The 57,671-nt window shown below is 72.9% G+C and carries 48 protein-coding genes, 1 tRNA gene and 1 pseudogene (1 of these 50 running past the window's edge); 37 read left to right on the forward strand and 13 right to left on the reverse strand.

Going from position 1 to position 57,671, the window contains the following annotated elements; genetic code table 11:
- Positions 1-88: 88 nt before the first annotated feature.
- Positions 89-1,741: a hypothetical protein gene (locus tag IRY44_RS08200; RefSeq protein ID WP_194799844.1), complete on the reverse strand. Its 1,653-nt coding sequence runs from the start codon at positions 1,739-1,741 to the stop codon at positions 89-91.
- Between IRY44_RS08200 and IRY44_RS08205 the strand changes: the two genes are divergently transcribed.
- Together IRY44_RS08205 and IRY44_RS08210 are read left to right on the forward strand one after the other, a co-directional pair.
- On the forward strand, positions 1,742-2,659 hold the full coding sequence (locus tag IRY44_RS08205) for a Replicase polyprotein 1ab (RefSeq protein ID WP_370584907.1): 918 nt from the start codon (positions 1,742-1,744) through the stop codon (positions 2,657-2,659).
- Complete coding sequence (locus IRY44_RS08210; RefSeq protein ID WP_194799845.1) at positions 2,656-3,723, forward strand: HAD-IIA family hydrolase; 1,068 nt, start codon at positions 2,656-2,658, stop codon at positions 3,721-3,723. The genes IRY44_RS08205 and IRY44_RS08210 overlap by 4 nt, the downstream gene beginning before the upstream one ends.
- Before the next feature lie 13 nt (positions 3,724-3,736).
- Here the strand turns inward: IRY44_RS08210 and IRY44_RS08215 are convergent, their stop codons facing one another.
- Positions 3,737-4,072, reverse strand: coding sequence for an SCP2 sterol-binding domain-containing protein (locus tag IRY44_RS08215; protein ID WP_194799846.1), 336 nt, complete (start codon positions 4,070-4,072; stop codon positions 3,737-3,739).
- Positions 4,073-4,184: 112 nt separating this feature from the next.
- Here IRY44_RS08215 and IRY44_RS08220 point away from each other — a divergent pair, with 112 nt between their 5' ends.
- The 5 genes from IRY44_RS08220 to IRY44_RS08240 all read left to right on the forward strand — a co-directional run bounded on the left by IRY44_RS08220 (position 4,185) and on the right by IRY44_RS08240 (position 10,990).
- A complete protein-coding gene (locus IRY44_RS08220; RefSeq protein ID WP_194799847.1) occupies positions 4,185-4,817 on the forward strand; it encodes a phasin family protein in 633 nt (210 codons plus the stop codon).
- Complete coding sequence (locus IRY44_RS08225; RefSeq protein WP_194799848.1) at positions 4,814-5,041, forward strand: hypothetical protein; 228 nt, start codon at positions 4,814-4,816, stop codon at positions 5,039-5,041. The genes IRY44_RS08220 and IRY44_RS08225 overlap by 4 nt, the downstream gene beginning before the upstream one ends.
- A 21-nt stretch (positions 5,042-5,062) precedes the next feature.
- A complete protein-coding gene (locus tag IRY44_RS08230) occupies positions 5,063-5,911 on the forward strand; it encodes a TlyA family RNA methyltransferase (RefSeq protein WP_194799849.1) in 849 nt (282 codons plus the stop codon).
- Positions 5,908-6,792 carry an NAD kinase gene (locus IRY44_RS08235; RefSeq protein ID WP_013285580.1) on the forward strand — a complete coding sequence of 295 codons (885 nt, stop codon included), beginning with the start codon at positions 5,908-5,910 and terminating at the stop codon, positions 6,790-6,792. The genes IRY44_RS08230 and IRY44_RS08235 overlap by 4 nt, the downstream gene beginning before the upstream one ends.
- Positions 6,793-7,261: 469 nt before the next feature.
- Positions 7,262-10,990 carry a S8 family serine peptidase gene (locus tag IRY44_RS08240; protein WP_194799850.1) on the forward strand — a complete coding sequence of 1,243 codons (3,729 nt, stop codon included), beginning with the start codon at positions 7,262-7,264 and terminating at the stop codon, positions 10,988-10,990.
- 46 nt (positions 10,991-11,036) lie between these two features.
- Here the strand turns inward: IRY44_RS08240 and IRY44_RS08245 are convergent, their stop codons facing one another.
- Complete coding sequence (locus IRY44_RS08245) at positions 11,037-12,011, reverse strand: helix-turn-helix domain-containing protein (protein WP_194799851.1); 975 nt, start codon at positions 12,009-12,011, stop codon at positions 11,037-11,039.
- A gap of 79 nt (positions 12,012-12,090) precedes the next feature.
- Here IRY44_RS08245 and recN point away from each other — a divergent pair, with 79 nt between their 5' ends.
- The 9 genes from recN (at position 12,091) to IRY44_RS08290 (ending at position 24,889) form a co-directional block, all read left to right on the forward strand.
- Positions 12,091-13,848, forward strand: coding sequence for a DNA repair protein RecN (gene recN, locus IRY44_RS08250; RefSeq protein ID WP_194799852.1), 1,758 nt, complete (start codon positions 12,091-12,093; stop codon positions 13,846-13,848).
- 118 nt (positions 13,849-13,966) lie between these two features.
- Entirely contained in the window at positions 13,967-15,145 is a 1,179-nt protein-coding gene (gene steA / locus IRY44_RS08255; protein ID WP_194799853.1) for a putative cytokinetic ring protein SteA, read from the forward strand.
- A 27-nt stretch (positions 15,146-15,172) separates the two neighbouring features.
- Positions 15,173-16,114 carry a copper transporter gene (locus tag IRY44_RS08260; RefSeq protein ID WP_194799854.1) on the forward strand — a complete coding sequence of 314 codons (942 nt, stop codon included), beginning with the start codon at positions 15,173-15,175 and terminating at the stop codon, positions 16,112-16,114.
- Positions 16,115-16,174: 60 nt separating this feature from the next.
- The gene (locus IRY44_RS08265; RefSeq protein ID WP_194799855.1) at positions 16,175-17,038 is read left to right on the forward strand and encodes a hypothetical protein; all 864 of its coding nucleotides are present in this window, start codon (positions 16,175-16,177) and stop codon (positions 17,036-17,038) included.
- Between the two features lies 1 nt (position 17,039).
- Positions 17,040-18,737 carry a murein biosynthesis integral membrane protein MurJ gene (murJ, locus tag IRY44_RS08270; RefSeq protein WP_194799856.1) on the forward strand — a complete coding sequence of 566 codons (1,698 nt, stop codon included), beginning with the start codon at positions 17,040-17,042 and terminating at the stop codon, positions 18,735-18,737.
- The gene (locus IRY44_RS08275) at positions 18,734-19,867 is read left to right on the forward strand and encodes a glycosyltransferase family 4 protein (protein WP_194799857.1); all 1,134 of its coding nucleotides are present in this window, start codon (positions 18,734-18,736) and stop codon (positions 19,865-19,867) included. The genes murJ and IRY44_RS08275 overlap by 4 nt, the downstream gene beginning before the upstream one ends.
- The gene (locus IRY44_RS08280) at positions 19,867-22,275 is read left to right on the forward strand and encodes a hypothetical protein (protein WP_194799858.1); all 2,409 of its coding nucleotides are present in this window, start codon (positions 19,867-19,869) and stop codon (positions 22,273-22,275) included. Before IRY44_RS08275 ends, IRY44_RS08280 begins: the two co-directional genes overlap by 1 nt.
- 264 nt (positions 22,276-22,539) lie before the next feature.
- Positions 22,540-24,270: a CTP synthase gene (locus IRY44_RS08285; RefSeq protein ID WP_194799859.1), complete on the forward strand. Its 1,731-nt coding sequence runs from the start codon at positions 22,540-22,542 to the stop codon at positions 24,268-24,270.
- Positions 24,271-24,283: 13 nt separating this feature from the next.
- Complete coding sequence (locus tag IRY44_RS08290; RefSeq protein ID WP_194799860.1) at positions 24,284-24,889, forward strand: NUDIX hydrolase; 606 nt, start codon at positions 24,284-24,286, stop codon at positions 24,887-24,889.
- 67 nt (positions 24,890-24,956) lie between these two features.
- Here IRY44_RS08290 and IRY44_RS08295 read toward each other — a convergent pair whose 3' ends face one another.
- On the reverse strand, positions 24,957-25,310 hold the full coding sequence (locus tag IRY44_RS08295) for a TM2 domain-containing protein (protein ID WP_370584891.1): 354 nt from the start codon (positions 25,308-25,310) through the stop codon (positions 24,957-24,959).
- A 186-nt stretch (positions 25,311-25,496) separates the two neighbouring features.
- On the opposite strand from IRY44_RS08295, the gene ald reads away from it, so the two are divergent.
- The 9 genes from ald (at position 25,497) to IRY44_RS08340 (ending at position 34,065) form a co-directional block, all read left to right on the forward strand.
- The gene (ald, locus tag IRY44_RS08300; protein ID WP_194799862.1) at positions 25,497-26,612 is read left to right on the forward strand and encodes an alanine dehydrogenase; all 1,116 of its coding nucleotides are present in this window, start codon (positions 25,497-25,499) and stop codon (positions 26,610-26,612) included.
- Positions 26,613-26,623: 11 nt separating this feature from the next.
- A complete protein-coding gene (locus IRY44_RS08305; protein ID WP_194799863.1) occupies positions 26,624-27,595 on the forward strand; it encodes a site-specific tyrosine recombinase XerD in 972 nt (323 codons plus the stop codon).
- 204 nt (positions 27,596-27,799) lie between these two features.
- Positions 27,800-28,723, forward strand: a complete 924-nt coding sequence (locus IRY44_RS08310) for a ParA family protein (RefSeq protein ID WP_013285595.1) — start codon at positions 27,800-27,802, stop codon at positions 28,721-28,723.
- Positions 28,724-28,764: 41 nt separating this feature from the next.
- Positions 28,765-29,871, forward strand: a complete 1,107-nt coding sequence (locus IRY44_RS08315; protein ID WP_194799864.1) for a ScpA family protein — start codon at positions 28,765-28,767, stop codon at positions 29,869-29,871.
- A gap of 4 nt (positions 29,872-29,875) precedes the next feature.
- Positions 29,876-30,829 (forward strand): SMC-Scp complex subunit ScpB, encoded by a 954-nt coding sequence (gene scpB, locus IRY44_RS08320; protein ID WP_194799865.1) that lies wholly within the window; start codon positions 29,876-29,878, stop codon positions 30,827-30,829.
- The gene (locus IRY44_RS08325) at positions 30,816-31,586 is read left to right on the forward strand and encodes a pseudouridine synthase (protein WP_194799866.1); all 771 of its coding nucleotides are present in this window, start codon (positions 30,816-30,818) and stop codon (positions 31,584-31,586) included. Before scpB ends, IRY44_RS08325 begins: the two co-directional genes overlap by 14 nt.
- Before the next feature lie 173 nt (positions 31,587-31,759).
- A complete protein-coding gene (cmk, locus tag IRY44_RS08330; protein WP_194799867.1) occupies positions 31,760-32,440 on the forward strand; it encodes a (d)CMP kinase in 681 nt (226 codons plus the stop codon).
- On the forward strand, positions 32,437-33,843 hold the full coding sequence (gene der / locus IRY44_RS08335; RefSeq protein ID WP_370584894.1) for a ribosome biogenesis GTPase Der: 1,407 nt from the start codon (positions 32,437-32,439) through the stop codon (positions 33,841-33,843). The genes cmk and der overlap by 4 nt, the downstream gene beginning before the upstream one ends.
- Positions 33,844-33,991: 148 nt before the next feature.
- Positions 33,992-34,065: transfer RNA gene (locus IRY44_RS08340), tRNA-Pro, on the forward strand.
- Between the two features lie 33 nt (positions 34,066-34,098).
- Here IRY44_RS08340 and IRY44_RS30630 read toward each other — a convergent pair.
- The 3 genes and pseudogenes from IRY44_RS30630 to IRY44_RS08350 form a co-directional block, all read right to left on the reverse strand.
- Positions 34,099-34,428 (reverse strand): alcohol dehydrogenase catalytic domain-containing protein, encoded by a 330-nt coding sequence (locus IRY44_RS30630; protein ID WP_370584908.1) that lies wholly within the window; start codon positions 34,426-34,428, stop codon positions 34,099-34,101.
- Between the two features lie 18 nt (positions 34,429-34,446).
- Positions 34,447-34,671: pseudogene (locus IRY44_RS30635) on the reverse strand (aldehyde dehydrogenase family protein); the annotation flags it as partial.
- Between the two features lie 21 nt (positions 34,672-34,692).
- A complete protein-coding gene (locus tag IRY44_RS08350; RefSeq protein WP_194799869.1) occupies positions 34,693-35,358 on the reverse strand; it encodes a TetR/AcrR family transcriptional regulator in 666 nt (221 codons plus the stop codon).
- Between the two features lie 91 nt (positions 35,359-35,449).
- Here IRY44_RS08350 and IRY44_RS08355 point away from each other — a divergent pair, with 91 nt between their 5' ends.
- From IRY44_RS08355 to IRY44_RS31000, 6 genes are all read left to right on the forward strand, one after another.
- Positions 35,450-36,598, forward strand: a complete 1,149-nt coding sequence (locus tag IRY44_RS08355) for an acyl-CoA dehydrogenase family protein (RefSeq protein ID WP_194799870.1) — start codon at positions 35,450-35,452, stop codon at positions 36,596-36,598.
- A gap of 14 nt (positions 36,599-36,612) precedes the next feature.
- Positions 36,613-37,371, forward strand: coding sequence for an SDR family NAD(P)-dependent oxidoreductase (locus tag IRY44_RS08360; protein WP_194799871.1), 759 nt, complete (start codon positions 36,613-36,615; stop codon positions 37,369-37,371).
- 32 nt (positions 37,372-37,403) lie between these two features.
- On the forward strand, positions 37,404-38,576 hold the full coding sequence (locus tag IRY44_RS08365; RefSeq protein ID WP_116507000.1) for an acyl-CoA dehydrogenase family protein: 1,173 nt from the start codon (positions 37,404-37,406) through the stop codon (positions 38,574-38,576).
- Positions 38,573-39,037 (forward strand): MaoC family dehydratase, encoded by a 465-nt coding sequence (locus IRY44_RS08370; protein WP_194799872.1) that lies wholly within the window; start codon positions 38,573-38,575, stop codon positions 39,035-39,037. The genes IRY44_RS08365 and IRY44_RS08370 overlap by 4 nt, the downstream gene beginning before the upstream one ends.
- Positions 39,034-40,578, forward strand: coding sequence for a long-chain fatty acid--CoA ligase (locus tag IRY44_RS08375; protein ID WP_194799873.1), 1,545 nt, complete (start codon positions 39,034-39,036; stop codon positions 40,576-40,578). The genes IRY44_RS08370 and IRY44_RS08375 overlap by 4 nt, the downstream gene beginning before the upstream one ends.
- A 252-nt stretch (positions 40,579-40,830) precedes the next feature.
- Complete coding sequence (locus IRY44_RS31000; RefSeq protein WP_255533003.1) at positions 40,831-40,965, forward strand: hypothetical protein; 135 nt, start codon at positions 40,831-40,833, stop codon at positions 40,963-40,965.
- 222 nt (positions 40,966-41,187) lie between these two features.
- On the opposite strand, the gene IRY44_RS08380 is transcribed toward IRY44_RS31000, so the two are convergent.
- From IRY44_RS08380 to IRY44_RS08395, 4 genes are all read right to left on the reverse strand, one after another.
- Entirely contained in the window at positions 41,188-41,970 is a 783-nt protein-coding gene (locus IRY44_RS08380; protein ID WP_194799874.1) for a hypothetical protein, read from the reverse strand.
- Positions 41,967-42,575 (reverse strand): RNA polymerase sigma factor, encoded by a 609-nt coding sequence (locus IRY44_RS08385; protein WP_194799875.1) that lies wholly within the window; start codon positions 42,573-42,575, stop codon positions 41,967-41,969. Before IRY44_RS08385 ends, IRY44_RS08380 begins: the two co-directional genes overlap by 4 nt.
- Positions 42,572-43,687: an acyltransferase gene (locus IRY44_RS08390; RefSeq protein ID WP_194799876.1), complete on the reverse strand. Its 1,116-nt coding sequence runs from the start codon at positions 43,685-43,687 to the stop codon at positions 42,572-42,574. The genes IRY44_RS08385 and IRY44_RS08390 overlap by 4 nt, the downstream gene beginning before the upstream one ends.
- A gap of 338 nt (positions 43,688-44,025) precedes the next feature.
- The gene (locus IRY44_RS08395; RefSeq protein WP_194799877.1) at positions 44,026-45,006 is read right to left on the reverse strand and encodes a zinc-binding dehydrogenase; all 981 of its coding nucleotides are present in this window, start codon (positions 45,004-45,006) and stop codon (positions 44,026-44,028) included.
- A 410-nt stretch (positions 45,007-45,416) separates the two neighbouring features.
- Between IRY44_RS08395 and IRY44_RS30640 the strand changes: the two genes are divergently transcribed.
- The 6 genes from IRY44_RS30640 to IRY44_RS08425 all read left to right on the forward strand — a co-directional run bounded on the left by IRY44_RS30640 (position 45,417) and on the right by IRY44_RS08425 (position 53,092).
- Positions 45,417-45,722 (forward strand): hypothetical protein, encoded by a 306-nt coding sequence (locus IRY44_RS30640; protein WP_228531751.1) that lies wholly within the window; start codon positions 45,417-45,419, stop codon positions 45,720-45,722.
- A gap of 535 nt (positions 45,723-46,257) precedes the next feature.
- Positions 46,258-47,517 (forward strand): ABC transporter substrate-binding protein, encoded by a 1,260-nt coding sequence (locus tag IRY44_RS08405; RefSeq protein WP_228531752.1) that lies wholly within the window; start codon positions 46,258-46,260, stop codon positions 47,515-47,517.
- 71 nt (positions 47,518-47,588) lie between these two features.
- A complete protein-coding gene (locus IRY44_RS08410) occupies positions 47,589-48,542 on the forward strand; it encodes a carbohydrate ABC transporter permease (protein ID WP_194800120.1) in 954 nt (317 codons plus the stop codon).
- On the forward strand, positions 48,539-49,408 hold the full coding sequence (locus tag IRY44_RS08415) for a carbohydrate ABC transporter permease (protein ID WP_194799878.1): 870 nt from the start codon (positions 48,539-48,541) through the stop codon (positions 49,406-49,408). The genes IRY44_RS08410 and IRY44_RS08415 overlap by 4 nt, the downstream gene beginning before the upstream one ends.
- A 3-nt stretch (positions 49,409-49,411) precedes the next feature.
- Positions 49,412-51,070 (forward strand): CocE/NonD family hydrolase, encoded by a 1,659-nt coding sequence (locus IRY44_RS08420; RefSeq protein WP_194799879.1) that lies wholly within the window; start codon positions 49,412-49,414, stop codon positions 51,068-51,070.
- Between the two features lie 57 nt (positions 51,071-51,127).
- Positions 51,128-53,092, forward strand: a complete 1,965-nt coding sequence (locus IRY44_RS08425; RefSeq protein WP_194799880.1) for a right-handed parallel beta-helix repeat-containing protein — start codon at positions 51,128-51,130, stop codon at positions 53,090-53,092.
- Between the two features lie 65 nt (positions 53,093-53,157).
- Here IRY44_RS08425 and IRY44_RS08430 read toward each other — a convergent pair whose 3' ends face one another.
- On the reverse strand, positions 53,158-55,560 hold the full coding sequence (locus tag IRY44_RS08430; protein WP_194799881.1) for a phosphoketolase: 2,403 nt from the start codon (positions 55,558-55,560) through the stop codon (positions 53,158-53,160).
- Positions 55,561-55,725: 165 nt separating this feature from the next.
- On the reverse strand, positions 55,726-57,671 hold the 3' portion of the coding sequence (gene adhE, locus IRY44_RS08435) for a bifunctional acetaldehyde-CoA/alcohol dehydrogenase (RefSeq protein WP_194799882.1). Its footprint extends 619 nt past the window's final position; 1,946 of the gene's 2,565 nt are visible here — the last part of the coding sequence; its start codon lies beyond the right edge, outside the window — the gene reads right to left on this strand; it ends in the stop codon at positions 55,726-55,728.

Raw genomic sequence — 57,671 nt, forward strand, 5'->3', positions numbered from 1 at the left:
CCAGTCGAGGGCCGCCCCAGCAGGGGCGGCCCTCGACTGCGTTAGCGTTCTCGGCGGAAACGCCATCAGGAAGGATGTACCTGTGAGCTCAGGACCCCAGGGCGGGGACCGCCCCCGTCGTTACGAGGATCGCGCCGACCGTGGCCAGGGGCGTGGTGACGCCGGCCGCGACGGCCGTCGCGATGACCGTCCCTCGTACCGGGGCGGCCGCGACGACCGCCCGGGCGGCTTCCGTGGTGGCGACCGTGACAGTGGTACCCGTGGCGGTGACCGTCGCGAGGGTGGTTTCCGCGGTGGTGAGCGTCGTGAGGGCGGCTTCCGCGGTGGCGATCGTCGTGAGGGCGGCTTCCGCGGTGGCGATCGTCGTGAGGGCGGCTTCCGCGGAGGTGACCGTGACGGCGGCTTCCGTGGTGGTGAGCGTCGTGAGGGCGGTTTCCGCGGTGGTGAGCGTCGTGAGGGCGGCTTCGGCGGTGGCGATCGTCGCGAGGGTGGTTTCCGTGGCGGTGACCGCGAGGGTGGCTTCCGGGGTGGAAGCCGTCCGGGCGGCGACCGTCGTGAAGGCGGGTTCCGTGGCGGCGACCGTGACGGTGGTTTCCGTGGTGGTGAGCGTCGTGAGGGTGGCTACCAGGGCGGCGACCGCCGTGAGGGCGGTTTCCGTGGTGGGGATCGTCGTGAAGGCGGCGCCCGCGAGGGTGGTTTCCGCGGCGGTGACCGTCGTGAGGGTGGTTTCCGTGGCGGCGACCGTGAGGGCGGTTTCCGCGGTGGTGAGCGTCGCGAGGGCGGCTTCCGGGGCGGCGACCGTGAGGGCGGTTTCCGGGGCGGTGACCGTCGTGAAGGCGGCGCCCGTGACGGTGGTTTCCGGGGCGGTGACCGTCGCGAGGGCGGTTTCCGCGGTGGCGACCGTCGCGAGGGTGGCTTCCGTGGTGGCGACCGTGAGGGCGGTTTCCGCGGTGGGGATCGTCGTGAGGGCGGCGCCCGCGAGGGTGGCTTCCGTGGTGGCGATCGTCGCGAGGGCGGTTTCCGCGGTGGCGACCGCGACGGTGGCTTCCGGGGCGGTGACCGTCGCGAGGGCGGCTTCCGTGGTGGGGATCGTCGTGAGGGCGGCACCCGTGAGGGAGGCTTCCGGGGCGGTGAGCGTCGTGAGGGCGGTTTCCGTGGCGGCGACCGTGAGGGCGGTTTCCGCGGTGGGGATCGTCGTGAAGGCGGCGCCCGCGAGGGTGGCTTCCGTGGTGGCGATCGTCGCGAGGGTGGCTTCCGGGGCGGTGAGCGTCGTGAGGGCGGTTTCCGTGGCGGCGACCGTGAGGGTGGTTTCCGTGGTGGGGATCGTCGTGAAGGCGGCGCCCGTGAGGGTGGCTTCCGTGGTGGCGATCGTCGCGAGGGCGGCTACCAGGGCGGCGACCGCCGGGAGAGCTACGCCGGCGGCGAGCGCCGCGACGGCGGATTCCGCGGTGGCGACCGCGACCGTGGTTTCCGGCGCGACGACCGACGTGACGACCGAGGGCCGGGTGGCTTCCGGGGCGAGCGGGACGGTGAGCGCCGTGGCTACGGCGACCGGCCGGGCGGCGACGACCGCCGTGGCTCCTACGGTCCGCAGCGGGAGCGCCAGGACGAGCGCGGCGAGGGGCGTACCGGTGAGGCGCCGGAGCTGCCCGACGACGTGGTCGCGAGTGACCTCGACTCGGCCGTCCGGGCGGAGTTGCTCTCCCTCGCCAAGCCGGTCGCGGAGACGGTCGCCCGGCACCTGGTCGCTACCGGTCTGCTGATCGACGAGGACCCGGCGCAGGCGCTGGCGCACGCCATGTCGGCCCGCCGGCTCGCGTCGCGGATCGCCGCCGTGCGGGAGGCCGTCGGGCTGGCCGCGTACCACGCGGGTGAGTGGCAGACCGCCATCGCCGAGCTGCGGACGTACCACCGGATGACCGGCCTGCAGAGCCACCTGGCCGTGCTGGCCGACTGCGAGCGGGCGCTGGGCCGGCCGGAGCGGGCCATCGACCTGTTCCGCGGCGCGGACCGGGACAAGCTCGACCAGGCCGTCGCGATCGAGCTGCTGATCGTGGCCGCCGGGGCGCGCGGTGACCTCGGGCAGAAGGACGCCGCGGTGGCGATGCTTCAGGTCCGCGAGCTGACCGGCGACTCGACCGAGCCGTGGGCGGCGCGGCTGCGCTACGCGTACGCGGACGCCCTGCTGGCGGTCGACCGGCGGGAGGAGGCACGGGAGTGGTTCTCCCGGGCCGCCGACGTCGACTCCGAGGGGGAGACGGACGCCGCGGAGCGGCTGCTGGAGCTGGACGGCGTGGTCATCGAGGGCGACGACGAGCCGGAGGACGACGCGGACACGTCCGAGGCGTCGGCCGACGACGACGATGACGACGATGACGACGATGACGACGATGACGACGATGACGATGACGACGACGACGACCGGGACGACGACGCTCGGCTGAGCGACGACGGCGGTGACGCGGCTCGGGCCGGCTACCGGGACCGGGACGCCGGCGACCTGGCCGACGACGAGCTGACCGACACCGAGGCCGGCTCGCTCGCCGCCGACACCCCGGCCGCCGCCGACACGACCGAGGAGCCGGCCGTCGGCACCCCGGCCGACGAGGTCACCCAGTCGCGGGCGGCCGGCGAGGGCGAGGCGGCGGACCGCCGATGACCGGCTACGCCGGTGACACCGCCTCCGGCGCGGATCGGGGAGAACCCGACCGCGCCGGGGCGGGGCGGCTCGTCGACGCGTACTCGCTCGTCGTCTTCGACCTGGACGGCGTCATCTACCTGATCGACCGGCCCATCCCCGGCGCGGTCGAGGCGGTCGGCCGGCTGCACGCCGAGGGGCGCGCGGTCGCGTACGCGACGAACAACGCCTCCCGCCGCTCCAGCGAGGTGGCCGACCTGCTCACCGGCATGGGCGTCGCGGCTGAGCCGGCGGAGGTGCTCACCTCCGCGGCGGCCACCGCCGAACTGCTCCGCGACCGGCTGCCCGAGGGCGCGCCGGTGCTCGTGGTCGGCGCGGAGGCACTGCGCGCCGAGCTGCGCGCGGTGGGCCTGCGGCCGGTCGCCACCGCCGACGAGGAGCCCGCCGCGGTGGCGCAGGGCTACGGCCCGCAGGTCGGCTGGTCCGACCTGGCCGAGGCGTCCCTGGCGGTACGGGCGGGCGCGCCCTGGTACGCCACCAACACCGACCGCACGCTGCCCAGCCCGCGCGGCCCGCTGCCGGGTAACGGCTCGCTCGTCGCGGTGCTGCGGACCGCGCTCGGCCGTGACCCCGACGTGGTGGTGGGCAAGCCGGAGCCGGCGCTGTTCACCACCGCCGCGCGGCGGGCCGGAACCGGGCGCACGCTCGTCGTGGGCGACCGGCTGGACACCGACATCGAAGGCGCCCGCCGGGCCGGGCTGGACAGCCTGCTGGTGCTCACCGGGGTCAGCGACGCCGCCGAGCTGCTGGCCGCACCAGAGGAGCGCCGCCCCGCGTACGTCTCGTTCGACCTGGCGGGCCTGTTCGACCCGGCCGCCGTGGTGGCGGTGCCGGCCCGGGCCGCAGACGGCGGCTGGTCGGTGACGAAGGCCGGCGCGGACCTCCTGCTCGACGGCGCGGGACCGCCACTGGAGGCCCTCGCGGCGCTCTGCGCGGTGGCCTGGTCGACGGGGGCCGGGCCGCGCGTGCGGGCGCAGTCCCCGGCGGCGGAGGAGGCCCTCGCCGCGTTCGGTCTCGACGACTGAGGCGCCGGGCCGCTCAGAGCAGCTTGCGGAGCTTCATCAGGTCGAACGGGTTCGCCTTGATCGACACCCGGCGGGAGGCCACCGCTGCCATGACGTCGAGCCGGCCGTGCACCAGCGCGACGAGGTCGTCGCTGCCGGTGCTCAGCGCGATCTTCGCCTTCGGGTCGTCGCCGTCGGCCAGGTCGACCAGCCGGCCGCCCTCCAGCCGCCCGTGGAACGCGGTCCCGAGGTCGGTGATCCGGCAGGCCAGCGTGCGGTCGAGGTCGATGCGTCCCTGCGCCTCGGCGTTGCGGTCCAGCCGCGCGGCCAGGTCCTGCAACGCCTGCCGGCACTCGTCCACGCTGGCCACATCGTCTCCTCACCACGAACCACGCCGTTTCCCGGCACCGTACCGCAATGGGGCGTCCGGGGTGCCCGGTAGCGTGGCACCTGCACACCTCGCCCCGCGGAAGGACTCAGGCATGCAGGACGCGTGGCGCGCCTACCTCGAGCTGGCCATGGGCCTGACGGAGGCGCCCCGGAAGAAGGCACAGGACGCGGTCATGCGCGTCGTCGGCCAGGGCGGTGCGACCGCCGCCCAGATCCAGACGCTCGCCGAGGAACTGGTTGCCACCGGCCTGGCGAACCGGGAGTCGCTGACCAAGCTGGTCCGCTTCGAGGTGGACCGGGCACTGGGCGCGGTCGGCCTGGCCACCGCCGACGAGGTCGCCGAGCTGACCCGCCGGGTGCACGACCTGGAGCGGCAGCTGCGCGAGGCGCGCGGCCACCTCGGCCCGGCCGACACTCCGCCCGCCGCCGCACCGGCCGGGACAGCCGCCGCACCGCCCGGCGCGACCGCACCGAAGACCGAGCCGTCCGAGCCGGCGCCGTCCGGGGCCGGGCAGCCGAAGACCGCGTCGCCCGCCGCCGAGAGCCCGGCCAAGGCCCCGGCGACGACGCCCGCAAAGGCCCCCGCGACGACACCGACGAAGGCGGTGGCGAAGAAGACGGTGGCCAAGAAGGCGATCGCGAAGAAGCCGCCGGCCACGGTCTCCCGTACCCCGGAAGCCGCACCGGCGAAGAAGGCCACCGGGCGCCGGGCGGCCGGCTCGTGACCGCGCCCCGGCCCGGTCCGCCGCCGGGTCCGCGGCCCGGACCGCCCCCGGGGGTACGCCCGGCGCCGGTCGAGGAGGTCGGCGAGGCGAGCCACCCGGCGGTCGACGCAGCGGTGCTCGGCATGGCCAACGCCGAGGCGCTCGCCCCGGCCGACCAGATCGCCCAGTACGAGGCGGCGTACGAGACGCTGCGCGAGACCCTCGCCACCATCGACCAGGCCTGAGCAGAGGCGGAGACACACCTGATGGCTCGTCGTACCCGGCTGGACGCCGAACTGGTCCGGCGCGGGCTGGCCCGCTCCCGGGAACAGGCCGCCGCGCTGGTGGAGGCCGGTCGCGTCCAGCTGCGCGGAGTGCGGGCGCGCAAGCCCGCGGCGATGGTCGACCCGGCCGATCCGCTGCTGGTCACCGGCGAGGATCCGGCCGACGAGTACGTCTCCCGGGGCGGCCACAAGCTGGCCGGCGCGCTCGCCGCGTTCGCCCCCGGCGGGCTGACCGTCACCGGCCGGCGCTGCCTGGACGCGGGCGCGTCGACTGGCGGTTTCACCGACGTGCTGCTGCGCGCCGGCGCCGCCGAGGTGGTCGCCGTGGACGTCGGCTACGGGCAGCTCGCCTGGTCGCTGCGTACCGACGAGCGGGTGCGGGTGTTCGAGCGCACCAACGTGCGTACCCTCACGCCGGAGGCGATCGGCGGCCCGGTCGACCTGACGGTGGCCGACCTGTCGTTCATCTCGCTGCGGCTGGTGCTGCCGGCGCTTGCGGCGTGCACCGGCCCCGGCGGTGACCTGGCGCTGATGGTCAAGCCGCAGTTCGAGGTCGGCAAGGAGCGCGTCGGCGCCGGCGGTGTGGTCCGCGATCCGGCGCTGCGCGCCGAGGCGGTGCTGGACGTGGCCGCGGCGGCCGCCGGGCTCGGCCTCGGCCTGGCCGACGTGGCGGCCAGCCCGCTGCCCGGGCCGAGCGGCAACGTCGAGTTCTTCGTATGGTTGCGCGGGGACGCGCCCGCCGCGGACCCGGAGCGGGTCCGCGCGGTGGTGGCCGCCGGTCCGCAGGGCGCCGCCGCGACGGCGGCCACGACCGAGGAGGTGTCCGGGTGAGCCGTACCGCGCTGCTGGTCACGCACACCGGCCGTCGACGCAGCACCGAGCACGCCCGGGCGGTGGCCGCCGACCTGATCGCCGCCGGGTTCGAGGTGCGGGTGGTGGCCGAGGAGGCCGACGACCTGGACCTGCCGGGTGTGGTGCCGGTGACCGGCCCGGAGGCCGCCGAGGGCGCCGAGATCGTGTTCGCGCTCGGCGGGGACGGCACGTTCCTGCGCGCCGCCGAGCTGGCCCGCCCGGCCAAGGTGCCGTTGCTCGGCATCAACCTGGGCAAGGTCGGCTTCCTCGCCGAGGCGGAGATCGACGACCTGGACACCGCCGTGCGGGACGTGGTCGACCGCAACTACACGGTGGACGAACGGCTCACCCTCGACGTCACCGCCGAGTTCGAGGGCGGCCCGACCATCGAGTCGTGGGCGCTCAACGAGATCAGCGTGGAGAAGGGCGAACGCGCCCAGATGCTGGAGCTGCTCGTCGACGTGGACGGCCGGCCGCTGTCCCGGTACGGCTGCGACGGCGTGATCTGCGCGACCCCGACCGGCTCGACGGCGTACGCGTTCTCCGGCGGCGGGCCGGTGGTCTGGCCCGAGGTGGAGGCGCTGCTGCTGGTGCCGATCAGCGCCCACGCGTTGTTCAGCCGCCCGCTGGTGACCGCGCCGACGTCGACGTTCGTCATCACCGTCGACCCGTTCACCACACTGGCCGTGCTGTGCTGCGACGGGCGGCGCGTCTACGACCTGCCGCCCGGTGCCCGGGTGACGGTGCGCCGGGGCACGCTGCCGGTGCGCATCGTGCGACTGCGGGCCCGACCGTTCACCGACCGGCTGGTGGCCAAGTTCGACCTTCCCGTCCAGGGCTGGCGGGGCAACCGTCGCTGACCAGCGGCTCAGCGGAAATCTCCGTTCGGCCCACCGGTCCCGGCCCCCGCGCGCGTTACGGTGGGCGTACGGGCCGCGAAGAGGTGAGTCCGGGCGCGGCGGTGAGGCCCGCCGCTTCCCGGATGCGGCCCGGCGTCGCGGGGCTCGGCCAGGGGGTGGTCGGGGCCGCGACGGTCGGGACGCCGGAGCGTCGTAGCCGGCCGCGGCGGGCGGACCGGCACGCCGTGTCCGGTCGGGTGTCGACCCCGGCCGGGCCGACAGGTCGCAGGGCCGCCGCCGGAGGAAGCGGCGGCACGCGAGCTGGGCGACGCGGTCTCCGGCGTCCCGGCCTCCACTCCGTCGTGCGCGTGTCCACCTGGCGACATGTCGCCGGTGCGGCGGCCCGTACCCGGTGACCCGGCGGCGGACGCCGTCGCAGACTCCGATCGCCGGGCCTCACGAGGTCGGCCTCGGAGTAGAGGAGCGTCACATGCACCGGTTCCCCCGCTGGCTCGCCGCCGGCGCGGCCGGGGCGTTGGTGGTCGGGCTCGCCGTACCGGCGTCCGCCGTACCGCCCGCCCGGCCCGCCGGCCCGCCCCCGGGCACATCCGCCCCGGGCGCGCCGCCCGCCCGCGTCACGCTGATCACCGGCGACCAGGTCGAGCTGGTCCAGGCCGCGCCGGGCCGGATCGCCGCCACCGTCCACCCCGGGCCGGGCCGCGACCGGATCGTCTTCCAGACCACGCAGGCCGACGGCGGGCTGCGGGTGCTCCCCGCCGACGTCGTGCCGTACGTGTCGGCGGGCGTGCTCGACCCGGACCTGTTCGACGTGCAGGAACTGGCCGAGCAGGGCTACGGCGACGCGGGCCGCACGGCGCTGCCGCTGATCGTGCGCTACCGGGAACCGGCCGCCGGGCGGGTGCGCCCCCTCGCCGTCGCCGCCGAGTCCCGTCCGCTGTCCAGCATCAACGGCGCCGCGCTGCGCGTCGACAAGGACGACCTGGGCGCGCTGTGGACGTCCCTGCGGGAGACGCCGCAGGCCCGCGCCACGGGCGCCGGACCGGTCCGGCTCGGCGCCGGCGTGGAACGCGTCTGGCTCGACGGGCGGGCCCGGGTGGCGCTGGAGCACAGCGTCCCGCAGATCGGCGCGCCCACCGCGTGGGCGGCCGGACGCGACGGCGCCGGGGTGCGGGTCGCGGTGCTCGACACCGGCGTCGACGCCGAGCATCCCGACCTGGCCGGCCGGATCGCCGAGGCGCGTGACTTCACCGGCGGCGGCAGCGCCCGGGACGGCCACGGCCACGGCACCCACGTGGCGGCCACCGTCGCCGGCAGCGGCGCGGGCTCCGCGGGGCTGCGCAAGGGCGTCGCGCCGGGCGCGCGGCTGCTGGTCGGCAAGGTGCTCGACGACTCCGGCTCCGGCTACGACTCCGGCATCATCGCCGGGATGGAGTGGGCCGCGCGCTCCGGCGCGAAGGTGGTCAGCATGAGCCTCGGCGGCGCGCCCACCGACGGCACCGACCCGATGAGCCAGGCCGTGAACGACCTGACCGCCGAAACCGGCGCGCTGTTCGTGATCGCCGCCGGCAACGACGGTGAGCCGCGCAGCGTCGGCTCGCCCGGCGCGGCCACCGCCGCGCTCACCGTCGGCGCGGTCGACCGCGACGACGTGCTCGCCGACTTCTCCAGCCGCGGCCCGCGCCTGGGCGACAACGGCCTGAAGCCGGAGATCACCGCGCCGGGCGTCGGCATCGTCGCGGCCCGCGCCGCCGGCACCTCGATGGGTACGCCTGTGGACGACGCCTACACCCGCGCCTCGGGCACCTCGATGGCCACGCCGCACGTCGCGGGCGCGGCGGCCGTCCTGGCGCAGGAGCATCCCGGATGGACCGCTGCGCAGCTCAAGGACGCGCTGGTCAGCACCACCCGGCCGAGCGCCGGCGCGACGGTGTTCGAGCAGGGCGCCGGGCGGGTCGACGTGGCCCGCGCGCTGCGCCAGCGGGTGTACGGCACTGCCACCGCCGACTTCGGCCGGCTGACCACGGGCGGGCCGGCCGCGACCCGGACGGTGCGCTACGTCAACGGCACCGCCGCCGCGCAGACGCTGCGGCTGGCGCTGGAGCTGCGCAACCTGGACAGCGGCGCGGCCGAGACCGACGGCCTGACGCTCGACGCCGCCACGGTGACCGTGCCGGCCGGCGGCGGCGTGGACGTGCCGCTGCGCGCCGACCCGGCCCGGCTGGACCGGGGTCCGCACGGCGGCTGGCTGGTGGCCACCGGCGCGGACGGTGTGACGGTGCGTACCGCGGTCGGGCTCACGCTCAGCGGCCCGCAGCACACCGTGACGCTGCGCGCGCTGGACCCGGCCGGGCGGCCCGGATCGTCGCCGGTGGTGACGCTGTTCGGTGAGCACCCGGAGTCGGACGCGATGGGCTGGCTCGGCGGCGGCGACGAGTGGCAGGTCCAGGTGGAGGAGGGCCCGTACCTGCTGCACGCGCTGATCGAGCACGGCGCGCCGCTGGACGAGCAGCTCACCCTGGTCACCGACCCGGAACTGACAGTGGACCGGGACCTCACTGTGGTGCTCGACCCGCGGCGCGGCACGCCGGTACGGATCGAGACGCCGAAACCGTCCGAGCAGCGGGCCGTGCTGAGCTTCTACCAGCACCGGGTATTCGGCAACGGCCGGCAGGTCGACCACGGCGTGATGACGTTCAGCACCGTGCAGCAGCTCAACGTCACCCCGACCCGGCAGGTACGCCACGGCGAGTTCGAGTTCTCCTCGCGCTGGCAGCTGGTCGCGCCGATGGTCGACATCGACGTCAGTGGCGTGTCCGGCGCGCCGGACGTCAACCTGATGGGCCAGTCGCCGGCCCCGGCCGGGCGGCAGCGGCTGCGTCTGGTCGCCTCCGGCACCGGCGCAGCAGGTGAGCTGGCCGGGGTGCGGGGTGCGGCGGCGCTGCTCACCGCGTCCGTCGACCGGTCCGAGGAGGAGCAGGTGGCCGCCGCGGCGGCGGCCGGTGCGAAGGCGGTGCTGATCGTGCGGCCGGCGGACCAGAGCGCGTGGACGGTGTGGCGCCCGACCGGGGAGCGGCTCCCGGCACCGGCGCTGGCGGTGGCGTACGACGACGGGCAGCGGCTGCTCGCGGCGGCGCGTACCGGCCGGGCCCGCATCGACCTGACGCTCACCGTGGACAGCCCTTACCTCTACGACGTGTTCCAGGTGTCGAAGGGCCGGGTGCCGGAGCGGATCCTCCACCGGGTCACCGCCGCCAACACGGCCGAGGTGACCGGGCGCTACGGCGACACCGGCGGCCTGGACTGGGCCACCGAGCAGCGGTTCGGGTGGCGGCCCTGGCAGGAGTTCTCCTGGAACGACGACCAGCGGATGGTGCGTACCGGGACGACCCGGCGGGAGTACGTCAGCTCCGGTGACTCGTGGTGGCAGCACCGGGTGCTGCACCGGCTGATGTTCTCCAGCATGGGGACGCTGACCGGCGGCCTGTCCGACCGGCCCCGGCGCTACGCGGCCACCGACCGGACCACCGAGTCGTGGCACGCGCCGCTGGTGCGCCCCGCCGTGCCGGCCGGTGCGGCCGCGCCGAGCCGGACCGCTGACACGCTCGACCTGCGAGTGGCCGAGTTCGTCGACGCCGACGGTCACGCCGGCGTGGACAACCGGTCGGAGGAGCAGGACACGGTGACCCGCCGGGTCAGCCGGGACGGCCGGCCGATCGCCGACCTGTCCGCCGGCTGGGCGCCGGTGCCGGCCACCGCCGGTCCGGCCCGCTACCGCCTCGACGTGACCACGGCGCGGTCGTCGGCGGAATGGCGGTGGGCGACCCGTACCGAGACGGCGTGGGAGTTCACCTCGGCCCGCCCGTCCGGTGACGCGGCCCGGCCGCTGCCGCTGCTCCAGGTCGACTACCGCGTGCCGGCCGACCTGCGCGGCGAGGTGCCCGGCAGGCGGAAGCACACGGTCGGGCTGACGCTGCGCCACCCGGCCGGGCTGCCCGCGCCGGCCGGCACGGCGGTACGCGCCGAGGTGTCGTTCGACGGCGGGCGCACCTGGCGCACGGCGCCGGTACGCGGCTCCGGCACCCGCTTCACCGCCGAGGTGCCGGCCGGGCGCGGCACGGTGTCGCTGCGCGTCTCGGCGCGGGACCGGTCCGGCAGCACCGTGACGCAGACCGTGATCGACGCGTACGGGCTGCGGTGAGACGCCGGGGCGGGGCGGTCCTGGGGCCGTCCCGCCCCGGCCCCGGTCAGATCCACCCGCGCCGTGCGGCCTGGAACGCCAGCCCGGGCCGGGTGTCCACACCGGCGGCGGCCATCAGGTCGGCCAGCCGCCGCTGCACGGTACGCCGGCTCACCCCGAGCTGTGACGCGATCGACTTGTCCGGCACCCCGGCGACGAACAGGGACAGCAGCCGCGCCTCGTCGCCGTCGGGCTGGTAGCCGGTGGCCGCCCGGTCGGCGGGCGTGCCGAGCGGCGTCGCCATCAGCCAGTGGCTCTCGAACAGCGCCAGCAGCGCGTCCAGCAGCTGGCTGCGGCCGATCACCGCGGCTGTCGGCTCCCCGCCGTCACGGTCGGGCACCAGCGGGCAGACCGCGGTACGACCGTCCACCACGGCCAGTCGCACCGGCAGCCGGTCCAGCACCCGGGCCTGCTCCCCGGCGTGTACGCCCCGCTCCACGTCGGCGAGCGCGCCCGGCTCCAGCAGCATCGCCCGTTCGTAGATGGCCCGGTACCGCACCCCACGGGCCAGCGCGTCGAACTCCTCGACGTTCTCCGGGCCGGGCATCGCCAGCGGGTTCGCCCGGCAGAACCAGAGCACCTCCTCGCGCGCGCCGTTCTGCAGCTCGCGCAGCCGTTCCCGTAGTGCCCGCGCGCCGGTGACCACCTCGACCAGGTGCGCGGCGTCGTGGCGGCGCATCCCGGCCCGGTAGTCCTCGGCGAGCCGGCTGACGGCGGCACGGGCCTCCTCCAGCGCCGACTGGCGGCGCAGCAGCGCCTCGCCGAGCGGCACGTCCGGCGCGAGCGGCCGCAGCGGCGCGTCCGGTTCCGGGCCGGTCGGCAGCACGAGACCCTTGTCCCGCAAGGCGTCCAGCCGGGCGACGACCTCCGCGCGGGGTCGTCCCAGCCGCTGCGCGAGCTCACCGGCCCGGGCCGTGTTCGCCCGTACCAGGCTGCGGTAGAGCTCCTCCTCGTCCGGGGTCAGGCCGATCTCCTCCAGCACGGGGCTGAACTGTACGGGTGCCCGCGGCCCGCCCTGCCGGCTGGTCAACTGTCACACGGCGGGGCTACTGTCGGGTGCTGTGCTGGAAGAGCTGCGCATCACCGGACTGGGCGTCATCGAGGACACCACGCTGCCGCTGGCCGCGGGGATGAACGTCATCACCGGCGAGACCGGCGCCGGCAAGACCATGGTGGTGACCGGCCTCGGCCTGCTCTTCGGCGGCCGTGCCGACGCCGGCCGGGTGCGCGCCCAGCCGGGCCGCGCGGCGGTGGAGGGCCGGCTTCGCCTGAGCGGACGGGTGGCCGAGGCGGTGCACGCCCGGATCCTCGACGCCGGCGGCGAGCCCGACGAGGACGGCTCGCTGCTGCTCAGCCGCACCGTGACCATCGAGGGCCGCTCCCGGGCCCACCTGGGCGGGCGCGCGATGCCGGTGTCCACGCTCGGCGAGGTCGGCGAGCAGGTGCTCGCAGTGCACGGCCAGTCCGACCAGCTGCGGCTGCTGCGCCCGGCCGAGCAGCGCGCCTCGCTCGACCGGTTCGCCGGGCCGGAGCACGAGAAGCTGCTCGACGCGCTGCGCGAGACGTACGCCCGGTGGCGCACCGTCGTCGACGACCTGGCCGACCGGCGGCGCAACGCCCGCGAGCGCAACCAGGAGGCCGACCTGCTGCGTCTGGGCCTGGACGAGATCACCCGGGTCGACCCGCAGCCGGGCGAGGACGACGAGCTGAAGGCCGAGGCGCAGCGGCTGGAGCACGCCGAGGGGTTGCGTACCGCCGCGCAGGTGGCGCAGCAGTGCGTGGCCGGCGGCGTCGAGGCGACCGACGAGACGCCGGACGCGACGGTGTTGCTCGGCACCGCGCGGCGCACGCTGGAGGCGCAGGCCGGCACCGACCCGGCGCTGGGTGAGCTGGCGGCCCGGCTGGAGGAGGCGGCCACGCTCGTCACCGACGTGGCCGCCGAGCTGTCGGCCTACCTGGCCGCGCTGGACGCCGACCCGGCCCGTCTGCAGACCGTGTACGAGCGGCGGGCCGCGCTGCGCGCGCTCACCCGCAAGTACGCCGACGACGTCGACGGGGTGGTGGCGTGGGCCGAGCGGGCCCGCACCCGGCTGTCCGATCTGGACACCTCCGACGAGCTGCTGGACGAGCTGGACCGCGAGGCGACCCGGCTCGCCGGTGAGGTGGCCGACCTGGCTGGCCGGGTGTCGGCGTCCCGGCGGGAGGCGGCGGTCCGCTTCGCCGAGGAGGTGACTGCCGAGCTGGCCGGGCTGGCGATGCCGCACGCCCGCATCGAGGTGGCGGTGCTGCCGCGCCCGGCGGGCCGGTCCGAGCCGAGCCTGCCGGTGAACGGCGTCGAGACCGGCGTCGGCGCGGACGGTGCCGACGAGGTGGAGTTGCGGCTGCTGGCGCACCCGGGCGCGCCGGCACTGCCGTTGCAGAAGGGCGCGTCCGGCGGTGAACTGTCCCGGGTGATGCTCGCCATCGAGGTGGTCTTCGCCGGTTCCGGCGGCCCGCCCACGCTGGTGTTCGACGAGGTCGACGCCGGTGTCGGCGGTCAGGCCGCGGTGGAGATCGGCCGCCGGCTGGCCCGGCTGGCCCGCAGTCACCAGGTGCTCGTGGTCACGCACCTGCCGCAGGTCGCCGCGTTCGCCGACCGGCACCTGGTGGTGGCCAAGGACACCGGGGGAGCGGTGACCACGAGCGGGGTTCGCGTGGTGGAGGACACCGAGCGCGCCCGGGAACTGGCCCGGATGCTCGCCGGTTTGCCGGACTCGGATCTGGGTATCGCCCATGCCGAGGAGCTCCTGGCCGTGGCGGCCAAGGAAAGGCGTCCGTGATACCCCGATTGTGAGCGCAAGCACACCGGCGCGGGTTCCGGTGTGCTTCCCTGGGTAGGCGGCCCTGCTCAGGCATGTCGCGACAGCAAAACCTGCCTCACATGCCAGGATGGTCACGATGCGTCTACCCACACTGCGCCGGAGCCGGAACCCGGAGCCGGGCTCCATCGTCGGCACCGCGCGCCTCGACCGGCGGACGAAACGGCTGGTCGGGCGGCTGCGACCCGGCGACATCGCGGTCATCGACCACGTCGACCTGGACCGGGTGGCGGCCGACTCGCTCGTCGCGGTGGGTGTGGCGGCGGTCCTGAACGCCAAGCCGTCGGTCTCCGGCCGCTATCCCAACCTCGGCCCGGAGGTGCTGATCTCGGCCGGCATCCCGCTGCTGGACGACCTCGGCGAGAGCGTCTTCGAGCAGGTCCGCGAGGGCGACCGGGTCCGCATCGAGGGCAACACCGTCTTCGTCGGCGACGAGCCGGTCGCGCACGGCTCGCTGCAGGACGCCGAAACGGTCGCCAAGGCGATGGCCGACGCCCGCGAGGGCCTGTCGGTGCAGTTGGAGGCGTTCGCCGCCAACACGATGGACTACCTGCGCCAGGAACGCGACCTGCTGCTCGACGGCGTCGGTGTACCGGAGATCCAGACCCGGATCCAGGGCCGGCACTGCCTGATCGTGGTCCGCGGCTACGACTACAAGGCCGACCTGGACGTGCTGCGCCCGTACATCCGGGAGTTCAAGCCGGTGCTGATCGGCGTGGACGGCGGCGCCGACGCGCTGGTCGAGGCCGGCTACACGCCGGACATGATCATCGGGGACATGGACTCGGTCACCGACGACGTGCTGCGCTGCGGCGCCGAGGTGATCGTGCACGCCTACCCGGACGGGCGCGCGCCGGGCCTGGCCCGGGTCAACGGGCTCGGCGTACCGGCGATCACCTTCCCGGCGGCGGCCACCAGCGAGGACCTGGCCATGCTGCTGGCCGACGAGAAGGGCGCCTCGCTGCTGGTGGCTGTCGGCACGCACGCCACCCTGGTGGAGTTCCTCGACAAGGGGCGCGGCGGCATGGCGTCGACGTTCCTGACCCGGCTGAAGGTCGGTGGCAAGCTGGTCGACGCCAAGGGCGTCAGCCGGCTCTACCGGCAGAGCATCTCCGGGTCGTCGCTGCTGCTGCTGGTCCTGTCGGCGGTGGCCGCGATGGCCTCCGCGGTGGCGGTCTCCACCGTCGGGAAGGCGTATCTGGGCGTGGTCTCCGAATGGTGGGACAATTTCGTGTTCCAGCTCGGCCAGCTCTTCTAGCTCCCCGACGATCAAGAGGCTGCAAGCGTGATCAACTTTCGCTACCACGTGGTGTCCCTGACCGCGGTGTTCCTGGCACTGGCGATCGGCCTGGTGGTCGGCACAGCCGCCCTCAACGGGCCGGTCGCCGACTCGCTCCGGGAGAACGTCAACGGCCTGCGCAAGGACAACTCGCTGATGCGCCAGTCGGTCAACAGCATGCAGAAGCAGCTGGAGACCGAGGAGGAATTCGCGGCCGAGATGGCCCAGCTCGTCCTGCCCGGCAAGCTGACCGGCCGCCGGGTGCTGGTGCTCACCCTGCCCAGCGGCCGCGACCAGGCCGAGGGCGTGGTGAAGATGCTCCAGACCGCCGGCGCCGACGTCACCGGCCGCATCGACGTGCAGGACAAGTTCGTCAACCCGGACAGCAACAACAACCTGCTGGAACTGGCGGTCACCGCGGCCCGGCCGAACAGCGCCCCCACCGGCAACCTGCCCGGCAACGGGCACGGCGTGGAGACCTCCAGCGCCCTGCTTGCAAACGTCCTGGTGGATCGCCCGGCGGGAAGCCCGGCGGTCAGCGAGGCCGACCGGCGCGCCGTGCTGGAGCAGTACGCCACCGCCGGCTACCTCACCCCGGCGGACAAGATCTCCGCCGCCGCCGAGGCGGTGGTGATGGTGACCGGCCAGCCGTACGTGGACAAGGACTCGGCGAAGAAGGACGAGTCGGTGGTGAAGATCGCCGAGCAGTTCGACCGGGCCGGCGCGCTCGTGGTCGCCGGCATGGGCTCGACCGGCGGCAACCTCGTCTCCGTCGTGCGCGGCGACCCGGTGCTGTCGCAGACCATCTCCACCGTCGACAACGCCAACACCGTGCAGGGCCAGCTTGGCACCAGCCTCGCCCTGGCGCAGCAGCTCACCGAGAAGAAGACCGGCCAGTACGGCGTGGGCGACAACGCCACCTCCCGGGTGCCTACACTGCCCCGGTGACCGCCGCGGGCCGCCCGGTCCGTGCCGCGTCGCGTTCGAAGTCCGGATCGAGGAGGTCCCGTGAGACTGGGTCGGCTGCTCGCCGTGGGCGCGGGCGCGCTGGCCGCCCGCTACGTGCTGCGCCAGACGCGCACGTCGCCCGGCGGGCCGGCGCTGGAGCGCACCAACTACCGGGGCCGCACCGTGACCCTGGCCGCCGGTCCGGCCCTGGCCGTCGGCGCGGCCACCGGGGCCGCGCTCGGCGCCGGTAGTGCCCCGGCCGGCGCCGCCGCACTCGTCGCCGGGCTCGGCGCGGGCGCTGTCGGCCTCTACGACGACGTGGTCGGCGCGCGCCCCGAACAGAAGGCCGCCAAGGGGTTCGCCGGGCATCTCGCCGCGCTGCGCGAGGGTCAGGTCACCGCCGGGATGGTCAAGGTCGCCGGGGTGGGCGTGGCCGGGCTGGGCGCCGCCGCGCTGCTCGCCGCCGACCGGCGGGTCGCCGCGCATCCGCGCCGCCGGCAGGCGGGGGCGTTCGGCCGGGGGCTCGACGTGCTGCTCGGCGCCGGCGTGGTGGCCGGCACCGCGAACCTGGTCAACCTGCTCGACCTGCGACCCGGCCGGGCGCTGAAGTCCGGCATGCTGCTCGGCGCGCCGCTGACCACCGGCCCGTACGGCGGCGTCGCGGCGGGCGCGATGGGAGCCTCGGCCGCGCTGGTCGGCGACGACCTCGGCGAGCGGGTGATGGTGGGCGACAGCGGCGCCAACGCGCTCGGCGCGCTGCTCGGGGTGAGCCTGGCCGCGCGTACCGGGCCGCTGGGCCGGGCCGGTGTGCTGGCCGTGCTCGCCGCGCTCACCGCCGCCAGCGAGAAGGTCAGCTTCACCCAGGTCATCGCGTCCACGCCGGGGCTGCGGCACCTCGACGAGCTGGGCCGGCTCCCGGACTGACGTGACGAAACCGGCTCCTCTCGCCGCCGCCGGCCGGGTCGCCGGGGCGGCGGCCCTCATCGCCGTCCTCACCGTCCTCAGCCGGCTCGCCGGCTTCGGCCGCACCGCCGTGTTCACCTGGATGCTGGGCCCCACCGACCTCGGCGGCGCCTATCTGGTGGCGAACTACGTCCCGAACTTCATCTTCGAGATCGTCGCCGGTGGGGCGCTCGCCAGCCTGGTCGTACCGCTGCTCGCAGGCGCCGTCGAGGCCGGTGACCGGCGCGCGGTGGCCGCTACGACCGGCGCGCTGCTGACCTGGACGCTGAGCCTGCTGGTGCCGCTGGCGGTGCTGCTGGCGGTGTTCGCCGACCCGCTGCCGGGGCTGATCGGAAACGGTCTCAGCGAGGCCCAGCAGGCGTCCGGCGCGCGGATGCTGCGGGTGTTCGCGCCGCAGTTGCCGCTGTACGGCGTGGGGATCGTGCTGACCGGTGTGCTCCAGGCGCACCGGCGCTTCGCCTGGCCGGTGATCGCGCCGCTGCTGTCCAGCGTCACGGTCATCGCCGTCTACCTGGGCTTCACCGTCGCCGAGGGGCGGCTGGCCACGATCGGTGAGGCCGGGCGCGGCGGTGAGCTGCTGCTGTCCGCCGGGACCACGCTCGGCGTGGTGGTGCTCTCGCTGTCGCTGCTGATCCCGGTGCGTCGCCTGCGGCTGCGGATCCGGCCGGGCTACCGCTTCCCGGCCGACGCCCGCGCCCGGGTCGGCGGTCTGGTGGTCGCCGGTGCGGTCACAGTTGCCGCCCAGCAGATCGCCCTGGTGGTCGCGCTCAACCAGGTCACCTACGGCCGCACCGCCGACGTCAGCGTCTACAACCTCGCCCAGACCGTCTACTTCCTGCCCTGGGCGGTGCTGGCGGTGCCGCTCGCGGTGGCCGCGTACCCGACGCTCGTCGCGGCCCGGGCCACCGGCGACGAGCGCGCCTACCGGGAGACGCTGGCCCCGGCGGCACGCGGCGTCGTGCTGCTCAGCCTGCTCGGCGCCGCCGCTCTCGTCGGCACCGCCGTCCCGGTCGGGCACTTCTTCTTCTCCGATCCCCTCGACGCGCGCACCGCGGCGGCCGGGATCGCCGGGTTCGCGCCCGGCCTGGTCGGCTACGGCCTGTTCGCGGTCCTCACCCGTGCGCTGTACGCCCGCGGCGAGACCCGCGCGGCCACCGTCGCCACCGCGCTCGGCTGGCTCAGCGTGCCCGCGCTCGCCGTGGTGTCCGCCCAGGTGGCGCCGCTGGCCGACCGGGTGCTCGCGGTGACGCTGGCGACGTCGGCCGGCATGCTGCTGCTCGGCGCGCTGCTGATCGCCGCGGTCCGGCGGGCGGCCGGCGGCGAGGCGCTCGCCGGGATCGGCCGGGCCGGCGCCGCCGGGCTGCTCGCCGCAGTGGTCGCCGGAGCGGGCGGGGCGGGCGTCGCGGCGGGACTCGCCGGGCTCGGTGACGGCACCCCGACGACACCGTGGGCCCTCGCGCAGGGCATGCTGTCCGGGGTCGTGGTCGGTGTCCTGTTCCTCGCCGTCGCCTGGCTGACCGACGCCCGCGACCTGCGGCCGCTGCTCGCGACCGTGACCCGTCGGCTGCGCCGGCGACCCCCGGCCGGCGGGGACGACGGCCCGCCGGCGCAGCAGCACCCCGGCGAGCGGGGTGACGGAAGGGAGACCGTTTCCTCATGACGGACGCCTCGCCGGCACCGCGCTGGCCCGGGTCGGTGGCCCTGGTGCTCGCCTCCAGCACCGGCGGGGTCGGGCAGCACGTGCGCTCGATCACCCGAGGGCTCACCGAGGCCGGCGCGTCCGTGCTGGTCTGCGGCCCGGCCGCCACCGAGGAACAGTTCGACTTCACCGGCGCCGGGGCCCGGTTCACGCCGGTGGAGATCCCGGCCAGCCCCACGCCGGGCGACGCGCGCGCGGTCACCGCGCTGCGCCGGGCGCTCGCTGACACACCTGTCGACGTGGTGCACGCGCACGGGCTGCGCGCCGGCCTGGTCGCCGCGCTCGCCCGTCCCGCCGCGCCGCTGGTGGTCACCTGGCACAACGCGGTCCTCGCCGGTGGCCTGCGCGGCGCGGTGTCCCGGCTGGTCGAGCGGGTCGTGGCCCGGTCCGTGCGGGTCGCCCTGGGCGCCTCCGCCGACCTGGTCGACCGTGCCGCCGCGCTCGGTGCCGCCGACGCTCGTCTCGCTCCGGTCGCCGCGCCGGCGCTGCCCGCGCCGCGCCGCCGCCGCACCGCGGTACGCGCCGAGTTCGGCGTCGCCGCCGACCGCCCGCTGATCCTGTCGGTGGGCCGGCTGCACCCGCAGAAGCGGTACGACGTGCTGATCGACGCCGCCGCCCGCTGGCGGACCCGTACCCCCGCACCGCTCGTGGTGATCGCCGGCAGCGGTCCGGCGTATCTGCCGCTGGCCGCCCGGATCTCGGCCGCCCGCGCGCCGGTGACGCTGCTCGGGCACCGTAACGACGTGGCGGACCTGCTGGGCGGCGCCGACCTGGCGGTGGTGACGAGCGACTGGGAGGCCCGCCAGTTGTTCGCGCAGGAGGCGCTGCGGGCCGGCGTACCGCTGGTCGCGACCGCCGTCGGCGGTCTGCCGGACCTGGTCGGCGACGCGGCCGTGCTGGTGCCGGCCGGCGACGTGGACGCCGTCGACGCGGCGGTGCGCGACCTGCTCGACGACCCGGCACGCCGGGCCGACCTGGGCCGGCGCGCCCTGGCCCGGGCGGCGACCTGGCCCACCGAGGCGGACACCGTGGCCGCGCTCGCCGGCCTCTACGCCGAGCTGACTCCGCAGCTGTCCACCGGGAACCGCTGATGCTGCGCAGACTGACCCCGGTGCTGCTGACCCTGGTCGTGGTGGTGCTTGGTATCACCGCGCTGTCCGCCCGCCCGGACGACGGCGCGACCCGGCCGAACGCCGACTACGTGGTGCTCGTCGGCGCGGCGGGCCTGCGGTGGGACGACGTCGACCCGGAGAACACGCCGACGCTGTGGCGGATGGCCGAGCAGGGTGCGATCGGATCGCTCTCGGTGCGCTCCGCGCACCGCCCCACCTGCCCGGTCGACGGCTGGCTCACGCTCGGCGCGGGGAACTTCGCCGCCTGGCCCGGCGCCCGCCCGAGCGGCGGCTGCCCGGCCACCGCCGTCACTGTCGAACGGCCCGACGGCATCGGCGCGAACCTGCCCGACCAGGCCAGCGCGGTCGTACACAACCAGGAGCAGCTCTCCTGGGGCGCCACACCCGGCGCGCTGGCCGAGTCGGTGCGCTGCTCGGTTGCGGTCGGGCCGGGCGCCGCGGTGGCCGCCGCCCGCCCGTTCGGCCGGGTCGACAGGTACGCGCCCACGCTCCCGGAGGACCCGGCGGAACTGCTCGGCTCCTGCGTGCTGAGCATCGTCGACGTCGGCACCGTCGACGACGACGACCCGGAGGTACGGGCCGCGCAGGCGCGGCAGGCCGACGCCCGGCTGGCCCGGGTGCTCGCCGCCCGGCCGCCGCGCTCGCTGGTGCTCGTCGCCGGCGTGTCCGACACCGACTCCCCGGCGCGGCTGCACGTCGCTGTCGCCGACGGCCCCGGCTGGGAGGGCGGCTGGCTGACCTCGCCCAGCACCGCCCGGTCCGGCTATCTGCAACTGATCGACCTGGCCCCGACCGTGCTCGCCGTGCTCGACAAGCCGATGCCGGAACGGGCGTTCCTCGGCCGGCCCGCGGTGACTGTCGACGACCGGCCGGACGACCTGCGGGCCGCGATCGAGGCGCCGGCCGACGCGGACCGGGAGGCCGCCGCCCAGCGCCGCGTCGCCGGCTGGTTCTTCACGCTGCTGGCCGCCGCGCAGCTCGCCCTCGCCGTGGCGGTGCTACCGGTGCTGCGCCGGGCCCGCCGGCTCGCCGGCCCGCACGGGCCGGAACCGGTGTCCCCGCGGATCGTCGCCGTGGTGGAACTGATGCTGATCGCCGCCGCGCTCGCCGTGCCCGCGGCGCTGCTCGCCGACGCCGTGCCCTGGTGGCGTGGCGACCACGCCGGCCTCTGGTACGCCTCGGTGACCGCGCTGCTCATCGTCGGCGGCACCGCGGCGGTCCGGTTCACTCCCGGGCACGAGCGCACTCTCGGCCCGCTCGGGGCGGTGGCCGGGCTGGCCACGCTCGTCGTCGGCGTGGACGTGCTCACCGGCTCCCGGTTGCAGCTCAACGGCGTGGTCGGCTACTCGGCGCTGGAGGGCGGCCGGTACGCCGGACTCGGCACCGTCGGGCTGGGCGTGTTCATCGCCGGGGCGCTGCTGTGCGGCGGCTGGCTCGCCCAGCGGTTCCGCAAGGGCTGGCGGCCGATCGTGATGGTGACTGTCGGCGGGCTCGCAGTGGTGATAGTGGGCAGCCCGTACCTGGGCGCCGACTCGATCGGCGCGATCGCGCTCACCGCCGGCGTCAGCGTCGCGGCCGCGATCTGCAGCGGCGGCTGGCTCACCGTGAGCCGGCTGGCCTGGGCCACCATGGCCGCGCTGGCGGTCACCGTCGGATTCGCCCTGGTCGACCTGGGCCGTCCGGCGGACGAGCGGGGCAGCCTGGGCCGGTTCCTGGCCGCTGTGGGCGACGGCACCGGCGGCCTCACCGTGCACCGGTCCAGCAGCTCCAACATCCAGACGCTGGTGAACAGCCCGCTCACCGTGCTGGCCCTGGCCGGGGCGGCGCTGGTCTGGCTCGCGCTGCTCCAGCCGTGGGGCGGGCTGATGCGGCTGTTCGGCATCTACCCGGCGATCCGGGCGGCGATGGCCGGTACCGGCGTGGCGGTCGGGCTGGGCGGACTCCTCGGCGGGTCGGCGCTGGACGTGGCCGGCGCGGCGGCGGCTCTCGTGGTGCCTATGGCGGCCCTGGCGGCGCTACGGGTGCTCGACCATTCCACCGACCGTACGGTGCCCGACAGCGGCCGTGGCGGCGGCGAGACGGGCGCGGTCCCACCGGGCGGCCCGGACAAGTCCTCCCGGGGCGGCGCCGCTGCCGACGGTCCGACGGACGGTGGTCCACCGGCCGGTGACGGTCCGGGTGGTGGCCGGTCGGCGGGTGACGGCCCAGTCGGTGACGGTGCGGGCGATCCGGGGGAGGCCGGGGAGCAGGCCGCACCGGGCCGGCAGGGCCCGGCCGACAGGGAAGCGCCGAACGGGCCGCCCACCGCCGGGGCGCGGGTCCCCGCCCAGCCGAACCCGGCGTCCGCGGAGATCCCCGCCGGCTGACCCGGCAGGTGCTCGCCCCGGCCTGCCCTCGCCAGGTCGGGGAGGTGGCGGGGTCGAGGCCCGGCGGAAGGCACCACACCGGCGAAGTGGTGTCGATCAAGGGCCCGGATCCGGGCCGGATCCGGCCTCACGTGCGCCGACAGCGGGTGCGACGCCGGCTCACGGTCCGGATGGTGTTACCGTGGAATCCCGTGGATCGCGTGATCACTCTGCTGATCGGCACGGCGGTTCGCACGACCGCTACGGACGACACGGGAGCAGGCCTTGGCCCCTACAGCACGGACGACCAGGCACATTTTCGTCACCGGGGGCGTCGCCTCCTCGCTGGGTAAGGGCCTCACCGCCTCCAGCCTCGGGAGTCTGCTGACCGCGCGCGGACTGCGCGTGGTGATGCAGAAGCTCGACCCGTACCTGAACGTCGACCCCGGGACGATGAACCCGTTCCAGCACGGCGAGGTCTTCGTCACCGAGGACGGTGCCGAGACCGACCTCGACGTCGGGCACTACGAGCGGTTCCTCGACCGGGACCTCTCCGGCAAGGCGAACGTCACCACCGGCCAGATCTACTCGGCGGTGATCGCCAAGGAGCGGCGGGGGGAATACCTCGGCGACACGGTGCAGGTCATCCCGCACATCACCAACGAGATCAAGGCCCGCATCCGCGGCATGGCCGACCCGGACGCCGACGGCCAGGTACCCGACGTGGTGATCACCGAGGTCGGCGGCACCGTCGGCGACATCGAGTCGCTGCCGTTCCTGGAGTCGATCCGGCAGATCCGCCACGACCTGGGCCGGGACAACTGCTTCTACCTGCACGTGTCGCTGGTGCCGTACCTGGCGCCGTCGGGCGAGCTGAAGACCAAGCCGACCCAGCACTCGGTGGCGCAGCTGCGCAGCATCGGCATCCAGCCCGACGCGCTGGTCCTGCGCTGCGACCGGGAGATCCCGGACAAGGTCAAGGAGAAGCTGTCGCTGTACTGCGACGTCGACCGGGAGGCGGTCACCGCCGCCCCGGACGCGCCGAGCATCTACGACATCCCGAAGGTGCTGCACCGGGAGGGCCTCGACGCCTACGTGGTGCGCCGGCTCGGCCTGTCGTTCCGCGACGTGGACTGGACCCGCTGGGACGACCTGCTGGAGCGGGTTCACCAGCCCCGGCACACGATCACCGTCGCGCTGGTCGGCAAGTACGTCGACCTGCCCGACGCGTACCTGTCGGTGAGCGAGGCGATCCGGGCGGCCGGGTTCGGCCACCGCGCCCGGGTGCAGCTCAAGTGGGTGCCCAGCGACGACTGCGTGACCCCGGCGGGCGCCGCCGCCGCGCTGTCCGGCGTCGACGGCATCGTGATCCCCGGCGGTTTCGGCGTCCGCGGCATCGAGGGCAAGGTCGGCACCGCCCGGTACGCGCGGGAGAACGGCATCCCGCTGCTGGGCCTCTGCCTCGGCCTGCAGTGCATGACCATCGAGGTGGCCCGCCACCTGGCCAACCTCGACGGGGCGAACTCGCTGGAGTTCGACGAGGAGGCCGTGCACCCGGTCATCGCCACCATGGCCGACCAGGAGGACATCGTCGCCGGGCGCGGCGACCTGGGCGGCACCATGCGGCTCGGGGCGTACCCGGCGAAGCTGGCGGAGGGCTCGATCGTCGCCGAGGCGTACGGCAGCACCGAGGTCAGCGAGCGGCACCGGCACCGGTACGAGGTGAACAACGCCTACCGGGACCAGCTCACCAAGGCCGGGCTGACCATCTCCGGCACCTCGCCGGACGGGCGGCTGGTCGAGTTCGTCGAGCTGGACCGCAACCTGCACCCGTTCTTCGTGGCCACCCAGGCGCACCCGGAGCTCAAGAGCCGTCCCACCCGGCCGCACCCGCTGTTCGCCGCGTTCGTCGGCGCCGCCGTGGCGTACTCGCAGGCCGACCAGCTGCCGGTGGACCTGGACGGCGCGGCGAAGAAGGCCGGCCGCGGCGGTGGCGCGAAGGCGTCCGCGAAGTGAGCGGGGCGGCGGCGTGAGCGGCGTCGAGCACCGGTACGAGGTGACCGGCCGCCGCCAGATCTGGTCCGGCCGGATCTTCTCGGTGGTCAGCGACGACGTCACCATGCCCGGCGGCGGCAGCGCGACCCGCGACTACGTGCGGCACGTCGGCGCGGTCGCCGTGGTGGCGCTCGACGACGCCGGTCAGGTGGTGCTGATCCGCCAGTACCGGCACCCGGTCGGCCGGCACCTGTGGGAGCTGCCCGCCGGGTTGATGGACGTCGGCGGCGAGGACCTGGCCGCCGCCGCGCTGCGGGAGCTGGCCGAGGAGGCGGACCTGACCGCGGGCCGCGTCGACGTGCTCGTCGACCTGCACAGCTCGCCCGGTTTCACCGACGAGGTGGTGCGGGTCTTCCTGGCCCGCGACCTGGCCGACGTGCCGGCCGACCAGCGGCACGACCGGCACGACGAGGAGGCCGACCTCCAGGTGGTCCGCGTGGACCTGGACGAGGCGGTGCGGATGGTGCTGGCCGGCGAGATCACCAACGCGTCCTGCGTGGCCGGGCTGCTCGCCGCCGCCCGCGCCCGGGACACCGGCTTCAGCGAGCTGCGCCGCCCGGAGGCGCCGCTGCCGCGCTGATCCGGGACGGACGACGAAGGGGCCGCGCGGTGCGACGCACCGTGCGGCCCCTTCCGTGTGCCTGCGCTCAGTCGCGCAGCGGGCGGCCCTGTCCGTCGACGCCACCGTTGACCAGGATCAGGATGCCGTCGATGGTGCCCCAGAGCGCGCCGAAGCCACAGGTCACGACGCTCACCACGAGCTGGAGGACGCCGGTCTTGGTGTCGCCCATGTAGAACCGCCCGGCGCCGAAGAAGCCGAGCAGGATGCCGAGAATGCCCGCGACGACCTTGCTCTTGTCCGAGACGCCCTGCGGGTACTGCTGATAAGGAGTGGTCATGAGCGGACACAATAGTGATCGGTTCACATCCTGTCGGCCTCGCCACCCAGCCGGTGGGAAGATGTCATCGAACTTTGTCCTCTCGGCGGATGGCGTCTCCACCGGGCAGTCCGAGGCATGCCTGACACACCGTCAGGACCAGCGGGCACCGGATGTCACAGTGTCGCCGTCCGTGGGCTTCCCACGGGCCTAGACTGCCGCCGGCGGGACAGGAGGACCGCGCCGGCAACGGAGCCGGCGCGGCCGCGCAGTCGGGGGTGAGCCGCCCCGGAGGAAGGTGTCTGCATCGTGAAGGTCGGAATCCCCCGCGAGGTCAAGAACCACGAGTACCGGGTGGCGATCACGCCCGCCGGCGTCAACGAGTTCACCCGCCACGGCCACGAGGTCTTCGTGGAGGCAGGCGCCGGAGTCGGCTCCAGCATCACCGACGACGAGTTCGCCGCCGCCGGCGCGAAGATCCTGGCCACCGCCGACGAGGTGTGGGACACCGCCGATCTGGTGCTGAAGGTCAAGGAGCCGATCGCCGAGGAGTACCACCGGATGCGCGAGGGGCAGGTGCTGTTCACCTACCTGCACCTGGCCGCGTCCCGTGAGTGCACCGACGCGCTGGTCGACCGGAAGGTCACCGGCATCGCGTACGAGACGGTCGAGCTGCCCGACCGCTCGCTGCCGCTGCTGGCCCCGATGTCCGAGGTGGCCGGCCGCCTCGCCCCGCAGGTGGGCGCCTTCTACATGATGCGTACCGGCGGTGGGCGGGGCGTGCTGCCCGGCGGCGTCTCCGGCGTGTACGCCGCGAAGACCGTGGTCATCGGCGCGGGCGTGTCCGGCCTGAACGCCGCCGCCATCGCGCTCGGCCTGCAGTCCGAGGTGCTGCTGCTCGACAAGAACGTGGCCCGGCTGCGCTCCGCCGACGCCATCTACCGGGGCCACCTGCAGACCGTCGCCTCCAACGCGTACGAGATCGAGCGGGCCGTGCTCGACGCGGACCTGGTCATCGGCGCGGTGCTGGTGCCCGGCGCGAAGGCCCCGAAGCTCATCTCCAACGAGCTGGTCTCCCGGATGAAGCCGGGCAGCGTGCTCGTCGACATCGCCATCGACCAGGGCGGCTGCTTCGAGGACTCGCGCCCGACCACGCACGCCGACCCGACCTACAAGGTCCACGACTCGATCTTCTACTGCGTGGCGAACATGCCCGGCGCGGTGCCGAACACCAGTACCTACGCGCTGACGAACGTCACCCTGCCGTACGCCCTCGAACTGGCGAACCAGGGCTGGCAGCAGGCGCTGCGCAACGACCCGGCGTTGGCCCTGGGCCTGAACACCCACGCCGGCAGGGTCGTCTACGGCCCGGTCGCCGAGGCGCACGGCATGGACGTGCTGCCGCTGGACGAGGTGCTGAGCTGACCGACGCCGCCGTGCGCGCGGCCGGCGCGGAACCCGCGCCGGCCCTGCGCCGTGCGGTCCGGACCTATCTGGACCACCTCACCGTCGAACGCGGGCTGTCCGCGAACACGCTCGCCTCGTACCGCCGGGACCTGGACCGCTACCTCGCCACCCTGGCCGCCGCCGGGGTGGACGACCTGGCCGCCGCCGGACCCGCGCAGGTCGAGGCCCACCTGGCCCGGCTGCGTGCCGGCGACGACGACCACCCGCCGCTCGCCGTCTCCTCCGCCGCACGCGCGGCCAGCGCGGTACGCGGCCTGCACCGCTTCGCGCTGCGCGAGGGACTGGCCGGCGCCGACCCCAGCCGCGACGTCCGCCCGCCCGCGCCGCCGCGCCGGCTGCCCCGCGCGCTGCCCGTCGACGCGGTCCTGCGGCTGCTGGAGGCCGCCGACCTGCCCGGCGCCACCGGCGACGCCGCCGCCCGCGCGCTGCGCGACCGGGCGCTGCTGGAATTCCTGTACGGCACCGGCGCGCGCATCTCCGAGGCGGTCGGCGCGGCCGTCGACGACCTCGACCTGGACGCCGGCGCCGTGCTGCTGCGCGGCAAGGGCGGCCGGACCCGGCTGGTCCCGGTCGGCGGGTACGCGGCCGACGCGCTGCGCGCCTGGCTGGTCCGGGGCCGCCCGGCGCTGCTCGCCGCCGGGCGCGGCACCCACGCGGTGTTCGTCAACGCGCATGGCGGCCCGCTCACCCGGCAGGGTGCCTGGGCGGTGCTGCGTACCGCCGCCGCCCGGGCCGGCCTGCCGGTCGACGGTCCCGACGCGGTCTCGCCGCACACGCTGCGCCACTCGTACGCCACCCACCTGCTCGACGGCGGCGCGGACGTACGCGTGGTGCAGGAACTCCTCGGTCACGCGTCGGTGACCACCACCCAGGTCTACACGCTGGTGACTGTGGAGCGGCTGCGCGAGGTGTACGCGACAGCGCATCCGCGCGCCCGCTGAGCGCAGCGGGCGCGCGCGAGCCGCGCCCGCTGCTGACGGGCGGCCGACACGCCGACCCGCTACCGAACGCGCTGCTGGCCGGTGGCGTACAGTCGGCATCGGCGCGGGCCTCCAGGTGCGACGGACCGGGGGTGCGCAGCGGCGCCGCGAGGGACGTCGGACGGCTCCGACGCCGGGTGGTCGTCGGGAGGGGGCAACGAGGACATGGCAGGAAACGGTGACCGTGCCGAGACCTGGACGTCGGAGCTCCGTGAGCAGCAGGCGACGCTCGGCGCCGATCTCGGCCCCGCCGACCCGGCCGCGTACACCATGCGCAAGCCGATCCCCGAACCCATGCCGACCGACCGGCACGGCCCCGCGCGGATCATCGCGATGGCCAACCAGAAGGGCGGCGTCGGCAAGACCACGACGACCATCAACCTGGGCGCGGCCCTGGCCGAGTACGGCCGCAAGGTGCTGCTCGTCGACTTCGACCCGCAGGGTGCCCTCTCCGTCGGGCTGGGCGTCAACCCGCACAACCTGGACCTGTCGGTCTACAACCTGCTGATGCAGGACGACGTCACCGCCGAGGACGTCCTCATCAAGACCGACGTGGCCGGGCTGCACCTGCTGCCGGCGAACATCGACCTCTCCGCCGCCGAGATCCAGCTCGTCAACGAGGTCGCCCGGGAGATGGCCCTGGCGCGGGTGCTGCGCACCATCCGCAAGGAGTACGACTTCATCCTGATCGACTGCCAGCCCTCGCTGGGCCTGCTGGCGATCAACGCGCTCACCGTCGCGCACGGCGTGCTCATCCCGCTGGAGTGCGAGTTCTTCAGCCTGCGCGGTGTGGCGCTGCTGCTGGACACCATCGACAAGGTGCGCGAGCGGCTCAACTTCGACCTGGAACTCGAAGGCATCCTCGCCACCATGTACGACAGCCGCACCACCCACTGCCGCCAGGTGCTGCAGCGGGTGGTCGAGGCGTTCGGCGACAAGGTCTACCAGACCGTCATCACCAAGACGGTGAAGTTCCCCGAGTCCACGGTGGCCGGTGCCCCGATCACCACCCTCGACCCGGCCTCCTCCGGCGCGCGCAACTACCGGCAGCTCGCCCGGGAGGTCATCGCCGCCCAGGCGGACCGGTAGGGCGCACGCCGGCCGCCCGCCGCGTCGTCTACGGTTTCCCGGTGACCGCACCGCCCCTCGACCCGCCGCACGGCCCCGGCGACCCCGCCGTCGCCGCGGAGCTGGCCGCCGAGGTCGACGGTGTGGTGCCCGCCGACCCGGGCACCGGCGAACAGGCGAGTGGCTTCACCGTCCGGCTGGACAACTTCACCGGCCCGTTCGACCTGCTGCTCCAGCTGATCAGCAAGCACAAGCTGGACGTCACCGAGGTCGCGCTGCACAAGGTGACCGACGAGTTCATCGCGTACCTGCGCGCCCTGGGCGACCAGTGGGACCTGGACGAGACGAGCGAGTTCCTGCTCGTCGCCGCCACGCTGCTCGACCTGAAGGCGGCCCGGCTGCTGCCCTCGGCCGAGGTCGAGGACGAGGAGGACCTGGCGCTGCTGGAGGCGCGGGACCTGCTGTTCGCCCGGCTCCTGCAGTACAAGGCGTACAAGGAGGCCGCCGCGCACATCGCCGAGCTGGAGGCGGTCGGCGGCCGGCGCTACCCGCGGGCGGTCACCCTCGAACCGCGGTACGCCGAGGCGCTGCCCGACCTGGTGCTCGGCATCGGTCCGGAGCGGCTGCGTACGCTCGCGGTCAGGGCGATGAGCCCGAAGCCGGTGCCCGAGGTCTCGATCGCGCACGTGCACATGGTCCGGGTCAGCGTCCGGGAACACGCCGGCATCATCGCCGACCGGCTGCGCCGCGCCGGGGTCGCCACGTTCTCGCTGCTCTGCGCCGACTGCGAGATGACGCTCGAGGTGGTGGCCCGGTTCCTGGCGCTGCTGGAGCTGTACCGGCAGGGCCTCGTGGCGTTCGTGCAGGAGCAGGCGCTGGAGGAACTGACAGTCCGCTGGACCGGCCCGGCCGACGGCGAGGCCGAGCTGACAGTCGACGAGTACGCCGGCAGCCCCGAACCCACGACCACGTCCGTCCCCGCCGCCCCGGCCGACGCCGCTGCTCCGGCCGGCGACTCGGCCGCGGTGGCCGGCGACCCTGCCGCGGTGGCCGGCGATGCCGCCGAATCCGCCGGCGCCGCGGTGCCGAGCGGCGTCGCCGCAGATGCCGCATCCGACGCCGCCGTGCCCGCCGAGGCGGCGGGCGAACCCGCACCGACGCAGGAGTGAACGGATGAGCGACGAGGAACGCCGCGACTCCCTGGCCGACCAGGCCGCCGCATGGGTGCCCCCGTGGGAGCGCCCCGCCCCGCCCAAGCCCGCCCCGGACGACTCCGACTCGCCCGCCGAGCACCCGGACCCCGACATCACGGACACCGCGTCGGAGTCCTCCGCAGATCTTGGAAGCGAAGGGCCCCCAGAGGGGCCATTTCCTTCCAAGATCGCCACGATCGGGACGGATCTTGGCACGGGGGCGCCCCTCGGAGGGCGGGACCGTACCAAGATCTCGGGGGAGAGCGGGGCCGGGGACGACGCCGCCATGACCGCGCGGGACGCGGGGCAGCAGGCGGGTGCTGACGGCGTACCCGCTAAGCGGGTACGGCGGCGAGCCGTGCCGGAACCGGTGCCCGCGCCGGTCCTGGACGACGCGGAGCTGCGCGCCGCCCTGGAGGCGATCCTGCTCGTGGTGGACCAGCCGGTCAGCGAGCTGGTGCTGGCCGAGGTCCTCGAACAGGCCCCCGAGCGGGTCGGCGCGATGCTCGACGAGATCGCTGCCGGGTACACCGCGGCCGGGCACGGGTTCGACCTGCGCCGGGCGGCGGGTGGCTGGCGTCTCTACACCCGGCCGGAATACGCGACGTACGTGGAGCGGTTCGTACTGGACGGGCAGTCCGTGCGGCTGACCCAGGCCGCGCTGGAGACCCTCGCCGTGGTCGCCTACCGGCAGCCGGTGACCCGTTCGCGCATCTCGGCCATCCGGGGTGTCAACTGCGACGGGGTGCTCCGTACCCTGGTGGGTCGCGGCCTGGTCGAGGAGTGCGGCACCGAAGCGGACAGCGGGGCCTACCTCTACCGGACCACCACCATGTTCCTGGAGAAGCTGGGGCTGAACTCGGTGGACGACCTGCCGCCGCTCGCCCCGTTCCTTCCCGACGACGTAGAAGAGCTTGCCGATGCGACGCGATGACCGTGCCCCGAAGCCCGACGCCCCCGTGTACGAGGGCGCCGAGCGCCTCCAGAAGGTGCTCGCCGCCGCGGGGGTGGGTTCCCGGCGCGCCTGCGAAGACCTGATCTTCCGGCGCCGGGTCACCGTGAACGGGCGGGTGGCGCAGCTCGGCGACAAGGCCGACCCGACCCGCGACGTGATCGTCGTCGACGGGGAGCGGCTCCAGGCCGACGTCCGCCTGGTCTACGTGGCGATGAACAAGCCGCGTGGAGTGGTCACCACGATGGCCGACGAGAAGGGCCGCACCGAGCTCGCCGACTTCATCGGCGCGCGACTGGAGCAGCGGGTCTACCACGTCGGGCGGCTGGACGCCGACAGCGAGGGCCTGCTCCTGCTCACAAACGACGGCACCCTGGCCCACAAGCTCATGCACCCGTCGTACGAGGTGCTCAAGACCTACCTCGCCGAGGTGGCCGGGCCGATCCCGCGCAACCTGGGCAAGCGGCTGACCGCCGGCATCGAGCTGGAGGACGGGCCGGTGAAGGTCGACGGGTTCAAGCTGGTCGACACGCTCGGTAAATCCGCCCAGGTGGAGCTGACCCTGCACGAGGGGCGCAAGCACATCGTCCGGCGCCTGATGGCCGAGGTGGGACACCCGGTGTCCCGTCTGATCCGTACCTCGATCGGGCCGATCAAGCTCGGCGACCTGCGCACCGGGCGGATGCGGCGGCTCACGAACGCGGAGGTCGCCGCCCTGTTCAAGGCGGTGGGTGACTGACCCGCCGATCCGGGTACCGCTCCCGGTAGGCTTCGACGCGGTCCGCGGCCCGGCACACATGCCGGCCCGGCGGGACGCCCGCGCGGCGCGGGCAGAATTGACGACAGAACCATCCGCTCAACGGCGCCGGACATATCGGGCGACCTGCGAGGTACGGGCTGAGGAGGACAACGGTGGAGGAAAACGTACCGGCCGGGCGATGCGTGGTCGCTGTGGACGGGCCGTCCGGTTCGGGGAAGTCCACCGTGTCGCGGCGACTGGCGACGGGCCTCGGCGCCCGCTACCTCGACACCGGCGCCATGTACCGGGCGCTGACCTGGGCGGTCCTGCGCTCCGGCGTGGAACTCACCGACGCCGAGTCGGTGGCCAAGGTCGCCGCTGAGGCCGACCTCCGCATCGGCACCGACCCCCAGGGGTACGCCGTGACAGTCGACGGCACCGACGTGTCCACCGCCATCCGCGGCGTCGAGGTGACCGGAGCCGTCTCCGCTGTGGCCGCCGTCGCCGCCGTACGCGAGCTGCTGGTGGACCGGCAGCGGCGGGTGATCGCCGACGCGGGCCGCATCGTTGTCGAAGGCCGGGACATCGGCTCGGTGGTCGCGCCGGACGCGGACCTGAAGGTGTACCTGACCGCCTCCGAGGCGGCGCGCGCGAAGCGGCGCAGCGCCGAGGACGCCGCCGACGTCGCAGCGACCGCCGCCGACCTGGCCCGCCGGGACCGGCTCGACTCGACCCGCAAGGTCAACCCGCTGCAGCAGGCCCCCGACGCGGTGGTGCTGGACACCACCGAGCTGGGCATCGACGAGGTCGTGGCCCGCTTGCGCGAGATGCTCACCGAGCGGGGTGTCGCGTGAGCGAGGATTTCGAAGGCTGGGTGGAGTTGCGCGAGCCGGAGGCCGACTCCGGTGAGCCGACCGGCCCGCAGCCCGTGGTGGCAGTGGTCGGCCGTCCCAACGTCGGCAAGTCCACGCTGGTGAACCGCATCATCGGCCGCCGGCAGGCGGTCGTGGAGGACATCCCCGGCGTGACCCGGGACCGGGTGCCCTACGACGCACAGTGGAACGGCCGGGCGTTCACGGTGGTGGACACCGGCGGCTGGGAACCCGACGCCAAGGACCGCGCCGCGGCCATCGCCGCCCAGGCCGAGATCGCGGTGGTCACCGCCGACGTGGTGCTGTTCGTGGTGGACGCCATGGTCGGCTCGACCGACGTGGACGAGGCCGCGGTGAAGATGCTGCGCCGCAGCGCGAAGCCGGTCATCCTGGTCGCGAACAAGGCCGACAACACCACCATCGAGATGGAGGCGACCGCGCTGTGGTCGCTCGGCCTCGGTGAGCCGTTCCCGGTCTCGGCGCTGCACGGTCGAGGCTCCGGCGACCTGCTCGACGCCATCCTGGACGCGCTGCCCGAGGCGCCGAAGATCGTGGAGAACCGGCCGCGCGGTCCGCGCCGGGTGGCACTGGTCGGCCGTCCCAACGTCGGCAAGTCCAGCCTGCTCAACCGCTTCTCCGGCGAGGAGCGGGCGGTGGTCGACTCGGTGGCCGGCACCACTGTCGACCCGGTCGACAGCCTGGTCGAGATCGGCGGCGAGACGTGGCAGCTGGTCGACACCGCCGGCCTGCGCAAACGGGTCGGCAAGGCCAGCGGCACCGAGTACTACGCCAGCCTGCGCACCGCCTCGGCGATCGAGGCGGCCGAGGTCGCCGTGGTGCTGATCGACTCCAGCGAGGTGATCAGCGAGCAGGACCAGCGGATCCTCACCATGGTCGTCGAGTCCGGCCGGGCGCTGGTAATCGCCTTCAACAAGTGGGACCTGGTCGACGGTGACCGCCGCTACTACCTGGACAAGGAGATCGACCGGGAGCTGCGGCGCATCCCCTGGGCGATCCGACTCAACCTGTCCGCGAAGACCGGCCGCGCGGTCGACAAGCTCGCGCCCGCGCTGCGGAAGGCACTGGCGAGCTGGGAGACGCGCATCCCCACCGCGCAGCTCAACCAGTGGCTCACCGCGCTGGTCCAGGCCACCCCGCACCCGGTACGCGGTGGACGCGCGCCACGCATCCTGTTCGCCACCCAGGCCGGGGCGGCGCCGCCGCGGTTCGTGCTGTTCACCACCGGCCCGCTCGACGCGGGGTATCAGCGCTTCGTCGAGCGCAAGCTCCGCGAGGAGTTCGGTTTCGAGGGCAGCCCGATCGAGATCTCGGTACGCCCGCGCAAGAAGCTCGGCCCGGGCGGCCGGGGCAAGGCCCACGGCTGAGGCCCTGCTTGCCGCGTTGTTGTCGCGCCCACCCTCCTAGGATGCTCTAGGGGGTGTGGCGCGCGGCGCGGGAGGGGCCTCTGCGCACGGTGCGAAGATCCTGCGCTAAGCTGTACCGGCCGCCGCGGGGGAGACCTGGCGGGGGCATCGGGACGTGGCGCAGCTTGGTAGCGCACTTGACTGGGGGTCAAGGGGTCGTCGGTTCGAATCCGGCCGTCCCGACAAAGAAAAAGCCCTGACCAGTGAGAATGCTGGTCAGGGCTTTGAACTTCTTCTATGGAGATTTGAACCGCCCCCCGAAAACCCCCGTTTACGCGGTGCGGCCCAGCGCCGCCGGCAGGGCGGCGCCCAGTTCAGCACCACGCGCGTGCCGGGCCGGACCCGGTCGACGCCGGGGCCGACCTCGATCACCTCGCCCGCCGCCGCGGGCCCGAGCACCAGCAGGTACGGCGGCGCGACCGTGCCGTTGACCATGGACAGGTCCGAGTGGCAGACCCCGGCGGCCCGCACCCGTACCCGCACCCGTACCTCACCCGGCCCGGGGTCCGGCAGCTCCACCTCCTCCACCGTCAGCGGCTGGTCCACGCCGTGGGCGAGCAGCGGGATCGCCTTGGGCTGGAGGAATTCGTCGAGCCCGTAGCGACCCAGTTCCCGGCCGGGGTCGGACTGCTTGTAGTCACCGAACGGGGCGAGCGGGTTGAACGGCGCGCCGTTGATGCTCACGGCTCCGGTGCGGATCCGCCGGGCGACCCGCACCGCCCGCTGCTCGTCGGCGGACCGGACAGCGCCGGCCAGGCCGTACCGGGAGCCGTTCGCGACGGCCACCGCTGCGCTGCAAGTTTTTTTGCCCTAGTGCCCCGGATCGGCTGGCGGGAGGGGTGGTAGCGGCCCGACGTGCTCCTCGTAGGTGCGGGCGAGCCCCTGGATGAGCGCGTCGAGGCCGAGCGCGAAGGCGCCCTCGTCCACCCGTTGCTGATGTTCGGCGAGCCGGTGCGCCTGGGCCAGGTGCGGGTACCGCTCCCCGTACAACCCGGGGTCCTCGACGAAGCCACGGGCGAACGATCCGAGCGCGGAGCCCGCCACGAAGTAGCGCATCAGCGCGCCGATGTGCGTCGCGCGCGCGGGCGGCCAGCCGGCAGCGACGAGCCCGCCGTAGACCGCGTCGGCCATCGCCAGCGCCGCCGGCCGCCGGCCCGGCCCGCGGGCCAGGTACGGCACGATGTTCGGGTGCGCGGCCAGCGCCGCCCGATACGAGTGCCCCCACCGGCGCAGCGCCTCGCGCCAGTCGAGGTGCCCGAAGAAGGAGACGTCCACCTGGGCGGTGACGCTGTCGGCCACCGCGTCGAGAATGTCGTCCTTGGTGGCGAAGTGGTTGTAGAGCGAGGGCCCGCGTACGCCGAGTTCGGCAGCGAGCCGGCGGGTGGAGAACGCCTCCAGCCCGTCCGCGTCGATCAGCGCGGCGGCGGCATCGACGATCCGCTGCCGGCTGAGCAGCGCCTGCCTCGGCCGGGGCATCCGCGCCTCCCTCGCTCACTCGTCGGTCCGCGGCAACTCTGCCACAGCCGGGTCTGGACGTATTTAAACTTGCAGCGCTAGTTTATGCCGCATGGACCTTCAGCTCTCCGCGGAGCAGGCGGCGGTTCGTCAGCTCGCCGCCGAGTTCGTCGACCGTGAGGTTGTCCCGCACGCCGCGGCCTGGGATCGGCGCGAGTCGGTCGACCCGGAGATCGTGGACAAGCTCGGTCGGCTGGGCTTCCTCGGGCTGACCATCCCCGAGGAAGACGGCGGGTCCGGCGGCGACCACCTCTCCTACTGCCTGGTGCTGGAGGAGCTCGGCCGGGGCGACTCCGCCGTCCGGGGCATCGTCTCGGTGTCGCTCGGCCTGGTCGCCAAGGCCATCGCCGCGTACGGGTCCGCCGCGCAGCGGGCCGAGTGGCTGCCCCGGCTCTGCGCCGGCACCGCGCTCGGCTGCTTCGCCCTGACCGAACCGGACAGCGGCTCGGACGCGGCCGCGCTGACCACCCGGGCGACCCGCGACGGCGGCGACTGGCTGATCACCGGCGCGAAGACGTTCATCACCAACGGCACCGTGGCCGACGTGGTCCTGCTCTTCGCCCGCACCGGCGGGCCCGGACACCGGGGCATCAGCGCGTTCCTGGTGCCCACCAACGTCGCCGGGCTCACCCGGAGGGAGATCCACGGCAAGCTCGGGCTGCGCGGGCAGGCAACCGGTGAGCTGCGCTTCGACGCCGTCCGGGTGCCCGACTCCGCGCGCCTCGGCCCGGCCGACGGCGGGTTCCGGCTGGCCCTGGCCACCCTGGCCAAGGGCCGGATGTCGGTGGCCGCCGGCTGCGTCGGCATCGCCCAGGGCTGCCTCGACGCGGCGGTCGGCTACGCCGGGCAGCGCACCCAGTTCGGCAAGCCGATCGCCGGGCACCAGCTGGTGCAGCAGTTGCTCGCCGCCATCGCCGTGGACACCGCCGCCGCCCGGCTGCTGGTGTGGCGGGTGGCCGACCTCGTGGACCGGGGCGAGGCGTTCGCCACCGAGGCCTCGATGGCCAAGCTCTTCGCCAGCGAGGCAGCAGTCCGGGCGGCCAACAACGCCGTCCAGGTCTTCGGCGGGTACGGCTACATCGACGAGTACCCGGTCGGCAAGTACCTGCGCGACGCCCGGGTCGCCACCCTCTACGAGGGCACCAGCCAGATCCAGCAGCTGCTCATCGGACGCGCGCTCACCGGCGTCAACGCCTTCTAGCAAAGGGGAGAACCGTGACCAGATTCGCCGACCGGGTGGCCGTCGTCACCGGCGCCGGGCAGGGCATCGGCGCGGCGACCGCGCACCGGCTGGCCGCCGAGGGCGCCGCCGTCGCCGTGGTCGACCTCGACGAGGAGCGCAGCCGGGCGGTCGCCGACGAGATCACCGCGGCCGGCGGCCGGGCCGTCGGCATCGGCTGCGACGTGACCGACCCCGCGGCGGTGGCCGCGATGACCGACCGGGTGGTGCAGGCGTACGGCGGGTTGCACGTGCTGGTGAACAACGCCGGCATCACCCGCGACGACCTGCTGTTCAAGATGCCCCTGCCACACTGGGAGGCGGTGCTGACCACCAACCTGACCAGCATGTTCCTCTGCTGCCAGGCCGCCCAACAGCACATGGTCGCGGCCCGCTACGGCCGGATCGTCAACCTCAGCAGCCGCTCCGCCCTCGGCAACCGGGGCCAGGTCAACTACGCGGCGGCCAAGGCGGGGGTGCAGGGCCTGACGGCCACCCTCGCCATCGAACTCGGCCCGTACGACGTCACGGTCAACGCCGTCGCCCCGGGCTACGTGGCCACCGCGATGACCGCCGCCACCGCGCAGCGGGTCGGCAGCAGCCCGGAGGAGCATCAGCGGACGGTCGCCGAGCACACCCCGCTGCGCCGGGTCGCCCAGCCGACCGAGATCGCTTCGGTGATCGCCTTCCTGGCCAGCGACGACGCGTCGTACGTCAGCGGGCAGACCCTGTACGTCAACGGCGGCGCGCGCTGAGGCGCGCCGGCGGACCAGCACCCGGAGGGGACATGGACTTCGCGCTTTCCGACACCGAGCGGGCGATCCGCGACACCGCCCGCGACTTCATCACCAGGGAGGTCATGCCGCTGGAGCAGGAGCTGCTGAGGCGGGAACGGGCGCACCGGCCCGGACTGGAGCACAGCGAGCTGCGCGAGTTGCAGCTCAAGGCGCGCAAGTTCGGGTTCTGGGGGCTGGCCACCCCGGAGGAGTACGGCGGCATGGACCTGCCGGCCGTCACCCAGTCCCTGATCTGGACCGAACTCGGCCGCTCGTTCGTGCCGTTCCGGTTCGGCGGCGAGGCGGACAACATCCTGTTCCACGCCAATGACGAGCAGAAGCGCGAGTACCTGGTCCCGACCATCGAGGGGGAGCGGCGCAGCTGCTTCGCGATCACCGAGCCCGGCGCCGGCTCCGACGCGGCCAACATCAAGCTCAGCGCCCGCCGTGACGGCGACGACTGGATCCTCAACGGCGAGAAGACCTTCATCACCGGCGGCCACGACGCCGACTTCGCCATCGTGATCGCGGTGACCGACCGGGAGAAGGGCGCCCGCCACGGCGGCGCGACCGCGTTCCTGGTGGACCGGTCGATGGGCTGGCGCTCGGAGTTCATCCAGACGATGGGCGAGGGTGGCCCCGCCTCGCTGGTCTTCGACGACGTCCGGGTGCCCGGGCGCAACATCCTCGGCGAGCCCGGGCAGGGCTTCAGCCTCGGCATGGAGTGGATCGGCAAGGGCCGCTACATCATCCCGTCGCACGCCGTCGGCATCGCCGAGCGGGCGTTGTCGATGGCCATCGACTACGCCAACACCCGGGAGACCTTCGGCGCGAAGATCGGCACCAACCAGGCCATCCAGTGGATGATCGCCGACTCGGAGACCGAGCTGGAGGCGGCCCGCTGGCTCATCCTGCGCGCCGCCTGGACCGTCGAGCAGGGCATGGACCCGCGACACGCCTCCTCGATGGCGAAGCTTTACGGCGCGGGCATGGTCAATCGGGTGGTCGACCGCGTCCTGCAGATCCACGGCGGCATGGGCTACACCCGCGAGCTGCCGATCGAGCGCTGGTACCGGCAGGTCCGGCTCTACCGGATCTTCGAGGGCACCGACGAGATGCAGCGACTGATCATCTCCCGCGACCTGCTGCGCGGCTACACGAAGCTGGGAGGGCACCTGGCATGAGGGTCTTCGCGTCCATCGAGGAGTTGGCCGAGGCGACCGGCGAGACCCTGGGCCCCGGCCCCTGGTTCCGGATCGACCAGCAACGGGTCGACCGGTTCGCCGACGCCACCGACGACCGCCAGTGGATCCACATCGACCCGCGACGGGCCGCGGCCGGCCCGTTCGGCGGCACCATCGCGCACGGCTACCTCACGTTGTCCCTGCTGCCGGCGCTGGCCGGTGGCCTTTACCGGGTCGAGGGGGTGGCCATGGGGGTCAACTACGGCCTCAACCGGGTGCGCTTCCCGGCCCCGCTCCGGGTCGGCAGCGCGGTCCGCGCCACCGCGACCCTGGCCGAGGTGTCACCCGTGGACGGCGGCGTGCAGGTGGTCACCGCGGTCACCGTGGAGAGCGACGCCGGCGGCAAGCCGGTCTGCGTCGCCGAGACGGTCAGCCGTCTGGTGCGGGGCGTGGCCCGATGACCGCGCTGTCGCTGGCCATGGTGCTGGCCGAGTCCGCCCGCCGGCACGCCGACACCGTCGCCGTGGTCGACGGCGACACCCGGGTGACGTACGCCGAGCTGTGGCTGGAGGCGCGCAGCTACGCCGCCGGGCTGCGCGAGCGGGGGGTCGGCCCCGGCGACAAGGTGGCCCTGCTGGCCCCGAACGTGGTGGACTTCCCCCGGGTCTACTACGGGGCCCTCGCCGCCGGCGCGGTGCTCGTCCCGGTGCACCTGCTGCTGACCGTGGACGAAGCGGCGCACGTGCTGACCGACAGCGGCACGAAGCTGCTGGTGTGCCACAGCTCCCAGCTCGCCCTGGGCGCCGCCGCCGCGGCGGCGGCCGGCGTGCCGCTGGTGACCGTCGGGCCGGCGGCCGCCGGCGCGGTCGCGCCCCGCCTGGAGGAGCTGAGCCACCCGCTGCCACCGCTGCCGTCGTACGTCACCCGGTCGGCGGAGGACCCGGCGGTGGTGCTCTACACCAGCGGCACCACCGGGGTGCCCAAGGGCGCCGTGCTCACCCACCTCAACCTGGTCATGAACGCCACCGTGAACGTCTTCGACGCCAACGACGCGCGCAGGACGGACGTAGTGCTCGGCTGCCTGCCGCTGTTCCACAGCTTCGGCCAGACGGTGGCGATGAACGGCACCTTCCGGATCGGCGCGACGCTGGTGCTGCTGAGCCGGTTCACCGGGCCGGCCGCCATCGACCTGATGTTGCGTGAGGGGGTGGACGTCTTTCACGGCGTGCCCACCATGTACGTGGCGCTGCTCGACGCCGCCCGGGACCGGGACGACCTGCCTCGGCTGCGGCTCTGCGTCTCCGGCGGGGCGTCGCTGCCGGTGGCCGTGCTGGAACGGTTCCACGCCGCCTTCCAGACGACGGTCTTCGAGGGGTACGGGCTCTCCGAGACCTCACCCACCGCCACCACCAACCAGCCGCACTTCGGCACCCGCGCCGGGACCATCGGGCACCCGGTCTGGGGCGTGGAGGTGGAGATCGCCCGCGCGGAGGTGGACGAGCGGATCGAGCTGCTGCCGACCGGAGAGCTCGGCGAGATCGTCATCCGGGGGCACAACGTCTTCGCCGGTTACCTGGGGCGGCCCGAGGCGACCGCGGAGGCGGTGGTGGACGGCTGGTTCCGTAGCGGTGACCTGGGACGCAAGGACGCCGACGGGTTCATCACCATCATCGACCGGAAGAAGGACATGATCATCCGGGGTGGCTTCAACGTCTACCCACGCGAGGTGGAGGAGGTCCTTGCCCGGCACCCGGCGGTCGGCCAGGTGGCGGTGATCGGGGTGCCCGACCCGCGTCACGGCGAGGAGGTCTGCGCGGTGGTGGTGGCGGACCCGGCCGGACCGGGCCTGCCCGACGAGCAGGAGATGATCGACTGGTCGCGGGAGCATCTGGGCCGGCACAAGTACCCGCGGCAGATCCGGTATGTCGACGACCTGCCGCTCGGGCCGAGCCACAAGGTGCTCAAGCGGGAACTGCGTCGCCGGATGGCCCCGCCCGACTGACCACCGCCCGCCGTCCACTGCCACCCGCCCGGGCCGCGGCCCTCGTCGCGCTCACCGCGCGTCGAGGGCCGCTTCCTCCGGCTGTCGCGCCGGCGAGCGTCGCCCGTCGTCGTGCTCGGCGGGCGGCCCCGGCGGTGGCGTCGAATACTGAGCCGATGGCCAACCCCGACCTCGATCCGAGGTGTGCCCGCCGATCGGCCCGCGTGTGGACGTGCCGGACGACCCCGGCGCACTCCTCCCGGACACCCCCGGGTGACGATCGTGCTGACCGAGGACGGGCTGCCGCAAGTCCGGTCGGTACACGATCTGGTGCTCGGCTGCCGCCTCCAGGCGGCTGCTGTCGGGGTGGACGTAGACCCGCTTGGCGAGCTGCCGCCGTCGGCGTGACCGCCCCAGGCCACCAGCACGACTCGGGGTAACCCGGCGCCGGCGAGGTAGGTCAGGGAGGCTCGGAGACAACGTCAAGCGCCCGCAGGGCCGTTGACCGGCGACGGGGCGACGGCATGCCGACAGGCGTGGGTGACGAGCGGCGGGCGGTAGGCGGCTCCGGCGATGCGGAAGTATGGCGTGCTGGCGACTGTCGGAGGGCGGGCTTGCCGAGCCGCCCTCTCAGTCCAGCTTCGGTTGTTCGTACAGTTCGCGCGCGGACAGGTTCACCGCGCTGCCGTCGGCGAGGCGGACGGTCAGTGTGGTGATGTTGCTGCTCGACTCGTCGGGGCCCTCGGGGTACCAGGCGCCGAAGTAACCGTCGCGAAGGGTTGCCCGCGCCGTCCGTGACGAATCGCCATCCTTGGTCCGCAAGTTGATCTCCACACTCGTCACCTGTGAGCCGACGTGTCCCGCCATGATCCGGACGTAGCCTTCGTCGGTACGTAGTTGACCCCACGAGTACATCTCGACACCCCCGGCGCCGAGCCGCTCGGTGCTGGTCAGCACGGTAAGGATGCTGGTATTCCGCACGTCTCCGTTGCGATCGCGGAAGCACGTCTGGCTTCCGGCCGGCGACACGGCATTCACGTATGCGTACTCGCCGCGTCTTTCACCGATGACCACCCTTGCGACGCTCGCATCCTGGGCAGGCAGGCATTTGCTGACGAGGTCGCGTGCCTCGGCATCCGAGATCGGACTCGGCTCGGGCGTCCACGACGCAAACGCGGGACCGGCGTTGAGAAATGTCAGGGTGAAGGCGACAGCGGCGGCGAGCGCTCCGGCAGCACCGGCGATCGCCAGGCGAGGCCGGCGGTGCGGTGTGCGCGCTGGTGCTGGGCGTGGTCGCCGATCGGTGGCGACGATCCGCTCGAGCAGTTCTCGCGCGGGTTCCTGCCCGACGCGTGCGGGCACCGGGACCGCGGCAGAGCGGATCGTCTGGTTGAGGACATCGTCGTCGGTCATGCGGAGCCTCCGCGTCGTGAGGGGCCGGCCGGTGCAGGGACGTTTGTGGGTTCGCTGTTCGGCCGCTGACCGAGATGCTGACGCAGGCGGCGGCGGGCGCGCAGCAGGCGCAGACTGAACGCGGGCCGGGAAATGCCCAGTACGTGTGCTGCCTGCGGCCCGGTGAGGTCTTCGATCGCGGTCAGCGTCAGCACTTCCTGATCGGCGGGTGACAGGCGCTGCCAAGCCTTCACCAGGTCGATGCGGGTGGCCGCGAGGTCCGCCTCGGCGCTGCTCGGAGCATCGGGTTCCCGCAGGACGCGAAGCGCGAGGCTCTGCTGCCGCTGGTCGCTGCGCTGCCGGTTGTGCAGGACATTGCGGGCCACGGTGAACAGCCAGGCGCGCGCCTCGCCGAGTGATTTCGGTACTTCGTCCAAGCGGCGCCACGCTACCAAGAACGTCTCCGCGACCACGTCTTCGGCAACGGTGAGGTGTGCACGGCGTTCGACGAAGAGCAGCAAATCGTCGTACGTGGCCCCGAACAGCTCGCGGAAGGCGGAATCGGCATCCGCGGTCGTTGGATCCACACTCTTCCTCGTGTTCGGCGCGCTGCGGCTGATGGTCATTGTCGTGGCCGGTCCAAGACGAAGCCGCGGATCAGGGGTGCGAGTGGGCGCTCGACGAAGCGATGGACAAGCCAGGCTGCCGCCAGCAGCCCGAGCACGGCGCCGCCGATCAGTACCGACGCGGGGAGGTGGGTTTCCTCGTACACGTTGCGGATCACGCTGTACCCGATGCGCGGGTGCAAGAGGTAGAAGGGGTAGCTGAGTGCACCCGCGGTGGCCAGCCAGACCATCTTCACCCGGTCGGTGTAACCGAGCGCGATGACGAGCATCAAAAGGTACACCCCGGTGAGCAGCACCGGTGCCGGCCAGACGGGCACCTCGAAGCCGGGCTTCAACTCCAGGGTCCGCTCGTGCACACGCTGCAGGCTGACCAGCCACGCGGCGACCAGCAGCACCCAAAGCCATCGATCGGATCGGTTGCGGCGAAGCAGAAACAGGGTAATTCCGGCGACGAAGTACGGCGCGAAATCGGACATCACGACCTCGTCCAGGGCGGCACCCCGGAAAGCGGGCATGACCACGGCGACGGCCAGCCACACGGCAGCGAACATCTTTGCTCCCCGGTCGGTCAGCTTGGCCGCAAGAATGCACGCCGCGATCAGATAGAACCGGAGCTCGATCCAGAGGGTCCAGTACACGGTGTCGACAAGCGGCGTGTCGAGAGGCTCCGCCAGCATGGTCAGGTTGACCAGCACGTCCCACCCGTCCGGCGGAGGTGGGAAGGGCAGCCCGCCGCTGATCGGTAGCACTGTCGTCACGGCTGTCGTGGTCAGCACGCATACCCAGAACGCCGGATAGAGTCGCGCGGCGCGAGAGGCAGCGAACTCGCGAACGGTGCGTCCCCAGCCGCTCATGAGGATCACGAACCCGCTGATCAGAAAGAACGTCTCGACTCCGAGGAAGCCGTAGATCAGCACCGGTGCCGCGTCCGGCAGGAAGTATGCCGGCGGGCGTACCCCGTCCAACCTCCATGAGTCGCCGAAGTGGTATCCGGCCACGGCAAGAGCACAGACCAGCCGCAACCCGTCCAGCACGTACAACCGCGGCGCCTGCCCGGGAGGGCTGTTGACGGGCGGCGGCGTCGGCGCGCGGTCGAGCAACGCGGTCGTCATGCTCTGCTCCTGTCCTGGATACACGACTGCATCCAGGACAGACATGTGCAGCACCGCGTCAAGTGCTACAGGTGATCACCGTCACCATCCTCTGACGAAGCCGGGCCAGTATCGCGAACCAGGACGCAGCAGTCATCGACGTCGGCCGACAGCCGCCTTGATCTCACCAGCCCTCGGTATCCCGCCCGCGGCCGCAGCGGGCCTATCGTCCGATTCCGGTGGCACACCTGCGCAGCTACCGCCCGCGTATGCCCCCCTCTCAGCCGCCTCGACCGCGGATCCGGACCCGCAGCGGTGTGGGACGCCGAGTTCCATGCGCCGTCGGCGACGACGACAAGTCAGCTGGCCGTTCGACCGCCGACCAGCAACAGTGACTTGCCCACGGTTGTGCGTGCGGCAAGTGCACGGTGGGCATCAGCGGCCTGTTCCAGTGGGTAGGCGGCGCCGATCGCCGGCCGCAGCCGCCCTTCCGCAGCCCGTTCCAGCGCACGTCCCAGCAGCTCGCGCACGGTTTCCTGGTTCGGGGGACCGTCCAGTAGCGGAGCGAGCACCCGTATACCGCGGCGCGCGGCCGACTCCGGGTCCGGTGCGGCGAACCCGTCGGCGGTACCGTAGGTGACGAACCGGCCGCCGTCGGCCACCGCGCCCAAGGCGGCCGTGCCGAGCGGGCCACCCGCCCCGTCGTAGACCAACGCCGCACCGCCACCGGTCGCCTGCCGCACCCGGCGGATCCAGTCCGACCGCGTGTAATCGACGGTAGTCTCCGCGCCCAACTCGCGGGCCAGTGCCAGTTTGACGTCGCTGGATGCGGCGGCGACCACCCGGGCGCCGGCATCGACGGCCAACTGCACCAGTAGCGAGCCGGCTCCACCGGCAGCCGCTGAGACCAGCACCCATTCTCCCTTCTCCGGCCTGCCCAGCCGGTCCAGGCTGAGCGCGGTCACGCCGTCGTGCACCAGCGCGGCCGCCACCTCGATGGCCAGTCCGTCGGGCACCGGCATGGTCTCCTCGACGTCCGCGACGATCCGTTCGGCGTAACCGGTGCTGGTCCGTACAACCACACGGCGACCGATCCATGCCCGGTCTACCCCTTCGCCGGTCTCCACCACCGTGCCCGCTCCTCCGCCACCCGGCACGTACGGCAACGTCCGCGGGAAGAGGTCCTGGCCCCAGCCGCTGCGCAGCAGGGTGTCGAGGAGAATGACGTCTGCCGCAGCCATACCGACGACGACCTGGCCGGGTTCGGGTACCGGGTCGGGCAGTTCCGTGGGACACAGCACCTCCGGACCACCGAACACGGCCACCTGTATTGCGCGCATCTGTAGCACCCCTTGCATGGGACAGCGTCCCGGCCAGTGTTCAAGCTGAAGCTTGGTTGAGGTCAAGGCACGTGCTGAGGCGGGGCTGACCCAGGTCACCACTACCAATTGATTCCGTGCGTTCTCTTGCTTCGATTCGGTCGCTCAACCTGCTTCCGAGGTACCGGATGGTCTGATCGGGGCACATGCGCGAGACATGAGCCGTGGCAACGGCGACAGAGTTACCTGACGGCGGAGAGCCCGACTCAAGACCGAGCACCCTCTCAGGCCGCTTCGCCACCCTCAAGACCGAACTGGTCTGCACCCGGGCACGGCCATCCCGTCACGAACGGGAGATGAGGTCTTCCCGTACATCGAAGGCTTTCTTGGGCCGCGCCGCGTCGATGCATCCAAGGGTGGGTCGATCTCCATTGAGCTCTTTCGGCAAATTCCTGCATTCCCTGCGGGGGTTCCGTCCTACTGGTTGCAGCGCGACTCAGCCAGGGCGCACAGGGAGGGGCTCGATCCTGAAGATCGTCGTCATCGGTGGCAGCGGGCTCATCGGCTCCAAGCTCGTGAAGATCCTCGGCGGCCAGGGCCACGAGGCGGTGCCGGCGTCGCCGAAGACCGGCGTGAACACACTGAACGGCGAGGGAGTGGCGGACGTGCTCTCCCGTGCCGACGCCGTCGTCGACGTGTCGAACTCGCCGTCGCTCGAGAGCGGCGCCGCCCTGTAGTTCTTCGAGACGTCCACCCGGAACCTTCTCGCCGCTGCTGCGGACGCCGGGGTGGGTCACTACGTGGTCTTCTCGGTTGTGGGCTCCGAACGGCTTCCGGACAGCGGTTACATGCGGGCGAAGATCGCCCAGGAGAAGCTCGCCTCGCGCCGGTGCTCATCCAGCCGATGGCGCCGCCGCGACCGGCGTCGGGCCGCTGTCCGGGCGTGGACGAGAGGGGCGCCGACGGCCTCCTTCCGAGAGGGCCGCGCCACCCGCTCCGAAACTTTCGGCGCTCGTCCGGTCGGAAATCCACCCTGCCGTCAAGCGCTCTCCCTGGCAGCGCGCCTGTTGACGGATGGCGGGGCAGTTAGTAGCCTCAGCGCACAAAATCATGGCATATAAATATCTCGATAAGTTTCGGAGGCGGCGAGCGCACTGACGACGGGACGACGACTGACCCGTCGGTGCGGCCACTCGTCGGCTTCTGCCTGCGTGCCCTGCGCCGGCGAGAACCCCCACCACCGCCGCTCACGATCACACCGCTGGAGGGCCGTTGAAACGCGTCCGGACCACCACCACAGCCGTCATGGCCGCCGTCGTGCTCCTCCTCGCCGGCTGTGGCGGATCAGACGGCGAGTCCGACTCGAAGACCTTCGAGTTCTGGTCGTTCGCCAACATCAACCAGAAGGCCGACGTCGACGTCTACACCAAGGCGCACCCGGATGTGCGCGTCAAGCTCACCGAGGTGGGCACCACGACCGAGACCGCGCAGGCGCTCACCGCCGCGCTGGCCGGTGGGAAGGTGCCTGACCTGGTGCTGATCCAGGCCGACGACCTGCCGAAGTTCATGCAGTCTCCGGACAACTTCGTCGATCTCACCACGCTGGGCGCGAACGACATCAAGGGCAACTATCTCGACTGGGTGATGGCGCAGTCGACGACGAAGGACGGCAAGATCATCGGTGTGCCGACCGACGTCGGCGGCTTGGCGGTGGCCTACCGTACGGATCTGTTCAAGGCGGCCGGCCTGCCCACCGACCGGGAGTCGGTCTCCAAGCTCTGGCCGACGTGGGACGAGTTCATAAACGTCGGCAAGACGTACGTCCAGAAGACCGGCAAGCCGTTCGTGGACAACACGCCGACCAGCGTCTTCTTTCAGGCGGTCAACCAGGGCAGTCAGCGCTACTACAGCGCCGACCGCCAGCTGGACTACGACAACGAGCAGGTCAAGGCGGCGTTCGACGTGACGCTGAAGGCCTTCGGTGCGGGCATCTCCGCCAAGCAGGGGTCGTTCTCGTCCGGCTGGACCGCGGCGATGAAGAAGGGCGACTACGCGGTGGTGTGCTCACCGTCGTGGATGCTCAGCCAGATGAAGACGAACGCCCCCGAGACGAACGGGAAGTGGGACATCGCCACCATCCCCGGTGGCTCGGGGAACTGGGGCGGCAGCTTCCTCGCCATCCCCAAGCGCGCCAAGAACGCGAAGGCGGCGTGGAACTACATCTCCGAGATGCAGTCGCCGAAGGGGCAGCTGGACCACTTCCTGATGCAGGGGTCGCTGCCCACCACCCCGTCGGTCTACACGGACCCGCAGCTGGTCGGGAAGACCGACCCGTTCTTCAGCAACGCACCGATTGGCAAGATCTACACCCAGTCGGTGCTGGGAATCAAGCCCTTCTACTTCGGTCCGCAGGACGGCCCCATCGGCACCGAGTTCCTCAACACGCTCACCAGTGTCGAGCAGGGCAAGGTGGACCCGGCGAAGGCCTGGGACACCGCGCTGACGAACGTCAAGAACGCCGTACGCGAATGACCGAGGGCTGATGCGCGGCGGCCGGGTACCGCCCGGCCGCCGCCCATCGGGAGGGTGACGCTTTGACCACCATGCTCGGCCCGGCCCCGGCACCACCGGACGTCCGGAGGCCCGCTCGCAACAGGCGGATCCAGCAGGGCGTACGGGAGTTCCTGGCGCCGTACGCGTACATCTCGCCGTTCTTCGTGCTCTTTTTGATCTTCGGCCTCTTCCCGCTGCTGTTCACCTTCTACATCTCGCTGTTCGACTGGGATCCGATCGGTGAGCACCGTTTCGTGGGGCTGGACAACTTCTCCGAACTGCTGGACGACCCCCGTTTCTGGGGGGCGCTGCGGAACACGTTCAGCATCTGGGTGCTGTCGACGGTGCCGCAGTTGCTCCTGGCGCTCGGCCTGGCGCACCTGCTCAACCACGCGCGGCTGCGGCTGGCCGCCCTGTTCCGGATGTCGGTGCTCGTTCCCTACGTCACCTCGGTGGCGGCCACGACGATCGTCTTCGCCCAGATGTTCGACAGGGACTACGGCATGATCAATTGGTTCCTGGGACTGCTGGGCTTCGAGCACATCGACTTCACGGCGTCGCTGTGGGGCAGTCACATCATGATCGCCACGATGATCGCCTGGCGCTGGACCGGATACAACACACTGCTGTACCTCGCCGCGCTGCAGGCGGTGCCGCGGGAACTGTACGAGGCCGCCGCCGCCGACGGCGCGAACGGCTGGAAGCAGTTCCTGCACATCAGCATCCCGTCGTTGCGGCCGATCATCGCGTTCACCGTCGTGACGTCGACCATCGGCGGGCTGCAGGTCTTCACCGAGCCGCTGCTGGCCAACCCGGTCGGCGGCCTCACGTGCGGGGCGGCACGGCAGTGCCAGACCGTCACCCTCTACCTCTACGAGCAGTCCTTCGGGCAGTTCCACTTCGGCTACGGCGCGGCGGTCGGCGTCGCGCTCTTCGTCATCGTGGTGGTGTTCTCCGGACTCAACTACCTGCTGACCACCCGCATCCGTTCGGAGCGCCCATGAAGCCCGTACCCCCGACCGCCGCGCCCCGGCGGGCCCGGCGGCGCCAGGCCAACCGCGTCCCGATCCCGGTGTACGCGCTGCTGACCCTCATGGCGCTCGCCAGCGTCTTCCCGCTCTACTGGATGTTCGTGGTGGCGACGACGGACTCCGCCACCGCGACGACTCTGCCTCCGACCCTCACACCCGGCGGCAACTTCCTGCACCTGGCCGAGCTGGTCTTCACCATCGTGCCGTTCGTGCAGTCCCTGCTGAACAGCCTCATCGTCGCCGGCACGATCGCCGTGGGTCAGGCGGTGCTCTGCGCGCTGGCCGGCTTCGCCTTCGCCAAGCTGTCCTTCCCGGGCCGTAACACGCTGTTCCTCATCGTCGTGCTGACCATGACGGTGCCGGCGCAGCTGGCAGTGGTGCCGCAGTACCTGATCATCTCCCAGTTGGACTGGGTGGACAGCCTCCAGGCGGTGATCGTTCCCGGGCTGGTCAGCGCGTTCGGCATCTTCTGGATGCGCCAGCACATCGGCAGCACCATCGACGACGAGCTGATGCAGGCGGCGCGGGTGGACGGCGCGACCACCTGGCAGATCTTCTGGCGGATCGCCTTCCCGTTGGTCCGCCCGGCGGCGTACGTGCTGGGGCTGTTCACGTTCGTCTACGCGTGGAACGACTTCCTGTGGCCGTTCATCGTGTTGAAGTCGCCGGAGAACTACACCGTCCAGATCGCCATCAAGGCACTGCAGCAGAACCGGGACATCGATCTGGGCCTGGCCATGTCCGGTTCCTTCCTGGCCACCATTCCGCTGCTGGTGCTGTTCGTCTTCGTCGGGCGCCGTCTGGTGCAGGGGATCATGGAAGGCGCGTTCAAGGGGTGAGGGATGACGAGCCTCCGCCGCCGACTGACCGGCCGGCTCCGGAGTGCCCGCCGCAGCCCGTACCCCGTCACCGTGCGGCGCGGGCTGCGGGTGCCGATGGACGACGGCGTCGAGCTGGTCGCCGACCTCTACCTGCCCGCCGGCCCGGTGGAACCGCCGCTGCCCACGATCGTCGTCCGCTCGCCGTACGGCCGGCACGGCTCGCTCACAGACGCGCCGGCGCTGGCCGGCGAGGGGTTCACGGTGCTGGTGCAGAGCTGCCGCGGTACCGGTGGCTCGGGTGGCAGCTTCCGCCCCCAGCTCGACGAGCAGCGTGACGGCATGGCCACCCACCGGTGGGTACGCCGCCAGCACTGGTTCACCGGCACCGTCGCGACGTACGGCGAGAGCTACCTCGGCTACACCCAGTGGGCGGTGGCGGGACGGATGTGCCGGGACGACCCCGCCAACGCCCCTGACGCCCTGTGCCTGAACGTGACGATGGCCGACTTCGGCGCGGTCACCTGGACCAATGGCGCCTTCTCGCTGGGCGGCTCGCTCGGCTGGTCGCGTCTGATGGCCCTGCGGGGCATGCGCGGCGCCCTGGTCCGGGCGCGGCTCGCGCGGCGGCCGGACCGGAAGCTGGCCGAAGCGTTCGACGTCCTGCCGCTGTCGCGCGGCGACTCCACCGTGGCGGGCCACCCGATCGGCTGGTACCAGGACTGGTTGACGCACGAGCAGCTCACCGACGACTACTGGACCCGGCAGTCGCACACCGCGTCGGTGCCCGACGTGACAGCGCCCGTCTACATGGCCACCGGCTGGTACGACCTGTTCCTCCCCTGGCAGCTGCGCACCTACGCCCAACTGGTCGCGGCCGGTCGCCCGCCCCGGCTGACCATCGGCCCGTGGGGCCACCGCAGCGATCAGAGCCCGTTCCTCGCCGAGTCGATCGCGTTCCTCAAGGAACACTTCGCCGGCGTACCGGCGGCCCGGCCCGCGCCCGTGCGCGCCTTCCTGACCGGCGCGGACCAGTGGCACGACCTGCCCGCGTGGCCGCCGCCGGGCACCGCCGTGCGGCGGTGGTACCTGCACCGGTCCGGACTGCTCGACCCGGCCGTCCCCGACGGCGGCGGCACCCGCTACACCTACGATCCCGACCGGCCCACACCCGCGGTCGGTGGCCCCGGCCTGGGCCCGTCCTGCGGGCCGGTCGACAACAGCGCCCACGAACGCCGTAGCGACGTGGTCGTCTTCGGCAGTCCACCGCTGGATCACGCCGTCGTCCTCGCCGGGGAGCCGATCGCTCGGGTCCGGTTCCGCTCGACGGCGGCCGGCGCGGACGTGTTCGTCCGGATCTGCGACGTGCACCCCGACGGCCGCTCGATGAGCGTGTGCGACGGCATCCGCCGCATCGGCGGCGTCGGCACCGCGGCCACCGACCCGCGACCTCGTGAGGACGGTTTCGTCGAGTTGGACGTGCCGCTGTGGCCGGCGTTCCACCGCTTCGCCGCCGGCCACCGCATCGCCGTGCAGGTCAGCTCCGGAGCGCATCCGCGCTACGCCCGCAACCCCGGCACCGGCGAACCCGCCGCCACCGCGACCACCACCGTACGGGCGCAGCAGGAGATCTCCCACGGCGGCGCCCACCCGTCCGCGATCGACCTGCCGGTATGGACGTGAACGGGCGCGGACGCGCCGCCGAAGACATCTCCATCAGTCGACGAGGAGGCTCCCCGGATGGCATCCGTGTTCCATGTGGCGATCACCGGTTCGGATCGCGCCGACGGCTGCGCCGAGCGGCCCTTCCGGACGATCAACCGGGCGGCGGGCGTAGCGCAGCCCGGTGACACGGTGGTGGTGCACGCGGGGGAGTACCGCGAGTGGGTGAAGCCACGCCACGGCGGTCTCAGCGACTCCCGCCGCATCACCTACGAGGCGGCGCCCGGCGAGCACGTGGTGATCAAGGGATCGGAACGCGTCACCGGCTGGGAGCCGCTCGGCGGGACCGTGTGGCGGGCGGTCGTCGACAACGCCGTGTTCGGCTCGTTCAACCCGTTCGCCGAGGAGGTGACCGGCGACTGGATCGTCTACCGCCCGGGTGCGCCACGGCGGCACCTCGGCGACGTCTACCTGAACGGCCTGAGCTTCTTCGAGGTGGGGAGCCGGGCGGAGGTCGACGATCCGCCCCGGCGCATCGAGGTCGTCGACGACTGGACCAGGCTGCCCCGTCCGGTAGGCGATCCCGACCGGACCCGGCTCGTCTGGTACGCCGAGGTCGGTGAGCGGACGACGATCTGGGCCAACTTCCAGGGTGCCGACCCGAACGCGGAACTCGTCGAGATCAACGTACGCCGCAGCGTCTTCTACCCGGACCAGCCGCACCTGGACCACATCACCGTCCGTGGCTTCGAGCTGGCGCACGCGGCCAGCCCGTGGGCGCCGCCGACCGCCGACCAGCCGGGACTGATCGGGCCGGGCTGGGCGAAGGGATGGGTCATCGAGGACAACGTGATCCACGACGCCAAGTGCGCGGCGATCTCGATCGGGAAGGAGGGGTCGACCGGGCGGAACTTCTCGGCTCTGCGCGGTGACAAGCCGGGCTACCAGTACCAGGTGGAGTCGGTCTTCGCGGCCCGCCGGATCGGGTGGGACCGGGAGCACATCGGCTCGCACGTGATCCGCCGCAACACGATCTACGACTGCGGCCAGAACGCGATAGTGGGTCACCTGGGATGCGCGTTCTCCACCATCGAGGACAACCACATCCACCGCATCGGCGTGAAGCGCGAGTTCTACGGGTACGAGATCGCCGGCATCAAGCTGCACGCCGCCATCGACGTGGTGATCCGGCACAACCGGATCCACGACTGCTCGCTCGGCACCTGGCTGGACTGGCAGGCACAGGGCACCCGGCTCTCCCGCAACGTCTACCACGACAACTCCCGGGACCTCTTCGTCGAGGTCAGCCACGGCCCCTACCTGGTCGAGCACAACATCTTCGGCTCGCCCGCCGCGCTGGAGCTGTTCAGCCAGGGCGGCGCCTTCGTCTGCAACCTGATCTGCGGCACCGTGCGGCTGGAGCCGGTGCTGGACCGCGCGACGCCGTACCACCTGCCGCACAGCACCCAGGTGGCCGGCTACGCGGTGATCTACGGCGGCGACGACAGGTACGTGGGGAACCTCTTCCTGGGCGGCGACCCGGGCGCGGCCTACGGTGCGGGCGCGGAGGGCGAAGGGCCGCCGCTGGCCGGCACCGCCGGATACGACGGGCATCCGGCGTCGTTCGCCGAGTACCTGGCCCGCCTCGCCGACCAGCCGCCGAGCGACCAGCAGAAGTACGTCGAGGTGAGACAACCGGTGTACGCCCGCGCGAACGCCTACGCCGCCGGGGCCCGGCCGTTCGAGGGTGAGCACGAGCCACTGGTGCTGGGCGCCGCGTCGGCGGCAGTCGTGGACGAGGGCGACGCGGTCTGGCTCGTCACCGACCTCCCGCAGGCGTTCGACGAGGCCCGCATCGGTGTGGTCACCGGCCGGGACCTGGAACGGGTCCGGTGCGCCGACGCGGAGTTCGAGGAGCCGGACGGCAGCCCCGCCGTGATGGACGTCGACCTCACGGGCGAGCCCCGGCAACCCGGGCGGGACGGCGCCGTCGGCCCGATCGCGGGCCTCGCGTCCGGTCCACGCCGTACACGCGTGTTCTGACGGCGGACCCGCGCGTGCGCGGACGGGGACGGTGGCGCCGACCGGCGCCACCGTCCCCGTCGAACTCAGCCGCGTGCGGCCCAGTCGCCCAGGGCCCAGTCGCGGACCTCGGGCATGTCCTCCAGGTGCTCCACCACGTACGCCTCGTGGCGGTCGAGCTGACTGCGGCACCACGCCTTGAGGTCCGCCGCACCGCGCGGCAGCCGCTTGGCGTTGTTGATGGCGTCCATCACGAGGTGGTACCGCGACGCCTTGTTGCGCACCGTCATGTCGAACGGGGTGGTGGTCGTGCCCTGCTCGATGAAGCCGCGCACGCGGAACCGGTCCGCGTCCGGGCGGCCGTGGACGAGCTGGTGGATCGCGCCGGGGTAGCCGTGGAAGGAGAAGACCACGTCGACGTCGTCGGTGAACAGCTCGGTGAACAGGGTCTCGCTCATGCCGTGCGGGTGGTCCTTGGGCCGGACCAGGGTCATCAGGTCGACCACGTTGACGACGCGCACCTTCAGACCGGGCAGCCGGTCGCGCAGGATCTGCGCCGCCGCGACCGTCTCCATGGTGACGACGTCGCCGGCGCAGGCGAGGACGATGTCGGGGTCGCTGGTGCCGTCGTCGGTGCCGGCCCACTCCCAGATCCCCGCCCCGCGCGCGCAGTGTTCGATCGCCTCGTCCATCGAGAGGTACTGCAACTGCGGCTGCTTGTCGATGACGATCAGGTTGATGTACGACCGCGACCGGAAGCAGTGGTCGGCCACCGACAGCAGGGTGTTGGCGTCCGGCGGCAGGTAGACCCGGGCGACGTCGCCGCGCTGGGTGAGCACCACCTGGATCAGGCCCGGGCCCTGGTGGGAGAAGCCGTTGTGGTCGTTGCGCCACGCCGTCGAGGTGAGCAGCACGTTGAGGCTCGGCACCTTCGCGCGCCACGGCAGGTGCTTGGCCTCCTGTAGCCACTTGCCGTGCTGCACCGTCTGGGAGGCGCTGACCATGGCGAATGCCTCGTAGGTGGCGAACATGCCGTGCCGGCCGGTCAGGTTGTAGCCCTCCAGCCAACCGTGGCAGTTGTGCTCGCTGAGCACCTCCATGACCCGGCCGTCGCGGCTGATCGCCACGTCCTCCGGCGTCACCCGCTCCATGAAGGCGCGGTCGGAGACGTCGAAGACGCCGCCGAGGCGGTTGCTGTTCGTCTCGTCCGGACAGAACAACCGGAACCGGTCGGCGTTGCGGGCGTAGATGTCGCGCATCATCTCGCCCAGCTTGCGCGTCGACTCGGCCCGCTGCTGCGCCGGCTGGGACACCTCGATCGCGTAGGAACGGAAGTCCGGCAGGTCCAGGTCCCGGGTGAGCAGCCCGCCGTTCGCGTGCGGGCTGGCGCTCATCCGCAGGTCGCCGTCGGGGGCCTGGTCCCGGACCAGCGCCACGGGCGCGCCGGTGGAGTCGAACAGTTCCTCCGGACGGTACGACCTGAGCCAGCGCTCCAGCAGCGCGAGGTGCTCCGGATTGTCCTTCACGCCGGACAGCGGCACCTGGTGGGAGCGCCACGTCCCGGTGACGGTGACCCCGTCGACGGTGTCCGGCCCGGTCCAGCCCTTCGGCGACCGCAGGACGATCAGCGGCCAGGTCGGACGCGTACCGTCCCAGGAGCCGTCCCGGGCGGCGGTCTGGATGTCGCGGATCCTCGTCCAGGCGGTGGCCAGGGCGGCGGCGAAGCGGTGGTGCATGCCGGGCAGGTCGGAGCCCTCGACCTCGATGACGTCGTAACCGTGGCCCCGCAGCAGGTGGCGTACCTCCTCGGGGTCCTTGCGCCCCAGCACGGTGGGCCCGGAGATCTTGGCGTCGTTGAGGTGCAGGATCGGCAGGACCGCGCCGTCGCGCTCGGGGTTGAGGAAGGACACGCCCTTCCAGGAACCCTCCAGGGGCCCGGTCTCGGCCTCGCCGTCGCCCACCACCGCGATGGCCAGCAGGTCCGGGTTGTCCATGACCGCGCCGAACGCGTGGACCAGGACGTAGCCCAGCTCACCGCCCTCGTGAATGGAACCCGGGGTGGTCACCGACACGTGCGACGGGATACCGCCGGGGCTGGAGAACTGCCGGAACAGGCGCAGCATCCCGGTCTCGTCCTGGCTGACGTCCGGGTAGATCTCGCTGTAGGTGCCCTCCAGGTAGCCGGCGGCCACCAGTGCCGGCCCGCCGTGACCCGGACCGGCCAGGTAGATCGCCTGCTGGCCGGTGCGCCGGATCAGCCGGGAGACGTGCGCGTAGATCAGCGACAGGCCGGGGCTGGTTCCCCAGTGGCCGAGCAGGCGCGGCTTGATGTGCTCGGCCGCCAGGGGCTCGCGCAGCAGTGGGTTGCCCTGCAGGTAGATCTGACCGATGGTCAGGTAGTTGTTCGCCCGCCACCACGCGTCCAGACGGGCGAGTTCGGTGTCGTCGAGTTCGGCGAGCGTACGGAGTTCGGATTCGACCGCGGTCACCGTGCTTCCCTTCCACTGATCTCGTCTTGTCCGGACCTAGCCTAGGCCCGGCGGCGCCCGGCCACGGGGGGCCGCGGGCCGGAAGCCGAGGGACCTTCGGCCCTCGCCGGCGGCCGTCGCGCACCGCCGGGCCCCTCCTGGGCGAGGCGGCGGTCACCGCCGGGATCAGCCGGCGGTCGCCGGTCCGTAGTAGGCGGCGCGCATCAGTTCCTGCATGTCGTCGAGCATCGGCATCCGGGGGTTCGCCGGCGCGCACTGGTCCTCGTACGCGTTCAGCGCCTGCTGCGGCAGCGCCGCGAGGAAGGCCTGCTCGTCCACGCCGACCGCCGCGAACGACGGCTCGATGCCGACCTCGTCGCGCAGGCGCTCGATCGCCGTGGCCAGAGCTTCGACCGCTTCGGCGTCGGTCGCCGCGGGGAGCCCGAGGGTACGGGCGATGTCGGCGAAGCGTTGCGGCGCCCGGTAGGTCTCGTACCGGGGCCAGCCGGTGAGCTTGCTCGGCACGGTGCCGTTGTACCTGATGACGTGCGGGAGCAGGATCGCGTTGGTGCGCCCGTGTGCGACGTGGAAGGTGGCACCCAGGGTGTGCGACATGGCGTGCACGATGCCGAGGAAGGCGCTGCCGAACGCCATGCCGGCGATCGTCCCGGCGTTGTGCATCTTCTCGCGGGCCACCGGATCGGCGGCGCCCTGGTGGACGGCCCGGGCGAGGTTGCCGAAGATGAGCCGGACGGCATGCAGGGCCAGCCCGTCGGTGAAGTCGTTGGCGTAGACGGACACGTACGACTCGATCGCGTGGGTCAGCGCGTCGAAGCCGCTGTCCGCGGTGACCACCGCCGGCAGGTCGGCGGCCAGGACCGGGTCGACGATCGCCACGCTCGGCGTGAGGGCGTAGTCGGCGAGCGGGTACTTCTTGCCCGACGCGGTGTCGGTGATGACCGCGAACGGGGTGACCTCGGCTCCGGTGCCGGAGGTGGTCGGGATGCAGACGAGCTGGGCCAGCGCGCCGAGGGTGGGGAACTTGAAGGCACGTTTGCGGATGTCGAAGAACTTCTCCCGCAGATCGGCGAAGACCACCTCGGGGTGCTCGTAGCGCAGCCACATCACCTTGGCGGCGTCCATCGCCGAACCCCCGCCGAGCGCGATGATGGTGTCCGGGCGGAACGAGCGCATCGACTCGGCGCCCCGGTCGACGGTACGCACGCTGGGCTCCGGCTCGACGTCGTCGATGATCTGCAGGGCCACCTGCTCGCGGCGGCGGTGCAGCACGGACGACACGCGGTCCACGTACCCCAGTCTGGTCATGGTGTGGTCGGTAACCACGGTGACCCGGTGCACGTCGGGCATGTCGGCGAGGTAGCGGATCGCGTTCGGCTCGAAGTAGATCTTCGGCGGAACTTTGAACCACTGCAGGTTGTTCGTCCGCCGGGCCACCCGCTTGATGTTGATGAGGTCGACAGCCGTGACGTTGTGCGACACCGAGTTGTGGCCGTAGCTTCCGCAGCCCAGCGTCAGCGACGGCAGGAAGGCGTTGTACATGTCGCCGATGCCGCCCTGCGAGGCCGGCGCGTTCCAGATGATCCGGACGGCCTTGACCCGGCGGCCGTACGCCTCGGCCAGGTCGGCGTCCCGCGTGTGGATGACGGCGCTGTGACCCAGGCCGTCGAACTCGACCATCTGCTCGGCGTACCCGAAGGCCTGGTCGTGACCGGTGGCGGGCAGCAGGGCGAGCACCGGGCAGAGCTTCTCCCGGGTCAGCGGCTCGGCCGGGCCGACCCGGTCGACCGGGACCAGGATGATCGAGGTGTCCGGGGCGACCGGGAATCCGGCGTGTTCGGCGATCCAGGTCACCGGCTGCCCGACCACGTCCGGGTTGAGCTTCCCGGAGCCGAAGAGCAGCTTCTCCAGCAGCGACTTCTCCTCCGGTGTCGCGATGTGGGCGTGCAGTCGCCGGAACTCGGCGAGGGCGGCCGGCCGGATCGGGTCGTCGATGATGACGGCCTGCTCGGAGGCGCAGATCATGCCGTTGTCGAACGCCTTCGACAGCACCACGTCGTTCACCGCGCGGGCCACGTCGGCCGACGCCTCGATGTACGCGGGGACGTTGCCGG

This window comes from Micromonospora sp. ANENR4 (assembly GCF_015354395.1).
GTDB classification, from domain to species: Bacteria; Actinomycetota; Actinomycetes; order Mycobacteriales; family Micromonosporaceae; genus Micromonospora; species Micromonospora aurantiaca.

What these genes read in the sequence shown, in the direction of transcription:
- IRY44_RS08210 (WP_194799845.1), top strand. Translation starts at nt 2,656, where the DNA reads ATGACCGGCTACGCCGGTGACACCGCCTCCGGCGCGGATCGGGGAGAA.
- IRY44_RS08220 (WP_194799847.1), top strand. Translation starts at nt 4,185, where the DNA reads ATGCAGGACGCGTGGCGCGCCTACCTCGAGCTGGCCATGGGCCTGACG.
- IRY44_RS08230 (WP_194799849.1), top strand. Translation starts at nt 5,063, where the DNA reads ATGGCTCGTCGTACCCGGCTGGACGCCGAACTGGTCCGGCGCGGGCTG.
- IRY44_RS08240 (WP_194799850.1), top strand. Translation starts at nt 7,262, where the DNA reads ATGCACCGGTTCCCCCGCTGGCTCGCCGCCGGCGCGGCCGGGGCGTTG.
- steA (WP_194799853.1), top strand. Translation starts at nt 13,967, where the DNA reads ATGCGTCTACCCACACTGCGCCGGAGCCGGAACCCGGAGCCGGGCTCC.
- IRY44_RS08275 (WP_194799857.1), top strand. Translation starts at nt 18,734, where the DNA reads ATGACGGACGCCTCGCCGGCACCGCGCTGGCCCGGGTCGGTGGCCCTG.
- IRY44_RS08280 (WP_194799858.1), top strand. Translation starts at nt 19,867, where the DNA reads ATGCTGCGCAGACTGACCCCGGTGCTGCTGACCCTGGTCGTGGTGGTG.
- IRY44_RS08310 (WP_013285595.1), top strand. Translation starts at nt 27,800, where the DNA reads ATGGCAGGAAACGGTGACCGTGCCGAGACCTGGACGTCGGAGCTCCGT.
- scpB (WP_194799865.1), top strand. Translation starts at nt 29,876, where the DNA reads ATGAGCGACGAGGAACGCCGCGACTCCCTGGCCGACCAGGCCGCCGCA.
- IRY44_RS08325 (WP_194799866.1), top strand. Translation starts at nt 30,816, where the DNA reads ATGCGACGCGATGACCGTGCCCCGAAGCCCGACGCCCCCGTGTACGAG.
- IRY44_RS08350 (WP_194799869.1), bottom strand. Translation starts at nt 35,358, where the DNA reads ATGCCCCGGCCGAGGCAGGCGCTGCTCAGCCGGCAGCGGATCGTCGAT.
- IRY44_RS08355 (WP_194799870.1), top strand. Translation starts at nt 35,450, where the DNA reads ATGGACCTTCAGCTCTCCGCGGAGCAGGCGGCGGTTCGTCAGCTCGCC.
- IRY44_RS08365 (WP_116507000.1), top strand. Translation starts at nt 37,404, where the DNA reads ATGGACTTCGCGCTTTCCGACACCGAGCGGGCGATCCGCGACACCGCC.
- IRY44_RS08370 (WP_194799872.1), top strand. Translation starts at nt 38,573, where the DNA reads ATGAGGGTCTTCGCGTCCATCGAGGAGTTGGCCGAGGCGACCGGCGAG.
- IRY44_RS08375 (WP_194799873.1), top strand. Translation starts at nt 39,034, where the DNA reads ATGACCGCGCTGTCGCTGGCCATGGTGCTGGCCGAGTCCGCCCGCCGG.
- IRY44_RS08380 (WP_194799874.1), bottom strand. Translation starts at nt 41,970, where the DNA reads ATGACCGACGACGATGTCCTCAACCAGACGATCCGCTCTGCCGCGGTC.
- IRY44_RS08385 (WP_194799875.1), bottom strand. Translation starts at nt 42,575, where the DNA reads ATGACCATCAGCCGCAGCGCGCCGAACACGAGGAAGAGTGTGGATCCA.
- IRY44_RS08390 (WP_194799876.1), bottom strand. Translation starts at nt 43,687, where the DNA reads ATGACGACCGCGTTGCTCGACCGCGCGCCGACGCCGCCGCCCGTCAAC.
- IRY44_RS08395 (WP_194799877.1), bottom strand. Translation starts at nt 45,006, where the DNA reads ATGCGCGCAATACAGGTGGCCGTGTTCGGTGGTCCGGAGGTGCTGTGT.
- IRY44_RS08410 (WP_194800120.1), top strand. Translation starts at nt 47,589, where the DNA reads ATGCTCGGCCCGGCCCCGGCACCACCGGACGTCCGGAGGCCCGCTCGC.
- IRY44_RS08415 (WP_194799878.1), top strand. Translation starts at nt 48,539, where the DNA reads ATGAAGCCCGTACCCCCGACCGCCGCGCCCCGGCGGGCCCGGCGGCGC.
- IRY44_RS08420 (WP_194799879.1), top strand. Translation starts at nt 49,412, where the DNA reads ATGACGAGCCTCCGCCGCCGACTGACCGGCCGGCTCCGGAGTGCCCGC.
- IRY44_RS08425 (WP_194799880.1), top strand. Translation starts at nt 51,128, where the DNA reads ATGGCATCCGTGTTCCATGTGGCGATCACCGGTTCGGATCGCGCCGAC.